The 54,637-nt window shown below is 59.7% G+C and carries 57 protein-coding genes and 5 pseudogenes (2 of these 62 only partly in view); 39 read left to right on the forward strand and 23 right to left on the reverse strand.

What is annotated here, in order from left to right; genetic code table 11:
- The 6 genes and pseudogenes from AC6JBC_RS13565 to AC6JBC_RS13590 form a co-directional block, all read right to left on the reverse strand.
- Window positions 1-671, reverse strand: the beginning of a protein-coding gene (locus AC6JBC_RS13565) for an aminotransferase (protein ID WP_449470426.1). It extends 733 nt beyond the left edge of the window; only the first 671 of its 1,404 coding nucleotides appear in the window; the start codon lies at window positions 669-671; its stop codon lies beyond the left edge, outside the window.
- A 346-nt stretch (window positions 672-1,017) separates the two neighbouring features.
- Window positions 1,018-2,085, reverse strand: coding sequence for a hypothetical protein (locus tag AC6JBC_RS13570; protein WP_449470428.1), 1,068 nt, complete (start codon window positions 2,083-2,085; stop codon window positions 1,018-1,020).
- Between the two features lie 183 nt (window positions 2,086-2,268).
- A complete protein-coding gene (locus AC6JBC_RS13575; protein ID WP_449470430.1) occupies window positions 2,269-2,817 on the reverse strand; it encodes a cupin domain-containing protein in 549 nt (182 codons plus the stop codon).
- A 293-nt stretch (window positions 2,818-3,110) separates the two neighbouring features.
- A pseudogene (locus AC6JBC_RS13580) lies at window positions 3,111-3,557 on the reverse strand (potassium-transporting ATPase subunit KdpA); the annotation flags it as partial.
- 591 nt (window positions 3,558-4,148) lie between these two features.
- Complete coding sequence (locus AC6JBC_RS13585) at window positions 4,149-4,679, reverse strand: hypothetical protein (RefSeq protein WP_460989842.1); 531 nt, start codon at window positions 4,677-4,679, stop codon at window positions 4,149-4,151.
- Window positions 4,680-4,890: 211 nt separating this feature from the next.
- Window positions 4,891-5,193, reverse strand: a complete 303-nt coding sequence (locus AC6JBC_RS13590) for a hypothetical protein (protein ID WP_449470319.1) — start codon at window positions 5,191-5,193, stop codon at window positions 4,891-4,893.
- A 535-nt stretch (window positions 5,194-5,728) separates the two neighbouring features.
- On the opposite strand from AC6JBC_RS13590, the gene AC6JBC_RS13595 reads away from it, so the two are divergent.
- Together AC6JBC_RS13595 and AC6JBC_RS13600 are read left to right on the forward strand one after the other, a co-directional pair.
- A complete protein-coding gene (locus AC6JBC_RS13595; protein WP_449470391.1) occupies window positions 5,729-6,760 on the forward strand; it encodes an IS110 family RNA-guided transposase in 1,032 nt (343 codons plus the stop codon).
- 312 nt (window positions 6,761-7,072) lie between these two features.
- A pseudogene (locus AC6JBC_RS13600) lies at window positions 7,073-7,932 on the forward strand (IS3 family transposase); the annotation flags it as partial.
- Between the two features lie 7 nt (window positions 7,933-7,939).
- Here the strand turns inward: AC6JBC_RS13600 and AC6JBC_RS13605 are convergent.
- Window positions 7,940-9,343 carry an IS30 family transposase gene (locus AC6JBC_RS13605; protein WP_449470393.1) on the reverse strand — a complete coding sequence of 468 codons (1,404 nt, stop codon included), beginning with the start codon at window positions 9,341-9,343 and terminating at the stop codon, window positions 7,940-7,942.
- A gap of 46 nt (window positions 9,344-9,389) precedes the next feature.
- On the opposite strand from AC6JBC_RS13605, the pseudogene AC6JBC_RS13610 reads away from it, so the two are divergent.
- Window positions 9,390-9,662: pseudogene (locus AC6JBC_RS13610) on the forward strand (IS3 family transposase); the annotation flags it as partial.
- Window positions 9,663-9,946: 284 nt separating this feature from the next.
- On the opposite strand, the gene AC6JBC_RS13615 reads toward AC6JBC_RS13610, so the two are convergent.
- Window positions 9,947-10,978 (reverse strand): IS110 family RNA-guided transposase, encoded by a 1,032-nt coding sequence (locus AC6JBC_RS13615; protein WP_449470391.1) that lies wholly within the window; start codon window positions 10,976-10,978, stop codon window positions 9,947-9,949.
- A 209-nt stretch (window positions 10,979-11,187) separates the two neighbouring features.
- Window positions 11,188-11,313, reverse strand: a pseudogene (locus tag AC6JBC_RS13620) (DDE-type integrase/transposase/recombinase); the annotation flags it as partial.
- Window positions 11,314-11,490: 177 nt separating this feature from the next.
- On the opposite strand from AC6JBC_RS13620, the pseudogene AC6JBC_RS13625 reads away from it, so the two are divergent.
- Both AC6JBC_RS13625 and AC6JBC_RS13630 read left to right on the forward strand, forming a co-directional pair.
- Window positions 11,491-12,189, forward strand: a pseudogene (locus tag AC6JBC_RS13625) (IS5 family transposase); the annotation flags it as partial.
- 203 nt (window positions 12,190-12,392) lie between these two features.
- Window positions 12,393-13,808 carry an ISNCY family transposase gene (locus AC6JBC_RS13630; RefSeq protein ID WP_449469841.1) on the forward strand — a complete coding sequence of 472 codons (1,416 nt, stop codon included), beginning with the start codon at window positions 12,393-12,395 and terminating at the stop codon, window positions 13,806-13,808.
- Window positions 13,809-14,169: 361 nt separating this feature from the next.
- On the opposite strand, the gene AC6JBC_RS13635 is transcribed toward AC6JBC_RS13630, so the two are convergent.
- From AC6JBC_RS13635 to parS, 3 genes are all read right to left on the reverse strand, one after another.
- Window positions 14,170-15,354 carry a Fic family protein gene (locus tag AC6JBC_RS13635; protein ID WP_449470390.1) on the reverse strand — a complete coding sequence of 395 codons (1,185 nt, stop codon included), beginning with the start codon at window positions 15,352-15,354 and terminating at the stop codon, window positions 14,170-14,172.
- Between the two features lie 120 nt (window positions 15,355-15,474).
- Window positions 15,475-15,957, reverse strand: a complete 483-nt coding sequence (parT, locus tag AC6JBC_RS13640) for a type II toxin-antitoxin system Prs ADP-ribosylating toxin ParT (RefSeq protein WP_449470389.1) — start codon at window positions 15,955-15,957, stop codon at window positions 15,475-15,477.
- Window positions 15,954-16,433: a type II toxin-antitoxin system Prs ADP-ribosylating antitoxin ParS gene (gene parS, locus AC6JBC_RS13645; RefSeq protein ID WP_449470388.1), complete on the reverse strand. Its 480-nt coding sequence runs from the start codon at window positions 16,431-16,433 to the stop codon at window positions 15,954-15,956. Before parS ends, parT begins: the two co-directional genes overlap by 4 nt.
- A gap of 341 nt (window positions 16,434-16,774) precedes the next feature.
- Between parS and AC6JBC_RS13650 the strand changes: the two genes are divergently transcribed.
- From AC6JBC_RS13650 to AC6JBC_RS13670, 5 genes are all read left to right on the forward strand, one after another.
- Window positions 16,775-17,020 (forward strand): AbrB/MazE/SpoVT family DNA-binding domain-containing protein, encoded by a 246-nt coding sequence (locus AC6JBC_RS13650; RefSeq protein ID WP_449470387.1) that lies wholly within the window; start codon window positions 16,775-16,777, stop codon window positions 17,018-17,020.
- Complete coding sequence (locus tag AC6JBC_RS13655; protein ID WP_449470386.1) at window positions 17,017-17,406, forward strand: type II toxin-antitoxin system VapC family toxin; 390 nt, start codon at window positions 17,017-17,019, stop codon at window positions 17,404-17,406. The genes AC6JBC_RS13650 and AC6JBC_RS13655 overlap by 4 nt, the downstream gene beginning before the upstream one ends.
- A gap of 7 nt (window positions 17,407-17,413) precedes the next feature.
- A complete protein-coding gene (locus tag AC6JBC_RS13660) occupies window positions 17,414-18,760 on the forward strand; it encodes an anti-phage deoxyguanosine triphosphatase (RefSeq protein ID WP_460989843.1) in 1,347 nt (448 codons plus the stop codon).
- A 261-nt stretch (window positions 18,761-19,021) separates the two neighbouring features.
- The gene (locus AC6JBC_RS13665) at window positions 19,022-19,972 is read left to right on the forward strand and encodes a Ros/MucR family transcriptional regulator (RefSeq protein ID WP_460989844.1); all 951 of its coding nucleotides are present in this window, start codon (window positions 19,022-19,024) and stop codon (window positions 19,970-19,972) included.
- Window positions 19,973-20,061: 89 nt separating this feature from the next.
- The gene (locus tag AC6JBC_RS13670; RefSeq protein ID WP_449470381.1) at window positions 20,062-20,484 is read left to right on the forward strand and encodes an HIRAN domain-containing protein; all 423 of its coding nucleotides are present in this window, start codon (window positions 20,062-20,064) and stop codon (window positions 20,482-20,484) included.
- A gap of 19 nt (window positions 20,485-20,503) precedes the next feature.
- Here AC6JBC_RS13670 and AC6JBC_RS13675 read toward each other — a convergent pair whose 3' ends face one another.
- Complete coding sequence (locus AC6JBC_RS13675) at window positions 20,504-20,926, reverse strand: hypothetical protein (protein ID WP_449470379.1); 423 nt, start codon at window positions 20,924-20,926, stop codon at window positions 20,504-20,506.
- 283 nt (window positions 20,927-21,209) lie between these two features.
- On the opposite strand from AC6JBC_RS13675, the gene AC6JBC_RS13680 reads away from it, so the two are divergent.
- The gene (locus AC6JBC_RS13680) at window positions 21,210-21,485 is read left to right on the forward strand and encodes an HU family DNA-binding protein (RefSeq protein WP_449470377.1); all 276 of its coding nucleotides are present in this window, start codon (window positions 21,210-21,212) and stop codon (window positions 21,483-21,485) included.
- Between the two features lie 400 nt (window positions 21,486-21,885).
- Entirely contained in the window at window positions 21,886-22,065 is a 180-nt protein-coding gene (locus AC6JBC_RS13685; RefSeq protein WP_449470375.1) for a hypothetical protein, read from the forward strand.
- Window positions 22,066-22,121: 56 nt separating this feature from the next.
- On the opposite strand, the gene AC6JBC_RS13690 is transcribed toward AC6JBC_RS13685, so the two are convergent.
- Window positions 22,122-22,349, reverse strand: a complete 228-nt coding sequence (locus AC6JBC_RS13690) for a hypothetical protein (RefSeq protein WP_498026086.1) — start codon at window positions 22,347-22,349, stop codon at window positions 22,122-22,124.
- 388 nt (window positions 22,350-22,737) lie between these two features.
- Between AC6JBC_RS13690 and AC6JBC_RS13695 the strand changes: the two genes are divergently transcribed.
- Together AC6JBC_RS13695 and AC6JBC_RS13700 are read left to right on the forward strand one after the other, a co-directional pair.
- Window positions 22,738-23,769 carry an MBL fold metallo-hydrolase gene (locus tag AC6JBC_RS13695; protein WP_449470371.1) on the forward strand — a complete coding sequence of 344 codons (1,032 nt, stop codon included), beginning with the start codon at window positions 22,738-22,740 and terminating at the stop codon, window positions 23,767-23,769.
- Between the two features lie 557 nt (window positions 23,770-24,326).
- A complete protein-coding gene (locus AC6JBC_RS13700; RefSeq protein WP_498026087.1) occupies window positions 24,327-25,463 on the forward strand; it encodes a S8 family serine peptidase in 1,137 nt (378 codons plus the stop codon).
- A 28-nt stretch (window positions 25,464-25,491) separates the two neighbouring features.
- Here the strand turns inward: AC6JBC_RS13700 and AC6JBC_RS13705 are convergent, their stop codons facing one another.
- Entirely contained in the window at window positions 25,492-25,926 is a 435-nt protein-coding gene (locus AC6JBC_RS13705) for a BLUF domain-containing protein (protein WP_460989845.1), read from the reverse strand.
- 226 nt (window positions 25,927-26,152) lie between these two features.
- Here AC6JBC_RS13705 and AC6JBC_RS13710 point away from each other — a divergent pair, with 226 nt between their 5' ends.
- Entirely contained in the window at window positions 26,153-26,665 is a 513-nt protein-coding gene (locus AC6JBC_RS13710; RefSeq protein ID WP_449470367.1) for a PilZ domain-containing protein, read from the forward strand.
- On the opposite strand, the gene AC6JBC_RS13715 is transcribed toward AC6JBC_RS13710, so the two are convergent.
- A protein-coding gene (locus AC6JBC_RS13715) for an IS630 family transposase (RefSeq protein ID WP_449470523.1) occupies window positions 26,650-27,596 on the reverse strand; the annotation gives its coding sequence in 2 pieces (ribosomal slippage) (window positions 26,650-27,260 and window positions 27,260-27,596; 948 coding nt in all). The genes AC6JBC_RS13710 and AC6JBC_RS13715 overlap by 16 nt on opposite strands.
- A 257-nt stretch (window positions 27,597-27,853) precedes the next feature.
- On the opposite strand from AC6JBC_RS13715, the gene AC6JBC_RS13720 reads away from it, so the two are divergent.
- The gene (locus AC6JBC_RS13720) at window positions 27,854-28,474 is read left to right on the forward strand and encodes a response regulator transcription factor (RefSeq protein ID WP_449470365.1); all 621 of its coding nucleotides are present in this window, start codon (window positions 27,854-27,856) and stop codon (window positions 28,472-28,474) included.
- A 343-nt stretch (window positions 28,475-28,817) separates the two neighbouring features.
- On the opposite strand, the gene AC6JBC_RS13725 is transcribed toward AC6JBC_RS13720, so the two are convergent.
- The 4 genes from AC6JBC_RS13725 to AC6JBC_RS13740 form a co-directional block, all read right to left on the reverse strand.
- On the reverse strand, window positions 28,818-29,132 hold the full coding sequence (locus tag AC6JBC_RS13725; RefSeq protein WP_449470363.1) for a hypothetical protein: 315 nt from the start codon (window positions 29,130-29,132) through the stop codon (window positions 28,818-28,820).
- A gap of 312 nt (window positions 29,133-29,444) precedes the next feature.
- Window positions 29,445-29,891, reverse strand: coding sequence for a ferritin-like domain-containing protein (locus AC6JBC_RS13730; RefSeq protein ID WP_449470361.1), 447 nt, complete (start codon window positions 29,889-29,891; stop codon window positions 29,445-29,447).
- A 364-nt stretch (window positions 29,892-30,255) separates the two neighbouring features.
- Window positions 30,256-30,423: a DUF3606 domain-containing protein gene (locus AC6JBC_RS13735; protein WP_449470360.1), complete on the reverse strand. Its 168-nt coding sequence runs from the start codon at window positions 30,421-30,423 to the stop codon at window positions 30,256-30,258.
- 285 nt (window positions 30,424-30,708) lie between these two features.
- Window positions 30,709-31,227, reverse strand: coding sequence for an SOS response-associated peptidase family protein (locus AC6JBC_RS13740; protein WP_460989846.1), 519 nt, complete (start codon window positions 31,225-31,227; stop codon window positions 30,709-30,711).
- A gap of 57 nt (window positions 31,228-31,284) precedes the next feature.
- On the opposite strand from AC6JBC_RS13740, the gene AC6JBC_RS13745 reads away from it, so the two are divergent.
- The 5 genes from AC6JBC_RS13745 (at window position 31,285) to AC6JBC_RS13765 (ending at window position 38,203) form a co-directional block, all read left to right on the forward strand.
- Complete coding sequence (locus AC6JBC_RS13745) at window positions 31,285-31,902, forward strand: SOS response-associated peptidase family protein (RefSeq protein ID WP_449470357.1); 618 nt, start codon at window positions 31,285-31,287, stop codon at window positions 31,900-31,902.
- On the forward strand, window positions 31,902-32,324 hold the full coding sequence (locus AC6JBC_RS13750; RefSeq protein WP_460989847.1) for a DUF1810 domain-containing protein: 423 nt from the start codon (window positions 31,902-31,904) through the stop codon (window positions 32,322-32,324). Before AC6JBC_RS13745 ends, AC6JBC_RS13750 begins: the two co-directional genes overlap by 1 nt.
- A gap of 98 nt (window positions 32,325-32,422) precedes the next feature.
- Window positions 32,423-33,217 carry an ImuA family protein gene (locus tag AC6JBC_RS13755; RefSeq protein ID WP_449470353.1) on the forward strand — a complete coding sequence of 265 codons (795 nt, stop codon included), beginning with the start codon at window positions 32,423-32,425 and terminating at the stop codon, window positions 33,215-33,217.
- Entirely contained in the window at window positions 33,117-34,943 is a 1,827-nt protein-coding gene (locus AC6JBC_RS13760) for a DUF6504 family protein (RefSeq protein ID WP_449470352.1), read from the forward strand. The genes AC6JBC_RS13755 and AC6JBC_RS13760 overlap by 101 nt, the downstream gene beginning before the upstream one ends.
- Window positions 34,943-38,203, forward strand: a complete 3,261-nt coding sequence (locus AC6JBC_RS13765; protein WP_460989848.1) for an error-prone DNA polymerase — start codon at window positions 34,943-34,945, stop codon at window positions 38,201-38,203. The genes AC6JBC_RS13760 and AC6JBC_RS13765 overlap by 1 nt, the downstream gene beginning before the upstream one ends.
- Before the next feature lie 94 nt (window positions 38,204-38,297).
- On the opposite strand, the gene AC6JBC_RS13770 is transcribed toward AC6JBC_RS13765, so the two are convergent.
- Window positions 38,298-38,546: a helix-turn-helix domain-containing protein gene (locus AC6JBC_RS13770; RefSeq protein WP_449470349.1), complete on the reverse strand. Its 249-nt coding sequence runs from the start codon at window positions 38,544-38,546 to the stop codon at window positions 38,298-38,300.
- A 103-nt stretch (window positions 38,547-38,649) separates the two neighbouring features.
- Between AC6JBC_RS13770 and AC6JBC_RS13775 the strand changes: the two genes are divergently transcribed.
- From AC6JBC_RS13775 to AC6JBC_RS13785, 3 genes are all read left to right on the forward strand, one after another.
- On the forward strand, window positions 38,650-39,564 hold the full coding sequence (locus AC6JBC_RS13775) for a GGDEF domain-containing protein (RefSeq protein WP_449470347.1): 915 nt from the start codon (window positions 38,650-38,652) through the stop codon (window positions 39,562-39,564).
- Window positions 39,565-39,970: 406 nt separating this feature from the next.
- Window positions 39,971-40,312 carry a glycine zipper domain-containing protein gene (locus AC6JBC_RS13780; protein WP_449470346.1) on the forward strand — a complete coding sequence of 114 codons (342 nt, stop codon included), beginning with the start codon at window positions 39,971-39,973 and terminating at the stop codon, window positions 40,310-40,312.
- 485 nt (window positions 40,313-40,797) lie between these two features.
- On the forward strand, window positions 40,798-41,328 hold the full coding sequence (locus AC6JBC_RS13785) for a hypothetical protein (protein WP_449470344.1): 531 nt from the start codon (window positions 40,798-40,800) through the stop codon (window positions 41,326-41,328).
- A 28-nt stretch (window positions 41,329-41,356) separates the two neighbouring features.
- Here the strand turns inward: AC6JBC_RS13785 and AC6JBC_RS13790 are convergent, their stop codons facing one another.
- Together AC6JBC_RS13790 and AC6JBC_RS13795 are read right to left on the reverse strand one after the other, a co-directional pair.
- Window positions 41,357-41,950 carry a thermonuclease family protein gene (locus tag AC6JBC_RS13790; protein ID WP_449470343.1) on the reverse strand — a complete coding sequence of 198 codons (594 nt, stop codon included), beginning with the start codon at window positions 41,948-41,950 and terminating at the stop codon, window positions 41,357-41,359.
- Window positions 41,947-42,831, reverse strand: a complete 885-nt coding sequence (locus AC6JBC_RS13795) for a DUF7146 domain-containing protein (protein ID WP_449470342.1) — start codon at window positions 42,829-42,831, stop codon at window positions 41,947-41,949. The genes AC6JBC_RS13790 and AC6JBC_RS13795 overlap by 4 nt, the downstream gene beginning before the upstream one ends.
- A gap of 87 nt (window positions 42,832-42,918) precedes the next feature.
- Between AC6JBC_RS13795 and AC6JBC_RS13800 the strand changes: the two genes are divergently transcribed.
- The 15 genes from AC6JBC_RS13800 to AC6JBC_RS13870 form a co-directional block, all read left to right on the forward strand.
- Window positions 42,919-43,209, forward strand: a complete 291-nt coding sequence (locus AC6JBC_RS13800; protein WP_449470341.1) for a hypothetical protein — start codon at window positions 42,919-42,921, stop codon at window positions 43,207-43,209.
- A gap of 143 nt (window positions 43,210-43,352) precedes the next feature.
- Entirely contained in the window at window positions 43,353-43,694 is a 342-nt protein-coding gene (locus tag AC6JBC_RS13805; protein WP_498026088.1) for a hypothetical protein, read from the forward strand.
- Window positions 43,694-44,359, forward strand: a complete 666-nt coding sequence (locus AC6JBC_RS13810) for a lytic transglycosylase domain-containing protein (RefSeq protein ID WP_449470339.1) — start codon at window positions 43,694-43,696, stop codon at window positions 44,357-44,359. Before AC6JBC_RS13805 ends, AC6JBC_RS13810 begins: the two co-directional genes overlap by 1 nt.
- Window positions 44,360-44,374: 15 nt before the next feature.
- The gene (locus AC6JBC_RS13815) at window positions 44,375-44,752 is read left to right on the forward strand and encodes a TrbC/VirB2 family protein (RefSeq protein WP_449470337.1); all 378 of its coding nucleotides are present in this window, start codon (window positions 44,375-44,377) and stop codon (window positions 44,750-44,752) included.
- 33 nt (window positions 44,753-44,785) lie between these two features.
- Complete coding sequence (locus tag AC6JBC_RS13820) at window positions 44,786-45,154, forward strand: VirB3 family type IV secretion system protein (RefSeq protein ID WP_498026089.1); 369 nt, start codon at window positions 44,786-44,788, stop codon at window positions 45,152-45,154.
- Between the two features lie 28 nt (window positions 45,155-45,182).
- On the forward strand, window positions 45,183-47,537 hold the full coding sequence (locus AC6JBC_RS13825; protein ID WP_498026090.1) for a VirB4 family type IV secretion/conjugal transfer ATPase: 2,355 nt from the start codon (window positions 45,183-45,185) through the stop codon (window positions 47,535-47,537).
- Between the two features lie 11 nt (window positions 47,538-47,548).
- Complete coding sequence (locus AC6JBC_RS13830; protein ID WP_449470332.1) at window positions 47,549-48,259, forward strand: type IV secretion system protein; 711 nt, start codon at window positions 47,549-47,551, stop codon at window positions 48,257-48,259.
- The gene (locus AC6JBC_RS13835) at window positions 48,259-48,567 is read left to right on the forward strand and encodes a hypothetical protein (RefSeq protein ID WP_449470330.1); all 309 of its coding nucleotides are present in this window, start codon (window positions 48,259-48,261) and stop codon (window positions 48,565-48,567) included. The genes AC6JBC_RS13830 and AC6JBC_RS13835 overlap by 1 nt, the downstream gene beginning before the upstream one ends.
- Before the next feature lie 19 nt (window positions 48,568-48,586).
- Window positions 48,587-49,597 (forward strand): type IV secretion system protein, encoded by a 1,011-nt coding sequence (locus tag AC6JBC_RS13840; protein ID WP_426387785.1) that lies wholly within the window; start codon window positions 48,587-48,589, stop codon window positions 49,595-49,597.
- A 12-nt stretch (window positions 49,598-49,609) separates the two neighbouring features.
- On the forward strand, window positions 49,610-49,939 hold the full coding sequence (locus tag AC6JBC_RS13845; RefSeq protein WP_449470328.1) for a hypothetical protein: 330 nt from the start codon (window positions 49,610-49,612) through the stop codon (window positions 49,937-49,939).
- Window positions 49,940-49,941: 2 nt separating this feature from the next.
- Window positions 49,942-50,634 carry a VirB8 family type IV secretion system protein gene (locus tag AC6JBC_RS13850; protein WP_449470327.1) on the forward strand — a complete coding sequence of 231 codons (693 nt, stop codon included), beginning with the start codon at window positions 49,942-49,944 and terminating at the stop codon, window positions 50,632-50,634.
- Window positions 50,631-51,476: a P-type conjugative transfer protein VirB9 gene (gene virB9 / locus AC6JBC_RS13855; RefSeq protein ID WP_449470326.1), complete on the forward strand. Its 846-nt coding sequence runs from the start codon at window positions 50,631-50,633 to the stop codon at window positions 51,474-51,476. The genes AC6JBC_RS13850 and virB9 overlap by 4 nt, the downstream gene beginning before the upstream one ends.
- Entirely contained in the window at window positions 51,473-52,654 is a 1,182-nt protein-coding gene (virB10, locus tag AC6JBC_RS13860; RefSeq protein WP_449470325.1) for a type IV secretion system protein VirB10, read from the forward strand. Before virB9 ends, virB10 begins: the two co-directional genes overlap by 4 nt.
- Complete coding sequence (gene virB11, locus AC6JBC_RS13865) at window positions 52,651-53,664, forward strand: P-type DNA transfer ATPase VirB11 (protein WP_449470324.1); 1,014 nt, start codon at window positions 52,651-52,653, stop codon at window positions 53,662-53,664. Before virB10 ends, virB11 begins: the two co-directional genes overlap by 4 nt.
- A protein-coding gene (locus AC6JBC_RS13870; protein WP_449470322.1) for a type IV secretory system conjugative DNA transfer family protein crosses the window boundary here: on the forward strand, window positions 53,636-54,637 show its 5' portion. It continues 819 nt past the right edge of the window; the window shows 1,002 of its 1,821 coding nt (coding positions 1-1,002); its start codon is at window positions 53,636-53,638; its stop codon lies off the right edge, out of view. Before virB11 ends, AC6JBC_RS13870 begins: the two co-directional genes overlap by 29 nt.

Below are 54,637 nucleotides of genomic sequence, written 5' to 3' on the forward strand. Positions count from 1 at the left end.
TCAGCAATGAAAGCGCCAACGGTCTCAGGGCCTTCGTTCAGGATCATCGTTTCGAGACTATTTGCAAGGCGGGTGGCGAAGTCTTCCTCGCTTTCACCTGGTTCGGCATAGCGGAAGTAATGCGGGCAATCCGTGTGCAAGATATTGCTGAGCGGAAGATCGAAGTCGCGATGATTGTTGACGAGCCCACTCAGGCTCGCCGCGGCCACGGTCACACCGTGGTACGCATTGCGCCGGGCAATGATCTTCTTCTTTTCGGGCTTCCCAATGGCGTTGTGATAATACCAGATGAGCTTCACCGCAGTATCGTTCGCCTCCGAGCCGCTGTTGGCGAAGAACACTTTCGACATCGGCACGGGCGCAATTGCAATCAGCTTCTCTGCAAGCACGATTGCGGCTGGGTTCGATCGCCCATTGAACGTGTGGTAATATGGCATCTGGTACAAGGCGTCACTACCAGCCTTGGCCAAGCGGGCGTTGCTGAACCCGAGCGACGCGCACCACAATCCCGACACGCCTTCAAGGTAGCGGTTCCCCTGATCATCTTCCACGAAGACGCCGTCACCACGCGTGACGGTGAATGGGCCCGTTTCCGGATGCGCAGCTAGGTTGGTAAACGAATGTAGATGTGCCGCAATGTCGCTGGCGGCATTCGCTGTGTGGTTGCGCATGTCTGGTCGTCTTTCGGTGATAGAATGTTCAAGGCGGTCGGTGTTGGCTCGGCCCCGCTCACGATGGCTTGTCGATAAAACTAATTGGCAGTGGGGGCGTCGTGTTCGGATTAGCGACGCTTTTTCCCAATGATCAGCGGCAGGCCTCCGGTCGCCGCATACGGGCCGATGGGATGAAACCGGCCTGCCAATGATGGCGCCAACCTGATGAAATCTGCAGCCCTTCATGCGATCGCCGGTCAACGGCTTGGCAAACGGGGGAATTCCCCTTTCTTGCAAAATGCCATTGTACGTCGACCTCCCGGCGCGCCCAAGAGGGCTGCACTTGGAGGTCGAGTTCGATGACTTACTCTGCCGCCATGCCATATTCCGGAGGCATGATCGTGGGCAGGCCCGGATCGTAAATATTGTTCAGCAGCATCGTGAACGCCGGATCGTTCAGCGGATCATTGGGCATCTGGAACGGCTGCCCCTTGGCGCGAAGGTCGGAGATGAAGATGTCGAACACCTGCTCCTGCGTCAGATCGTCGCTGTGGTCGAGCGCAACCTTCATCTCCGTCATGTCCATGTAGATATCCGCGCCCCAGTGGACCAGCAGCCGCGTCTCGTCTGCTGACAGGCGGTGGACGACCTTTTCGTCCGTGGTGATGCGCCATCCATCCGATCCTGGATCACCTTGGATGACCGAATTGATCGCCAGACCATCGACCCGGCGCTGATCTTCCGGACCGCAGGCATTGGCGCCGTGATACATGACTTCGTTTTCCACCACCGCAGCGCGACCCCACATCGGCGCGTATAGCTGCTTGGGCTGGCCCGAAGGGCCATCTGGCCAGTAGGTGAAGCCGCCGCCGATCTGGCCCTTGTAGTACCACGTCAGCACTTGGGCCTTCTTGGCCTGCCAGCGCCGGAACAACCCGGACTTGGTCATGATGCCGATCAGCCACGACGGTGAATTCTGGTAATTGATGCCGCGGAAATCAGTGCCATCGACATGCGGCGGGCCGCCCGCTTCTGTGGGTCCCTGGATATTGACCAGCATCAGGTTCGGCGTAGCGTACTTGGCCTGCCAGTAGCCTCTGACCAGATCGAGAAATTTGGTATTGAGGAAGCAGTCTTCGATCTCGGGATAAAGGCTGGCATGGCCTTGTCCCAGCGTTGCCCGGAATACAGGGCTGAGGAACATGTCCCAGGTGACCTCGACCCCCTCTGGCAGTGAGCCGGACGTGGCGGCGATGACCTGTTCGGGCGAGGTGAATTCCTGCGCAAGGATCAGCGACCAGGGGCCTTCACGGCGCAGGACGTCGAACAGCCTGGTGCGCTGGTCTTCGGTGAAGGCATTCTCGATGATCTGAGGCTCGGCAACCGGTCGAAGAAAAGTGTCATTTCGGCCGTTAGACAGCGATACGTTCATGACTGTGCTTTCGATAAGGCGAGGGAGACGATCCCGCGGTGAGGCATTGATCAGGCGCGCACTATGGATCGTCCATAATTCTCGCCCCCGCAAGATTCCGGTCCGTCGATGGTGATAATTCTCACCGAAAAAGAGCCGTGTTAGACGACTGAGACGGGTTCGGATCGCACGCTGTTCCGCCTCTCAATATGTAGGCGGCGTTACTGCGCTAACGATTTCACTGACGCCGTCATGAACATTTATGAAACGGTGCGGCTCAGTGCTGTCAAAATAGTATCCATCGCCCGCCTTAAGCACCGCCGTTTGTTCACCCACGGTAAGCTCGATCGCCCCTGAAATGATGATCCCACATTCCTGTGCCTTGTGCGAGAAAGTCTCACCCGTATTCGCGCCCGGCGCATATCGCTCGTGCATGACGAGGATGTTGCGATCTGGGAAATCGGCTCCCACGACACGGAATGAAATGTCATCGCCTCTTCCAATTTCCACGAGATCTGCCGCGCGGTAGAAAGGTTGGCGACCGAGTAGGGGCTGAAAGTCGATAAAGAAGCCGCTTAAGGTGGTCCCGAGCGATTCAAGGATTGCATTCAAAGTGTCGACAGAAGGGCTCATGCGGTCCCTTTCGATCAATGAAATTGTCGAGTGTGACAGGCCCGATCTCGCTGCCACCACGCGGATCCCAAGGTTGCGCCGACGGCGCAGTTCGCGCAAATGTTCTCCGATTTTTGGCATGGCTGTTTCCTGCTACGAGACGAAATAGTGCTGTTACACTGCCTTCCTATCTGGATTGCGCGCCGCTTTCGAGCTTCCTGCTCACCACATTCTACTCCCCGCGCAATTTTATAACATCATTTTGCAGGAGCTATTTATTACCTGCCCCGCCCAAGTGAAGCAGGATTGTTGATACGTGGGGGTAAATGTGTCCAATTTGCATCCAGTCAAATAATCAAGTTAAGGGTTCAGCGAGCGCACGGCACCTCCTATTGAATGCGGACATTCGCGCGAGCAGCGGAAGCTGATCCGACGAGGCCGCCCGTTGTCGGGAAGGAGCCTGCGCTTTCCGGCGTGTATTTCTTCGCGGCAAGGCTGCCCGCGATCGCCAGCATCGGCACGATCACGAAGAAGCGCCCCAGCCACATCGCGATACCAAGCAGGCCATTGTAGAAGGGCGTGCCGTCCGTCCGCCCAGCGAATGCAGACCCGTTATTGCCGGTTGCGGAAGTATAGGCGTAGAGCATTTCCGAAAATCCGTGTGGCCCTTTGTTGAGCGGCCCAGCGAGACCTGCGGGCAGAACGGCGCTCACCGCTGTCAGGCCAAGGATGCAGAGCGGTAGTATGGCGATAGCGAGCACAGCCAGTTTGACCTCTCGCGCCTCGATCTTCTTGCCGACATATTCCGGCGTGCGGCCGACCATCAGCCCCGCAACGAACACGGCGAGGATGGCGAACAGCGGGAAGCCGTATAGGTCAGCGTCACTGTCACCAACCCGAGCAATGCGCCGATCCAGAACAGATCCTGCATCGTCTTTTTCCTTCTACCCAGCTGGCGCCAGCGCCGAGCGCAGAAGGGATGGGAGGACTATAATCCTGGTCATGCCGATTTCCCCAAAGATGTGCCGCGCGGATGTCCGCAGCGCTTTCGTGAAGGGTTTCAGATAGGAGCGATGACCATTTCTTATCGAGGTCGAGCAGCGGCCATCTTCATAGTATTTGCATAGGGTTGGCGATATTTCATCAGCTCTGGAAAAGTTCAGAGCCCTTCGGCATTTCGCTGAGCTCAGGCGAACTGCTCCTCCCGGTCATTCCTCATACGGCCAGCCCCGAGTGCCCAAGATTGAAAGGGGCCCTTCCGCACCTGACAATCAAAAAATCGGCCGCTGAACGGCCGTCATGGGTCGAGAAAAGCGAAAAGTTTGCGATCGGCGGCCCATGTACGTCGGCTAAATCTAAGGCGAACAAAAAATGTCCCGGCGGTTATCTTGGAACGACCACCGGAGGATAAACGGCGACGCAAGAAGGTACTGCTATCTCACCCACGAACTGCGATGCGTCGCAATCTATTTCTATGTATCTAATAACCGTGGGCTAATCACATCCAGCCAACCCGTAATCGCTTTTGGGGGCGCGTGCCCCTCACCGCGGCGACAATCAAAAGTGACCTCACCAGCTATCTCTACGCGGCAGACCGTGAACGCCAAATCTGCGGTTCGGCTGTTGTCGGTGAGAAGTGAGGCATCGGCATGTTTCAGCGCTTCAGCGATTGCCTTTTGCGTGCGGGGAAAACGGCTTCTCAGCTTGGCTTCATCGACGGCGTGACCATGCTCGGCGACGCGAGTTTGAACGCGAAGAATTGAGAGATTTTCGCTGGTCAGGCCGACAAAGATGAGAAGGACGAAATAGCCGGCTGCTTGCATATCCTTGATAAGTGATATTTTGGAATCGACGGTTCCATCTGCGGCGACATGCCAATGTGAAAAGACCGTTTCCATAGCGAACGGTACATTCGCATTCATTGCATGACCGACAAAGGCTTGGACGCCTTGCTGGGCGACACGCATCCAGCTTTCTCCGAATCGCGGAGCGAGATTGCCCATTCAGGCAGTGTGCCGTCGGAGTTGGCTTCCGGCAGGATGGAAAGCATCATCCGGTCGGCATTAACGAGCGGAATTCGTAGCACGTCTGCAAGGCTGCGCCGCCAAAGCGTCGATTTGCCGGACCCATTATGGCCAGCAAGCACGATCGCAAGGGGCTTCTGAGTGGCTTCCTGCGCTTCCCGAATTTCCTGGAGCGCCTCAACAGGGGAAGTTAAGCGATCGCGTGGAATATGCCGTCTACCAATTGACCACGTTCAGTCTTGCCATCGAGAGTCCTGATAACGACATCGGGATTCTCACTATCAAGCGAAAATAGCGGCACGCCCTTTTTGGCGCGAATGACAACACCCGGTTTAGAAAGACGCCGCGCGGCACGGGCCAGCGCCGCAGTGCTTTGAGCGATGTTAGCCTTGATCAGATCGCGCTGCGGTGCGGGCGCAGTGATAACAACGTCACCAAACTTCACCCTGCGTGCGCGCGCTTGGCGCCGGACTTTAACCGTCGTCGTTGTCATGACCCTATCAATCCAACCTCTTACAGCAGACCCCGCTAAGATAGCGAACTGCCTGCGCTTAGGCTAGGGCTGGGAATAACGATTTTCGAGGCCCCGAGGGCAGGAAAAAATCGAACATATCGCGCCCCTGAGGGCTTGCGCGAGATCCCATTGCGGAGCGGGGAGGGCACGGGCGAAACTTTTGAGTATCCTGCGTTGGCGTGCGTACAAATTGTCCTGGATATGTTTTGTAAGGATGTTGCGGATCAAGCCACCCTCGATGCTCTGTCGGACATACCGGAACGCGGATCGGTAGGTTTTCCCCTTCTACAAACTTGATGACGGGGCCCCGGAAGCAATTGTGCAACAAGCTGTTGCACCACCTGCCCCCTACGCCCCATCCTCATGTGAGACTGGTGGTTCACCTTTGTTCGCTCAATCAACGGCTCGGCGCACGATTGCGCTGAAGGATATGGTGGACTTGATGGGGTGGACGCCCCCCGGCGGCATCGATGTGCCATAGTGGAGGTGTTGAACACCACTTGAGGAGGCGTCCATGTTGGAGATTAGCACGATCGGTTTGGACATCGCAAAGAATGTGTTTCATGCTCACGGTGCCGATGCGAACGGGCTTCAGGTTTTCAGCCGACGGATTACGCGTGGTAAATTGCTGTCCTTTTTCGCTGCCCAGCCAAGGTGCCTTGTGGCGCTGGAAGCTTGCGGCGGGGCGCATCATTGGGCGCGGGAGCTGATCCGTATGGGACATGATGTTCGGTTGATTCCGCCAGCCTACGTGAAGCCGTTTGTGAAGCGACAGAAGAACGATGCCGCTGATGCCGAGGCGATTTGCGAGGCAGCGCAACGTCCGAACATGCGGTTTGTGACGGTGAAGAGCGAGGAGCAGCAAGCCTCGGCACTGGTATTCCGGACCCGCGATCTGCTTGTCCGGCAACGCACGCAAACGATTAATGCGATTCGGGGGCACATGGCTGAATATGGCTGGGTTGCACCGAAAGGTCCAAGCTGGGTAGCGCAGCTTAGCGAGTTGATCGATGATGCGGTCACCGCGTCGCTACCACCGGCTGCGCGAGAGATGTTCCACGTCATGCTCGGCATACTTGAGGAGTTTGACCACCGGATAGCGGAACTCGACAAGGAAATTGCGCGGCGAGCCCGTGAAGATGAAGTCGCTCGTCGGCTGATGACCATACCGGGCGTTGGGCCGATAGCAGCGACAGCGATAACGGCACTCGCACCTGCTGCAGCGACATTCAAACGGGGGCGTGACTTTGCCGCCTGGCTTGGCCTTACGCCGCTGCAGAAATCTACAGGCGGCAAAACCAAGCTGGGACGGACATCCAAGATGGGTGAGCGCACACTGCGGCGATTGCTGATCATCGGCAGTAGTGCTGTTGTGCGTCAGGCCAGCAAGCGCGGTGCGGCCGAAGGTTCGTGGCTTGCTCGAATGCTGGCTCGCAAGCCGCGCATGCTGGTGACAGTGGCGCAGGCGAACAAGACAGCGCGGATCGTATGGGCGCTGCTCACGAAGGAAGAGGATTACAAAGCTCCGGTGGCAATGGCGGTATAGCGCGCCAAAGTCACCAGAGGTCGTCGGAAGACGCGGTCGGTCGAAGGAGGGTATGGCACAACAGTCGGCGAGACGCGGTCAAAAAACCAGACCGTTACAATGTGCACAAAGCACGCGGACTTGATTTGGATTTGACCCGCGAACTCCCATACAGGCCTGCAGTACATTCTGCAAAATGAGGCCGGACAGATGGCAGCATCCGACTACGCGCCGAACCCAATTTTCTGCTTGCGTCTGAAGGGGCGTCCACAGATGTAACGGTTTTGTGCCGGTCACTTGAGAGTTTAAGGCTCGTTCAAGGAGACCGACGAAATGATGAAGCATAGTGAAGAGTTCAAGCAGGAGGCGGTACGCATTGCGCTGACCAGCGGGTTGCCGCGCGAACGGGTCGCGTCGGATTTGGGGATCGGCAAGTCGACGCTGAACAAATGGGTTTCGCATTATCGTCCGTCTGACCTGGTGGCAGCGCCGCAGGCAGATCTGGCGCGAGAGAATGAACGGCTCCGCCTGGAGAACCGTGTACTCCGGGAGGAGAGGGAAGTCCTAAAAAAGGCCACCCAGTTCTTCGCGAGCCAAAGGCCGTGAGGTTCGCCTTTGTGCACAGCTGGCGGCACCGTTGGCCGGTGGAGTTGATGTGTCGTGTGTTGCACGTCAGCGAACACGGCTATCGGTCCTGGCGTTCGCGTCCGATCAGTCGCCGGGAGCGGACGGACATGAAGGTGCTGGCCCATATCAGGGAGCAATATAGCCTGAGCCTTGGCAGCTACGGTCGCCCGAGAATGACGATGGAGTTGAAGGAAGCAGGGCTCGACGTCGGCGAGCGTCGTGTGGGGCGGCTGATGCGGATCAACGGGATCAAGCCGGTTCGCACGCGCAAGCACAAGGTTACGACGGACAGCCACCATCGCCTTGGTGTCGCGGCAAACTGGCTCGACGGTGACTTTGCCGCCAATGTGCCCAACCGCAAATGGGCCGGCGACATCACCTATGTCTGGACACAGGAGGGCTGGCTCTATCTTGCCGTCATCCTCGACCTGCATAGCCGCCGTGTCGTTGGCTGGGCGGTCAGCGACAGGATTAAAAAGGATCTGGCGATCCGGGCGCTGGACATGGCGGTGCGGCTGCGTCAGCCGCCCGAGGGCTGCATTTTCCACTCCGATCGGGGCAGCCAAGGCGGATTCAACCGGTCGTCGCAACACCGGCTTCATACTGTGCGACCAGGAACTGGTCGAGGACTTCTGCGGGGGTTCTCCAGCCAAGCGTTTTCCGTGGACGCGTGTTCAGCGCGTGAGCAACGGCGTCGAGATCGCCTATGGAGTGCCGGCTAAGGTCGGTGCCCTTAGGGAAGTACTGTCGTAGCAAGCCGTTGGTATTCTCATTCGATCCGCGTTGCCACGGGCTTTGCGGGTCGCAGAAGTAGATTTCCAAGCCGCTGTCGATCTTGAGCTTTGCGTGCTGGGCCATCTCTGCTCCCTGGTCCCAAGTCAGCGATTGCCGGAGCTTCTCCGGTAGTTCGCGCATGGATTGGACGATGGCTTTGCGGACAGCTTCTGCCCCATGGCCGGCCAGCGGTTGGCGGTTCCTGATGCCTTGTCCATGTTGATATCCGTCCTCTCGCGGCAAATGCAGCAGCATGGTGAATCTGGAACTTCGTTCGACCAGGGTGCCGATCGCCGAGCTATGCAGTCCGAGGATGAGATCGCCTTCCCAATGCCCGGGAACTGCCCGATCCTCGACTTCCGCAGGACGCTCGCTGATCATGATGGCGTCACCGATGAAGGATTTTCCGCGCCCTCGTGCGCGTTCACGCGGCGTTCGTAGAGCCCGACCCGAGCGCAGACATGCCGTCAACTCCTGACGCAAGGCGCCTCGCCCCTGAATATAGAGGGACTGATAGATGGCCTCATGACTGATGCGCATGGCGGGATCCTCAGGGTAATCAATCCGTAGCCGATGAGCGATCTGCTCGGGGCTCCAGGCCACCGACCATCGTCGACTTTGTCGATGTACCGCACGGCGCTTCTTCCATATCACCTGCGGCCCGGCAAAGCCGATACCATCAGCATCCGTGATCTGACCGGTAAGGCGTTCTTCCACGTACATGCGCAATGCCGGATTGCTGGCCAGCTTCCCGGGGCGCGGGCGACGGCCGGCGCGGTGAGCGTGCCACTGTGCGGCGATCGGGCGATATTCCAGATTGCCGCCACGCGTGGCGGCATTGCGCCGCACTTCGCGCGAGATAGTACTGGCTGAACGTCCAAGTTTGCGGGCAATGGCGCGGATCCCGAAACCTCGCGCAAGTTCGAGAGCAATTTCCTCTCGCTCCTGGAAGCTCAGAAATCGACCACTGAGTGCTGGCGCCGATGGCGCCAAATGTGTTGGCGGCATACCTCCCGAACTCCGAAACCAACGTGGCCCCAGCGGTGTCGAAATACCGGCATCCGCAGCAGCATCTTCACTGCTACGCCCTCGAGCGATCGCTTGCCAGAAGCGGAAATGGTGCTCACGCTGCCAGGCAGGTGGGCGCCCCGGGGAGCGCAACCTCTCTCGGGTGCAGCGTTCTGATGCTCGACGGCCTGCCATGTTCACAACCTCCAATTTCTTGGTGTTGCGACGACCGGTTGAATCCGCCCAATATTGCTCCTACGCCTATCAAAAGAAGCTGCAGGCCTACGGCCTGCGTCCATCAATGAGCGGCAAGGGTAATTGCTACGACAACTCTGCGGTCGAGACCTTCTTCAAATCCCTGAAGGCAGAAATGATCTGGCGGCAGAGTTGGCCAACCCGGCGGCAAGCTGAAGCTGCCATCTTCCTGTACATTAACGGCTTCTACAATTCCCGGCGCCGCCATTCATACCTGGGTGGCATCAGCCCGCTCGCCTTTGAGGCCAAGGTGGCATAATGAGATAGGTGACCGGCGCAAAACCGTTACATCTGTGGACGCCCCTTCAGACGCAAGCAGAAAATTGGGTTCGGCGCGTAGTCGGATGCTGCCATCTGTCCGGCCTCATTTTGCAGAATGTACTGCAGGCCTGTATGGGAGTTCGCGGGTCAAATCCAAATCAAGTCCGCGTGCTTTGTGCACATTGTAACGGTCTGGTTTTTTGACCGCGTCTCGCCGACTGTTGTGCCATACCCTCCTTCGACCGACCGCGTCTTCCGACGACCTCTGGTGACTTTGGCGCGCTATACCGCCATTGCCACCGGAGCTTTGTAATCCTCTTCCTTCGTGAGCAGCGCCCATACGATCCGCGCTGTCTTGTTCGCCTGCGCCACTGTCACCAGCATGCGCGGCTTGCGAGCCAGCATTCGAGCAAGCCACGAACCTTCGGCCGCACCGCGCTTGCTGGCCTGACGCACAACAGCACTACTGCCGATGATCAGCAATCGCCGCAGTGTGCGCTCACCCATCTTGGATGTCCGTCCCAGCTTGGTTTTGCCGCCTGTAGATTTCTGCAGCGGCGTAAGGCCAAGCCAGGCGGCAAAGTCACGCCCCCGTTTGAATGTCGCTGCAGCAGGTGCGAGTGCCGTTATCGCTGTCGCTGCTATCGGCCCAACGCCCGGTATGGTCATCAGCCGACGAGCGACTTCATCTTCACGGGCTCGCCGCGCAATTTCCTTGTCGAGTTCCGCTATCCGGTGGTCAAACTCCTCAAGTATGCCGAGCATGACGTGGAACATCTCTCGCGCAGCCGGTGGTAGCGACGCGGTGACCGCATCATCGATCAACTCGCTAAGCTGCGCTACCCAGCTTGGACCTTTCGGTGCAACCCAGCCATATTCAGCCATGTGCCCCCGAATCGCATTAATCGTTTGCGTGCGTTGCCGGACAAGCAGATCGCGGGTCCGGAATACCAGTGCCGAGGCTTGCTGCTCCTCGCTCTTCACCGTCACAAACCGCATGTTCGGACGTTGCGCTGCCTCGCAAATCGCCTCGGCATCAGCGGCATCGTTCTTCTGTCGCTTCACAAACGGCTTCACGTAGGCTGGCGGAATCAACCGAACATCATGTCCCATACGGATCAGCTCCCGCGCCCAATGATGCGCCCCGCCGCAAGCTTCCAGCGCCACAAGGCACCTTGGCTGGGCAGCGAAAAAGGACAGCAATTTACCACGCGTAATCCGTCGGCTGAAAACCTGAAGCCCGTTCGCATCGGCACCGTGAGCATGAAACACATTCTTTGCGATGTCCAAACCGATCGTGCTAATCTCCAACATGGACGCCTCCTCAAGTGGTGTTCAACACCTCCACTATGGCACATCGATGCCGCCGGGGGGCGTCCACCCCATCAAGTCCAGCAGTCGATGTTCGTCAGGCGGACCATGCCTGATAAGGCAGGTTGAGGTCGTCGGCGACCGCCCTGAAGGCGATCTTACCCTTGTATACGTTGAGGCCAGCGGCGAGGTGGTATAGGCATCCATCGCCGCTTCCGCGCCCGGATCGCCAGATCCTTCTTCATCCTGTCGCTGACAGCCCAGCCCACAACGCGGCGGCTGTGTAGGTCGAGGATGACGGCAAGATAGAGCCATCCCTCCTTTGTCCAGACATATGTTCTTTAATTGATCGCTCGCGCTTGGTGATATTGCGGCTGTAGTCGGTCGACTGCAAGGTTCTTTTCGAAGTCTTCTCTGATGAGCGCTTCATCTCGGCAGCCAGGGCTTCGACGTCCCGAGGGTGATATTCGCGATGCACAGGGTGCTCGCACGTAGATCTCACGGGCTGGGTTGACAAGCCGGGACGCCGGGGCCGTCCACGCGAGGTGATCAACGCCGTGCGCTACCTTGTTCGTTCGGGCTGTGGCTGGCGTATGCTGCCGATCCATTTCGGGGCGTGGCAGACAGTCTATGGCTGGTTCCGGGAACTGGCTCGCAGGTTCCTGTTCCAGACAATCCACGACATCGAACTGATGCTCGATCGCGAGCGCCAAGGGCGGGAGGCCAGCCCGAGCGCAGCGGTGATCGACAGTCAGTCGGTCAAGGCACCATCGGCAGAAAAGCGCGGGTTCGACGCAGCCAAGAAGGTTGTCGGGCGCAAACGGCACATCGCCGTCGATACCGATGGCCGGTTGCTGATGGTCAACCTGACCACTGCAGACATTTCGGACAGCGCGGGCGCCCAGGCCATCCTCGATGGCATCCGTAAGCGCTGGCCGTGGGTCAAGCATCTCTTCGCCGATGGCGCTTATGACCGCCTCAAACTCATGGACAGGCCCAGCTATCTGGATTTTGTCGTTGAGGTCATCCGCCGTAGCGATCAGCAACAGGGCTTCAAGGTTCGGCCCCGACGATGGGTCGTCGAGCGGACCTTTGGTTGGATGATCAGATGGTGCCGATTGGTTCGTGACTATGAGAAGCGCATCGACGTCTCCCAGGCCATGATCCTCGTTGCCATGGGCGGCAATCTCCTACGCCGAAACGCTCACCCCTGAATTTCCAAACAGACCTCTCAGAGTGGACACAGGTTACATGGACAGTTGTGGTATTGCTATTAACATAATTCCTATTATCAGTCATATTGGCTGTAAGCGCCGGATAGAAATGACACCCCTCTGCTGAATAGAAATGACACCCTTGGGCGTCCTTAGCAAAGCTTGGTGGCATGGTCCTCCTGGCAGTTCGGGAGGACGCGCTTATGACGGTGGTGGCGATGAGCCATGGTGAGCTTTCGCGGTTTGACACATTGATGCGCGTGGAGCGCGGCGCGCTTCGGGTTGAGGATGCGGCAACGCTGCTAGGATTGAAGCGCCGGCAGATTTTTCGGCTGCTTGAGCGTCTGCGCGCCGAAGGCGCCTCAGGCCTGGTGTCGCGTAAGCGTGGTCGGCCGAGCAACCGGCGTCACAGCGATGCCTTTCGCGCGCAGATTATTTCGCTGGTCCGAGAGCATTATGCGGATTTCGGTCCGACCCTGGCGCGCGAGTATCTGGCGGAGCGCCATGATATCGCGGTGGGCTGCGAGACATTGCGGCAGATGATGATCGAGGCGGGTATATGGCATGATCGCGCCGCACGTCGTTCTCGCCCTTATCAACCGCGCCATCGCAGGGAGTGCCGTGGCGAGTTGATTCAGATCGACGGCTCGGATCATGACTGGTTCGAGGATCGCGGGCCGCGCTGCACGCTGCTTGTCTACATCGATGACGCGACCAGTGAGCTAATGCACCTCAAGATGGTCGAGAGCGAAAGCACCTTTTCCTACATGGAGGCGACACGCGAATATATCGAGCGGCACGGTAAGCCGGTGGCCTTTTACTCCGATAAACACACGGTCTTTCGAAACCCCAAGGCGACGGCGAAGGGCGATGGCATGACGCATTTCGGGCGTGCGCTGGACGCGCTGAACATCGAGATCATCTGTGCCAACTCGCCACAGGCCAAGGGTCGGGTCGAACGGGCGAACGGCACGCTGCAGGATCGGCTCGTCAAGGCGATGCGACTGGAGGGTATCTCCTCAATCGGAGAAGCCAATAGCTTTTTGAGCAGCTACCAGACGACCCATAATGCGCGCTTCGCTCGCCCGGCAGCAAACAGTCGTGATCTGCACCGCCCTCTGGCACCGCGGGATAATCTCCACTCCGTCATGGTCTGGCGCGAACAGAGAACAGTCACGGCTGCGCTGACGCTGCACTATAACAAGGTTCTGTTCCTTCTGGAGCCGAACGCAATCAGCAAGGAGCTGGCGCGCAAGCGCGTGGATGTTTGTGAATATCCTAATGGCACGGTGGAGATCCGGCACGAGGGGCGCTCCCTCCCCTATAGCCTGTTCGACAAGATGCCCCGGATCAATCAACCTGCCATCGTCGACAACAAGCATCTCGATGCGGCGCTGGCTCGGGCAAAGGAGATCCAGGCGATCACGCCGCATCACCGGCAGCGGAACAACAATGCCCCTGCCCGCCGCGACCAGCCCACACATCTGTTCCCCGAGCCAGAGGCGCCAGCGAAAATCGATCGGCGCCGGTTAGGCCGTCCCAAGCTCAAACGCGGCCCACGGCTCAGCCAGGCGGAGTTACGGGCGCGCGGCACGCTCGAGTTCGTGAAGGCACGCTAAAGCGGCGCTGACCGAGCCCGCTGCCTGCGCAGCGGGTCCATGCTCATCCCCTCAACCTCACGCCATCAGCAGGGTCTGCGCTGCGCTAAGCCGAGGGCTCCACGCAGCCCCTGCTGTCATTAATGGTGTCATTTCTATCCGGGACAGATAGTGTCTTTTCTAACCGGTCCGAACATTTCAGTGTAAGAATGGATTCTATCTCGAAGTGCGAAATCCTTGGTTTTATAAGGGTTGATCACTTTTTCAGGGAGGCACGCCATGAACGACTGCTCTATCTGAATGTCGCCGCCACGTCATGGCCCAAAAATGTCTGTTCTGGCCGGGCGGCTATCAAAGCGGAACTGGCGCAGCAGATCGGGATTCAGGGCCTTGGGCCGGGATCGCTGCCAAATGGCCGGTTGACGATCGCTAAGACCTCCCACGCTGTGAAAATCCGGTTGCGGGCGTAACCGGTTCGTTCTGACAGGATACCTGCCTCAACCAGTTGATCGATTGCGCTAAGGGCTTGCGGTCTCGATATGTCGAGCTTGTTTGCCATCCGCTTCGAGGTGACGACGGGATAGTCAATGAGGAGATCAAGCGCCCGCAGCGCTGCGGACTTTGCCCGAAACTTCCGTCGATTGTGCCATTCCGCCTTCAAGGTGTCGAGCGCGCCACGCGTTGCGAGGAGCTCTTCCACAGTTCCAGTTACAGCGTCGGACAGATACCCTATGAGAGGCGCCCATTCCAGTCGCTGCTGGGCCATTCTCAGCCCTGAATAATAGCCTTCGCGACTTGCAGCGATATAGGGCGCGAGGTAAAGCGGCACCTGTCCTTCCGCCGCCATCATCATCGGCAGCAACAGACGACCGACACGGCCGTTGCCGTCGCGGAACGGGTGAACAGCTTCGAAATGCGCGTGAGCAACCGCCATACGGGTTATGAGGCTTTGCGTCATGGCCTGCATACCCTCGCAACGCATATAAGCGGCTGTCTGTTCGAGACAGGCTCTCACATGGTCCGGCGGAGCTGGATTATAAGTGGATGTCGCTATGTGCCCCGTCCCGCCGATCCAGACGACGATTTCCCGCAGAGCGCCAGGCTCATCGGGATAGTCCGGATCGTGCAACATTGCCGCACGGTGGAGTTCCATGATTGTCTGCACAGTGAAAACATCGATGCCTTCAGCTGCCGCGCGAGGCAGCAGGCGATCAAGACTCAGCGCATAATCCCGCACTTGGTGAACCGCGTCACGAGCGTCGTCATCCTCCTCCTCAATTGCCAGGAGCTCATCGAGGGTGCTGTTCGTTCCTTCGATCGCCGAGCTGTCCACGGCTTCGCGTCGGCTCAGAGTTCGGCTAATCATATAAGGGCTCGGCAAGTGCGTAGCCATCGCTTCCACACGTCCAAGCATGATCAACGCTCTCTCATGTGCGGATTGCGCAGCGCCAAGCGATAACGCCACTTCAGGGGGTGCAAGTGGCACGACGCCATAATGGTTGGCGTGAGGTTCGGGATAGCGAGCCAGACGTTCGCGAACCGCCTGGGCCAGATTATTTCTATTCATCAAACCTTACCAAGCATTGTTGATCCGCAGCCTAGGTAAGTGTTATCGCTAAAACCCTAAACAAGGCAACGATTTTTGCCGTCGTTGGTTGGGGTTGTGCAGACTCGTTCGCTCACCATGTTATGCCCCACGGACGAGCCTTGGGTCGTAGGTCCATCTACGAACCTTCCGGCCGCTGATCCGCCCTGCATCCGGATGCGCTGGATTGATCAGCAGGTTGTTCTCCTCTGGCACGATGACCGAGGGTACGAGCATGAGTGCCGTTCGCAAGGATCGCGCCCATTCTGACCCTAAGGAAGTGCTGACGCGGCCTGCCGGTTCGGCATCCCACCCAACGGCTAAGCTTTCAGTTGTGGCAATCTCCGCCGCGCTAAGCAGGTCGTCGGGTACGATGATCTCGACTAGATAGCGATTGAGGGGGAGTCCGCCGGAATTGAGATGAACAACGGTTTCAAGACAGGCAAGCGCCCGGCTGCCGGCGGCATATAAAAGAGCAACGCCGATGTCATTCCAGCGTCCGCCCGTGATCTTGGCCCCAGATCCCGATAGGTCTTGGGCCTCATAGGCTTTCGTGTCGGTAGCGATCCGCCAGAACGTTGTCACGCAAAGGCGCCGCTCTGAATCTGCGCCAAGGTGCGCGATACCAGGGCTTGGCCTTCCATCGTATCGAGCAGGTCGATGGGGTTCACCCCACCAAGAGAGGGGAGCGGCTGCCGTAGCCAGGACGAGAGCCATTCGGGCGCATTGAAGCCGCTAGCGTCACCGGACTCCTCCACCATGTCCTCAAGTTGGCCGACCAGCTTGGCAAGGCCAAGAACCCGCTCGCTATCTTCGGCAGATAAGGACTGATTGCTCGCCGCCTTCTTGTTGACCGTGGCTGTCTTGAGGTTCAGTGCGTCGAACATCACCTTCTGGTCCACGTGCATCGCAGCAATGAAGCGCTTTAGGTCACGTGCCGCGACGCCCCGTCTGATGAACCCAATGCGATCAACCGGCGAGGCGCGGTACAACGCTTTATACGCGAACGGTGGCACACCCTGCCCCGAAGGCTTTCGACGCTCGATCTCCAGCTCAGCCATGGCAATGCTCCTTCGAGCATTTATATAGCTTGTTTGAGCATCGCTTACAAGGCAGGCCGTGAGAGAAGAAGTCACGCGCTTGGCCTCATGTTTCCTCCCCGTCGCGAGCATTATCCCACATTCAGCCAGCTGCTGAATTTGTGGGATAATGGAGGCATACTAGGGGTGCTCTTCTCATCCGATAAACAAGCCCATCCTGGGCAATCTCCGGCAGCGGCTAACCGCCATTTTTCATCGAGAGAGGTACAAACTGAGCAACGTGACACATTCTGCATTCTGTGCCATGATTGTTCTATCGTGTCTTTCCTTTCGTCCTGGGAAAGGTGAGCAGGAGCAGCGCCATGACGGTACAAGTCAAGATAACGCCTAACGGCCGAATGAGCCTACCGGCCGATATCCGCAAGAGGCTCGGCCTTACTCGTGGCGGCGCCTTGCTGGTCGAGGAAACTGAAGACGGCATCATCCTGCGTACCGTCGCACAATCGATCGCGCACGCGCAGACACTGGCGAAGCAATATACCGGCGACAATCCCGAAGCATCCGTAGATGCGTTCCTCCGCCATCGCCGCGAAGAATCCGGCGAATGAGCGAAGTGGTGCTCGATGCCTCGGCGCTCCTGGCGCTTCTTCGGGCCGAGACCGGCGCGAACATGGTCGCAGAAGCGATTGCCGATGCGCGCATGTTGAGCGTCAACTATGCGGAGGTGATCAGCCACTTCATCCATGCGGGCATGCCTGCCGAGCAGATTGACGCAATGCTGAAGCCCTTGCCCGTGGCCGTCGTCGAGGCCGACCGGGCTCTCGCCACGATCGCTGGGCGCCTGCGCGCAGTGACCTCAAAGGTCGGCCTGTCACTCGGCGACCGTTTCTGCCTCGCCCTTGCGCAGCGCGACGGGTTGCCTGCGCTGACCGCAGATAAGCAATGGCGCACCGTTGCTGACGCAGCGGGCGTTACAGTCCGCGTGATCCGCTGACCTCGTGATGGAGCCTGGGTCCTGGTCGGCACGCCGCGAAGGCTGGACGCCCCAGAGCGAAGATGCCCGCGACGATGGTGACGTTGACTATGCGCGCGTGATCCATTCCGCCTCGTTCCGCCGATTGCAGGGCAAGACCCAGATCCTCAACCTGGGTGACAGCGACTTTTATCGTACGCGCCTCACGCACTCGCTCGAAGTTGCGCAAATCGCAGGCGGCATCGCCCGCCAACTTGAAAAGTCCTACCCCTCTCATCCGGCAACCCCGCTACTGCCTGATCGCGGCACGATCCACTCGATCGGCTGCACGCATGACTTTGGCCACCCGCCCTTCGGACATGGTGGCGAAATAGCGCTTAATTACTGCATGCGGCAGAAGGGTGGTTTCGAAGGCAATGGTCAGACGCTGCGGATCCTCGCTCGTCTCGAAAACTTCTCGGCGCAGGCGGGCGCCAACCTCTCGCGCCGGACCATGTTTGGGGTGCTGAAATACCCTGTCGCTTACAGCCGCGTCGCCCATCCCCAGCTCGTCCCCGCGCTGCTCAGCGGCCCGACCACCATCAAGATCCTGGACGGGCGCCTCAGCAAGCCGCCTAAATGTTATCTCGACAGCGAGCAGGATGTTGTTGACTGGATCCTGGCCCCACTTTCCGTCAGTGACCGGGATATCTTTCAAACCTTCGCGCCGCAGCACGGCAAACATGGCAAGCCGCTCTACAAGGCGCTGGATTGCTCGATCATGGATGCTGCCGACGACATCGCCTATGGCGTGCATGATCTTGAGGACGCGATCGCGCTCGATCTCGTCACCAAGGACGCCTTTGCCGCTGCACTGCACGACAAGTGCACGGCATTTCTCGACGCGCTAAAGGCCAAGTATCCGGGCGAGAGCGCAAACGATGTTTTCGGTCAGCTTGTCGATGGCCTGTTCAGCGGGCCCGCTTCGCGCAAGCGGTTCATTGGCCGCCTCGTCCATCATTTCCTCACAGCAGTGGAGTTTGTCGAAAGGGAACAGTTTGCCGAACCGCTGCTGCGCTGGAGCGTGCGCGTGGCATCGCCCCAACGCGAACTGCTCGATCATCTCCAAAGCTTCGTCGTGCGGGAGGTCATCGCGTCACCAGCGGTCCAGCATCTCGAGTTCAAGGGCCAAGCCATGGTCGTCGCCGTCTTCGAGGCGATGGAGGCGGATCCTGGCCGCCTGCTTCCACGCGAAGAATTTGCAAAGTTCGAAGCGGCGGGTGGCGATCTCCGCGTGATCTGCGACTATGTCGCAGCGATGACCGATACGCATCTTTTGAAAACCTATGAGCGACTGTTCTCGCCACGCATGGGTTCGGTATTCGATCGCCTCTGATAGGACCGTGGACGGCTGCGCTTCTTTTACCATTTGCATAAATCGTGACAGAGCTGCGTCCAAGAACTTTGCTTCCCAGATCAAGAGTGCCGTTACAATTTGATTTGCTATCGCGGGCAGCATCCACCGCTGGGTCAACGAGGAACGATGTTCAACATTTCCTAGCCGCCCCGCCCAAACCATATGAGCTGAACATGGGCAGTTGTCAGTAGAGATATCGACCCTAGCCAAACCAAGTCTCACCGGCAGTCAAAATTCAGGTTGAATTCGCTTCAGCATCAGGCGCCAGAAGCCTTCACGGCCCGTCTCATACATGATGACATTTACTTTCTTATGTCCTGCGTGCAGAAGAGCGCCATCACCACAACAGGCGGGTCAATCCTCATGGCTGACGAGAACAACACCGACATCACTGCGCTTACCGTTCAACTGCTGAGCGCGTTCGTTTCTAAAAATTCGGTTCCAAGCGAGAGCCTCGCTGAGCTGATCAAGACCACGCGCGCCGCTTTGACCGAAGACCTCGCTGCGCCCGCTCGAGACGTTGCGCCGGACCATGTTCCGGCCGTGTCCGTTCGCAAGAGCATCGCATCGCCTGATCACATCATCAGCCTGATTGATGGTAAGCCCTACAAGACGCTAAAGCGGCATCTTGCAACCAATGGCTTGACCCCTGAGCAATATCGCGAGCGCTACAAACTGCCCAAATCCTATCCCCTGGTTGCACCCAATTATTCCGACGCGCGCCGCGCGGTCGCCGAGCGACTGGGCCTGGGCAGGAAGACAGCAGCTGGGCCCGCAACTGCCACAGCCCCCTCCCCCGCCCGTCCAGCACCTGCCGCCAAAGCCATCGTTGCTCCAACTCCTGCTAACGCCGACGCGCCGAAGGCAGCCAAAAGGCCTGCAGCGGCCAAGGCGGAAGCCGCTCCCACTCCAAAGGCAAACGTCAGCGCCAAGAGCAACAAAGCAGAGGTCAAGGCACAACCGCGCAAGCGGCTGTCGATCTTCTCGGCCAAAGAAAAACCAGCGCCCAGCGCAATGAAAGCTGATGCGGACCGCAGCGGCGCTTCCAAGGCCAAGTCGATAAAGGCTGCTGCGCCGAAAGCGGAAGTGGCAAAGCCGAAGGCGGCACCGAAGCCTGCGACAAAATCAAAGGAAGCTAAGTCAATCGACGCTGCTGCGGCGTCGGTGAACGCAGCGCCCGCCGCGCGCTAAGCGCAAGTGTCAGCCCAGTTCCGTCATTGCGGAACTGGGCAATGACCGATCAGCACGGCCTACACACAACTACAGTTCAGCAATCACCAATGCCTCAAGAATTGAGCCTCGCTGTCGTGGGCGCGCTCCATCCAAATAGCGATGGCTCCAACCGTCAGTTCGAGATCCGCATGCTCAATCCTGGCGATCCCATTTCGCTCGTTCTTGAGCCCAACAACAAGGCAGATCCTTCAGCCGTTGCGGTTTTCTCCTTCCGCGGCATACAGCTTGGCCATCTGTCAGCCGAGCGATGCGGATGGATCGGGGCGAAGATCCGGCAAGGACAGGATGTCAGGCCAATCTTCCAGTCGGCCACAGCCGACGGGGCGGTGATCCGGGTGCACCTCGATGGCGGCATCCCGCGTCTCCCCTCCCCTGCGCCAGATAAAGTCCTTACTGGCGAAGAGCGCTATAGGGAGGACGCTGATCCAGACTCAGGCTTCTGGACAGATTATCTGCCCCCTGACGAGTGAGTGATTTTCTGCAGCACGACTAATGCAGGCGTCCCAGCGCGCGCTTGGCGTCCGCTGTAATCGTGTAGACGGCCTCGCGCTGGGCGCCGCGGTTGGCATGATCGACCCGGAAGCCCTTATAGTGCCGCCGGAGCAGGCCCGCGCGCACAAGATCGGAGGCTGCGCGACTGATGCTGGTCCGTCCGGATCGCAGAATGCGTGCCTGGGCTTCTTGCTCGATCAGCATCTGCGCTGCGGCGGGGTCCTCCGGCAGTTTGCCGCTCGCTATCAGGTCGGCGCGCGCAGCATCGATCAACGCGCGACGGCGGCCGTCACGCTGCGCCAGGGGAATGAGGGCGCGGCAAAGCCAATCCCGCACCGGCAGCAGTGCGCCTTCATAGCGCACATAGGGGCCGAGGCTGTCGCCAGCGCCAGCGGCCTTATGGATCAAATTGAGGACCATGAACGCGTAACGCGGCCGCTTTGAGACCTGCGATATGCGGTCGATGAGATCAGGCAAGGATCCAAGACTTGAGACCGGATCGCACTGATCGAAGAGGTCGGGTTGGTGGAACATAAGATGAATCTAGCACAAGCTGACTCGCTGTGAATCCCCCTCCCCCTCTCCCCATGCACAAAAAACGCATGTGTCACTTTACCTAGAGGCCGTTCCGCACGGGGAAACGCATTGCCGCGAGCGCAAAAGCCGATACACAAAGCACTCCATTTCTTGAGAGAGCATCATCATGAACAATAGCGCACTTGCCGAAGCCGTTGCAGCCGAACAGGGCATCACCAAAAATGATGCGCGCAAATATGTTGACGCTGTCTTCACCGCGATCGCCAATGCCGCTGCCAATGGCAATGAGGTCAGCCTCAACGGCTTTGGCAAGTTCAAGGTCAAGGATTCCCCTGCCCGCGAAGGCCGCAATCCGGCAAATGGTCAGACGATCCAGATCGCTGCTTCCAGGAAGCTGACCTTCACCCCTGCAAAGGCGGTCAAAGATCAGCTGAACGGCTAAGCCAAAAGGGGCGTCCACATTGCTGGGCGCCTTCCCCACGGCCATATGTCACTTCATCACCCGGTAAAGTGACACACCTGCCACTGCCAATCGGCTGTTCACGTTAACAACGTCGGTGCCGTTCGGCCAGTCTATGCGAACGCATGCCGAGGGCGCATGCGTGTCGCCACCACCATCAGCTGTTAAATAAAAACCCCGCCTTCCAAGAGGAGAAGGCGGGGCGCCCAGATCAGGGAAAGCCTTTATCGGCCTTCAACGCTTCCTTCGCACCTGAAATTGCGGATTACTGCCGACGACATAGGGGGGCAGGACATCGCGCACGTGCCGATGCCTAATGCGGTTTGCCACAGACGGCAGCCGCACTATGATCCCCGCCCAACGACTCTACAGGAGAGCAAGAATGAGAACGTCAAACGACGCCGACTGTTTGTTGCCGCCCGCGAAGCACGACACGCATCATGCATTAAATGATATGATCCGCAGTAGCCATGCTGAAGCGATCTGCGTCAGCGATGAGTTCAATGCCCGCAGTCAGGTCCGTGCTCTGGCAGCGCTGCGCCCTCCCGCGGTGATGCACTAAATTCTTGATTCTTCAGCATCCACTTGTTGTGGCCGCAACGCGAGCATAGCTCAGCGCTAGTCTTCTGTATGAGCGTCGCCTTCATTGGCGAGGCCGTCAGCGATCATCGCAGCCAGTGTCTCTTCTGCACGGCGGCGAACAGCGGCATCCTTCGCTTCCAGATCATGACGCAACCAAAGGGGCGCGCGCTCTATCACGCGCAGAATCGTGGCGTTGGTTTTGGCGTCCATGGCGCCGCCTATGCCGCCGACGCTCTTGCCACGCAATGGCCTGGCCGTCGGCACGATCAATACGGTTGCACAAAACGCATTCGCCTCTCTAGTGGATGCATTTGCGGCCGGGGTCGAGCGATGACAGAGGGGACCTGCCTTTCAGGCATCCTCTCCTAAAACTTAATAGGCCGGTCAATTGACCGGCCATTTTTTTGTTCATGGCGATAGCAGGAAAGCAGCGTGGGTCGCATCGAACGCGGCTTTGGTGAGGTAAGCCAAGCCAAAGCGCCCAGCGCTTCGTCCAAGATTCCCCCGGCTCTAGTCCAGAGGAGCAGCCTTAAGCGCTCGCCTCTCAACAACGGCCCGTTACAACCTTCCGGTGTCAAACGCCTCTCCTTCGCCAACGCCCTTGCCGTTGCGGTGGACACGTGCAAATGCAAAGGCCACATCGAGGTACGCTATGGTTGATCTACTCTATCCCCCGCTAGCTTTGCCTGAGATTGGCGACGGTAGCGCGACCGAAGTAGCTGACGGCGTCTTCTGGTTGCGTATGCCGATGGACGGTAAGATTGAAGCGATCAACCTGTGGGCACTGGCAGATGGCGATGGCTGGACCATCGTCGATACAGGATTACGGAATACCGAAACTGCAGCGGCATGGCGGCGGGCCTTCGCATCAACGTTAGGCAACCGCCCCGTCCACCGGATCATCGTCACTCACCTCCATCCGGACCATAGCGGCATGGCCGGCTGGCTGGCGCAGAAACAGCCTGCGCGCCTCTGGATGACGCGGCTGGAATATCTCACTCTCCGCGTGCTTACCTCTTACACCGGGCAAGAGGCTCCCGAAGAGGCCATTCAATTTTACCAGGCAGTGGGTTGGGATGAGGACGCGCTCGATCATTATCGGGCCCGCTTCGGAGATTTTGGTAAAGCGGTGTACCCGCTGCCTGACAGCTTCCAGGCGCTGGAGGATGCTCAACGGCTGCTGATCGGTAGTCGCGAGTGGATCGTGGTTGTTGGTAGCGGTCATTCACCCGAACATGCTCTGCTTTACTGCCCCGCAGCGAAACTGCTGATCTCGGGCGATCAAGTGCTGCCGGAAATCTCCTCCAATGTTTCGGTGCAGCCTCTGGAACCCGAGGCAGACCCCCTGACCGACTGGCTGACAACGCTCAAGGCGATCCGCGCACGCGTGCCCGACGATGTGCTGGTGCTGCCCTCGCATGGCAAGCCATTTTACGGGCTGCATACACGCATTGACGCTCTCCTCGAAGGGCATGAAACCGGCCTGGAAAAATTGCTTGCCCTCCTCGCGACACCCAAAAGAGCGATCGACGTTTTCCCGGCCCTGTTCAAGCGAGAGATACATAAGGGACTTCTGGGCCTCGCCACAGGGGAGAGCCTGGCCCATCGCGCATGCTTACGAACCCGCAAGCTCGTGACGGAGGAACACGACAGCGCAGGCATTCGGTGGTGGCTAGCTTCGTAAATACGGGATGGGCAGAACCCATCGTAAGAATTCCCAACCGGATTGCCGCCGCGGCCCAAAGGTTTAAGCCGTTTCCTGTTGAGGCAGTGCCTCAAATTCTAACGAGGAAGATACCGGCAGGTCTTTTTTGCCGCTGGCGGCATGCCAAGGCTCTCAAATCATTCTGATGCTCCCCCCGACCCGCAATCACCTGCGAGTTCCAGGTCGGTATGGCGACATCTTGAAGAAGCCCGGTGCGGTCACCCCGATTTCCAAAAACATTGCGGGGATGGGCGCACATCCTAAGCAATCTGGGGGACAACGATATTCCGGACTATCGCTGAGGGCATATGGTGGCGATCTTGCCCGCCCATTACTGACCTGGTTAAGGGCTTTGCCCCCGGGAGCCCGTGTCCAGGCCGACGCGGGCTTTCTGGTTTATATCAGCGGGGCGTTTGTTGCAGGGACCCCCCAACGCCCCAGTCAAACCTTTGGCCTATACCGTCCGCCGGATGTGGCCCGTGTGTGACTGTTATATCATCGGGACATCAGCAGATCTTGAGAGCGAAACACAGGTCATGCCCAGGAAGGTCTCCGTCATCAGCGCCATCGCGCTGCTATCAGCTCCAGCGACCGGACTGGCGAAGGCAGGGGATCCAATCCCTAACAGTTACATATGCACCTTTACGCCTGGACCGATCAGTTCTGGGTCAGAGGCCCGCATATCTGTTGCGGCAGTCGGTGGCCGCATCAAACATGTTTACAGCCGTGCGTTGAACGGCTTTTCTGCTCATATGCCGGCGGCAGCGGTGCAGAAGTTGCTGGCGAAGAATCGGCTGATCAGCGGCTGCACTCAAGATCGTGTCGCGTCCATTCCTCCGACCCTGGTCGGCGAGATCAGCACACGCGGAGGTCCTCCGGGTGGGGGTGCTGCGTCCCAAACCATGCCTTGGGGCGTCAAGCGAGTGGGCGGCGGGGCAAACTCCAGTGGTACCGCCTGGATCATCGACACCGGCATCGATCGCAACCATCCTGATCTCAATGTTTCCGGCACCGGAAACGTCGACTTCATAGCCGGCGGAGCGGTTGCCAATGATCCCAATGGCCACGGCACTCATGTTGCGGGGATTATCGGAGCCATCAATAACAGCTTCGGCGTGGTTGGTGTTGCGGCGGGTGCGCGCCTAGTGTCTGTTCGCGTGCTCGATCAATATGGCAATGGATCTGACAGCGATGTAATCGCGGGTATTGACCATGTCATCACTAACGGCGCACCAGGGGACGTGATAAACCTCAGCCTTATCACGGATCCGCTGGCTACACTTGATCAGGCGGTAGTGAACGCGGCGAAGTCCGGATTTTATATTGCTATTGCCGCGGGCAACAGTTCTGCGAATGCAGGCAACTATTCGCCCGCGCGCGCAGGTTGCGCCGAAGCGGGATGCGAACGCATCTATACCGTCTCGGCTATCGACAGTAAGGGCGTTTTCGCGCGCTACTCCAACTGGGGCAATCCGCCGATCGATTATGCCGAGCCCGGCAGTTCAGTCCTGTCCACCTATAAAAACGGAACTTATGCGACCCTCTCCGGCACATCGATGGCCGCGCCGCATCTCGCGGGAATATTGCTCCTTCATGGTGGGACTCCACCAGCGGCGGGAGGCCAAGCTACTCGGGACCCTGACGGTACCGCCGATCCGATTGGGGTGAACTAATATGTAGCACCTCCCGTCTTGGCCCGGATCAGCCATGTCCCTCGACTGCGAGCCCCGCGAGCATCTCGGCCAACATTTCAATATTATCGACATCGCCTTGAAGTGCATCGTTCAGCGCGCATTCCACCTTGGAAGCCATGAAACGCGAGGGGCCTGCATATGCGAGAGTCCAGGTCAGAAATCGTCGAACCTCATAAGGTCCAGCGGCAAGCGTTCGAACATCCTCGTGACGGGAATCTCGAAGGATGCTTTGTTTAAGTTCGGCGATGGCAGCCGGCGAACCTTCAAGATATTGCGAGAAGCGCTGCCCGGTGAACATAAGCGCCCCTGTCACGCCTAAAGACCGGTTTCGCGGTATCGAGCTGTTAACGATCTCTCGCACATGATCATCGGCCTGCAGGGGCTCTAACCGACTTGTGCTTATATAAAACCATCTGTCGAACATCCTATCGCTATAGGACATCTGTACAAAAGGAGTAAAGGCGAGGCGCGTGGTGGGGACCGTTTAGTACGCCTCGCCTTTCCCGGTGGCCCTCCCTTGGGGGAGGAAAGGACCGATCGAAGAACCCCCTTTTGCCGATTCGTGGTTAACAGGCAATCAGCGCCACCATCGTAAAAATACGACATGGGGCAGCGCCTATTCCTTAGACTTGCAGCCCTAGCGCCCCTCCCAAAATGGGAGGTCTGCCATGTTTGAACAGAAAATCGAGGCGTTCAGGACCGATGGCGACGGCGCGGATCTGCGCCGTCATGCTCGTCGGACTGTGTTCAAATCAGCTTTGCTTTACCCCGTACTTGAAGAAGCCAGCTTGTCGATCACGAATGTCTCGAGCCAAGGCCTGAGCGGCCGGAGCGCACTCACTTTAGGCCTGCGCGACCAGGTGCATGTCAGTTTCAATACATTGGATTACCTCACCGCCGAAGTCCGATGGACGAACGGCAGCCAGTGCGGTTTGCTGATGGAGGAGCCGCTGCTTTGGCTTGGCGGGCATGAAACTCTGATCGATCAACTGGCGCCCGCCGATCAACCAAGAGAGTCTCGTGTCTCGGTGGACATGTCCGCTACGCTTGTTACGTCAGCGCCGGCGATGGTCGGGACGATCCGAAATCTGTCGATTGAAGGGATGATGATAGAGGCCGGTGGCCTCAGGGAAGGTATCAGGCTGCTGGTTAGAGCGGTTTTCGATCAGTTTGGATCATAGCCGCACGAGCTGAAGTAGTTGGCACATTCGGCGGGCTGGAAGATGTCCACGAGCCTGCCGATGAGGCCCCACAGGCCGCTGACGGTGCGCTCACCTGCTTTTCGGAGCATGGCCTTGAGGCGAGAGAAGGCCTTCTCGATCGGGTTGAAGTCGGGGCTGTAGGGCGGCAGGAAGCGCAGCGCTGCCCCTGCCGCCTCGATCCGGTCGCGGACAGCGGGGCGCTTATGGCTCGACAGATTGTCCATGATGACGACGTCGCCAGGCCGCAGCTCCGGTACGAGAACCTGCGCGACATAGGCTTCGAACCAGTCACCGTTGATCGGACCGTCCAGCACCATCGGCGCGACCATGCCACTCATGCGGAGGCCCGCGACGAGCGTGGTGGTCTTGCGATGGCCATGCGGGTATCCCATCCGCAACCGCTCGCCTCTGGCACAACGGCCGTGACTGCGGGCCATGTTGGTGGCGGTCCACGTCTCGTCGATAAACACCAAGCGTTCCGGCTCCAGATCGACCTGGTTCTCGAACCAGTCGTGGCGCTGCCTCAGGACGTCGGGGCGGTCTTGCTCGATGGCATGCCCAGTCTTTTTTTGCGCGTCATGCCTCGTCGGGCGAAGAAGCGGTGCAGCCCGGCAACCGACACCGTCAGGCCCGCTTCGGCCAAGGCAATGCGCAGTTCTTCGAGCGAGATGTCCTTGCGCGCCTCCCACAAGGCCAGGATATCGGCGGCTCGCTCCTCCACTCGGCGGGATCGCATGTCGCCGCCTTGCGGCTTGGGAGCGAAGGCGCCGGTTTCCAGACGCTGCGCCTGCCAGCGAATGGCTGTCGATGGCGCAACCCCAAAGCGCGCCGCCGCTCCTCGGCAACTCAGCCCGCCATCAATCGCCGCCAGAAGCCGCGTGCGCAAATCCATCGACAGAGGGTGACCCAGCCATGCCGGCCTCCTTCACCAGCACAGATTCTGAATCACAAATCAGACCGGAGGGAAATCCCTCATCGATTCAAAACGGTCGAAAACCGCTCTAAAAGCCGCGGTCGGGGCATTCGCATGGGCCGGGTGCAATGGTCGAGCGGCGGCATGGCGGGAATATTCTTTGAAAGCGGGATTTAGAGAATAGGGCTCAATTTTCCCGCAACCAAATCTGCAAAACGGCGTTTAGCGCAAAGGGGGGAGATCAGTCGTTCACAATGAGCGCAAAATGTTCTGTTTTCATCGTCGTGGGCGACGCTGGCATACGCCGTAATCTGGTCGCAATGCTTCGTGCCGAGCAGTATGACGCGACGCCATTTGCGGCCGGTAGCGACTTCCTCGAAGCTCTGACCCACCTTCCTCCTGGCGTCGCAATCGTGGAACTTTTTCTCCCGGACAAAACGGGCATCGAAATCCTCACGCAGCTGGTGTTTGAACGGAAAGATATCGCTGTGATAGCCACATCGGCCCATGCGAATATTCAAATAGCAGTGCAAGTCATCAAGCAGGGCGCGGATGATTTTCTTGAACAGCCTTTTTCTAAGACGCTTCTTCTGGAGACGGTCGAGCAAGCTTCGACCCTTTTGCTCTCTCGATCAGCACTACAGAAGGAGAAAGACCGTGCCGAAGCTTGCCTTCAAAAACTGACCAAGCGAGAACTCGACATTCTTCGCTCCCTTGAACTGAACAAGAGCAATGAAGCCGCAGCCGTTGAACTCAATCTTAGTATCAGAACAATAGAGACATACCGGACACGTATCATGAAAAAATGCGGCGTGACCAGATTTGCTGACGCAATTTCTCTTTTCTCCATGTCTCATCGAGGAAGATCTCTCTGAGCCTAAGCCGCGATCCGTTTTCGCCATTCACAATAGATTTCGTCTGGGTCGAAAGCGGACTGAATTTGATGGGCGGACACCCTTCATATTGCTCTTTGATATCCGGCCATTTTTTGTTCGCCCGAACCACAAGATCAGGCGATTGGGCTGTCTCGATAGCGATCGCCAGAGCTTCCCGCGCATGGCGCAGATCGGCTTCCGTCGGCTGCCGCGACACGCTCCGCGGGATCTGTCCCTTATCCGGACAAATAGTGGACGTGTGGCGACTTGGCCCTATGCTGCACCATGAAGTGCCGGGGCACGAGCTGCTCCTCCAACTAAAAGCCGTCCTGCACCCGTTATCTCACGATGCGGCGCGCTCATCACTTAATGCACCATCCAGGTTGCACAACACGATAGCAGGATGCTCGCAACCATGTTTCCGCTGATTATGATTGATGGCGTCGGCTTCCGCCTCGGCGAATGTAAGCCGATCGGGTCCGGCCCAGAAGAAATGACCCGCTTCACATGCCGCATACCAGGAAGAGGAGTTGATGTAAGCGCGATAGATTGCGGCCTTTTCCGGTGTCGCGAACGACCGATTTGAGATAGGCATCCATACCTCCACGCCCGGCAATTTGTATATTGCCATGGCGAAAGCATGACCGTCGCCACGCATCGAAGTATTGCCTTCGAATCAACTGCTCAGGTAGCCAAACTATACTCACCATCCTTTTCGGCGTGCAAGTCGTCAGTCGAAAATTGATTGAGGAAATTCGGGTGTGCTAACCGAGTCTGCGGTTTTACCCCTTCGGGATAATTGATCCGCTCGTGGTTGATGCACACTTCATATCCGGCGACCCAAACTTGCTTCGTCTCCAACCGGAGAGAGAGGCTTTTGGAGCCGTACTCGCGGTGCCCCAACTTTCCCCGCTGGAGCACCGCGAGATCCGGTGTTGTTATCCGGCCTTGCCTTAAGCGGCCTCCACCCTCATCCCATGCTGTGCTTCAGCGCGCTGGCGCGGTCATGTCCCGCTTTCACCGACTGGTAGGCCCGCTCCACCACTGAGCGGGATAATGGATCAAGATCAGTTTCCTTCAGCGCGGCTTCGAACTTGCCCTTGATGTAATCTTCGCCGCGTTGGACCTCCTGAATGATTGCCTTGTCGTCCTTACCAGTGAAGGCCTGCTTCAAGTCCATGAATGTCCGGTGGGCTGCAGCGAGGAAACTACTGTCGTCTTCCGGGTTGCCGCCGAGCCGCCTCACCTCCGCCTGGAGAGCGGTTGCCACTTCACTGCGCTCGCGCGCGAAGTCCGCAAACATGGCGGAGAATTGGGTGCTTTCAGCGTCCTGCGCCGCGTCCTTGAACCCTTTCATGCTATCCAGCGTCGTCTTGATGAGATTGTTCAACGTGCTGATCGTGCTTTCAGTGCTCATGGCAATCTCCTTGCGTTGGACCCTTCCAACGGCCGCCGCAACGGAAAGGTCCGAAACAGGTTCAGTGCCGGAGAAGTAAGAAGCCCTGATCGCTGAATTTCCCTGTGCGGCGGCAGTCCTGTCACCATCAACTTGGGATCAGATGGGTTATTTCCAGGTCAGCAACGATGGGACGCTGGTCGTGTTCGCTGACGGCCGACAGCTGGAACTTTTAGGAAAGCTATGTGGCGGTGGCCGAGGTGGTGAACACCGAACGGCAGGCCGGTCGCTGATCATAAAGGCGTTGTTTCACGGCCTCGCCACAGGTTGCGCGCGCTTTTCAATACGGCCGCCCAGGGTTGAGGCTGCTAATCGGTATTGGTGTTTAGGTAGTCAGAGACCTGATCAACGCCGTTGCCGACCTTCTTGACCGCCGCTTCCAGTGCGCGCGCGAGACGCTGAATCGGTTGGTCCAATATTGCACTTCGTAATCTTCGCTAAGCGAGATGCGGTTGGCATCCTGCGGACCTTTGCGTGTTTTGTCGTCAGCCATGGTACACCTCCGCTGGTACAACGCCCGATCGTTCGGCGGTTTCCCGCTAGAGCAATGGAAGGGCTGCCGTGTCGCTGCCTGGCCTCCGGAGCCACGGCGTGCTTCTATGCTCAATCGTGGGTCGATCGGCAGGATAAGGCCGGTCGAAGCGATACAGATCCTCTAATGGTGCTGCCACAATCCCGCCACCCATGCCGCAATGGGGGCGCTGCGATCCCGCAACATGCTCGGCTCCGCCAATAGGGTTAGCAGCTGTCGCGGCACTGGAGATGCGCGCCGACCCTATCAGAACGCCAGACTTGTTTGCACGGGTTTGGTGAATATCTCCTCGATCGTGAAGAAATGCGCAGGGGGCGTCAGCAGCATATCAGTTTCAGACACCCTGTCATCCAGCCACCGCATGACCTGCCGGCGCTGGATGATTGCGCCGTGCCGCTCCTGATAGCGCATGACCTCCGGATTCGCGTCCACCGTGATGATGCGGTAGCTGACCGGCCAGTCGCCCATCGCAGGTTCCCAAATGGCCGCGAGATAGAAGAAGTTGCCATCCTCCAGGCGCACGCGAAATTTCTTCTCGCCATTGCGAATATGAAATTCCGACGCCGGCACCAGGCAGCGGTTGGTGGGGAATGTGCGCCCTTCCGAGCGGATGAACTCATAGCGGATGCCATCGCTGAAGCGCGGGTTGGAACCCCAGGCCGCCTCGATCATCTCAATTTCTTGGACGTCATCTGGATTGCGCCGGATGATGGCGCGGCGGCTTCCGAGCGCGTCGGAGTCAAAAGGGGTGGCATTCGAGTCCATAATGAGAACATACAAGGAACATGAGAAAGGGGCAAGCGCTGGCGGGAAGGACGAGCGATGTGCAACGACTATAGACTGGAGGTCGATATCGCCTCGATCGCCGAGGACTTCGAGGATCTGAAGATCAAGATCACAATGCCCGAGGGCAAGCCCAACGTGCCCGCGCGGCAGGACATCAAGATTACCGATGTTGCGCCGATCGTCCGATCCATCGAGGGGGATCGCGGATCAGGCGAGCTGGTCAACCGGCGTTGGAGCTGGCCAGGTCCCAAGGGCAAGCCGGTCTATAATTTCCGCTCGGAAGGACGCGAGTTTACCTCCAACCGCTGCCTCATCCTCGCCGACGGCTTTTACGAGTTCACTGATCCCGTCGAGCCCAGGCAGAAGCGACTCGACAAATGGCTGTTCACCATGGCCAATCACCGCTGGTTCTGCATCGCGGGCATTTGGCGGGAGAGCCCCAAAGGCGAAGCCTTCACCATGCTCACCATGGAGGCAGGCCCTGATGTCGCGCCCTACCATCACCGGCAGATCATCCCCTTGACGCGCGATCGATGGGCCGACTGGCTCGATCCGGCAGTCCCTGCTGCTGACATGCTGCGCTGGCTGCCGCAAGGCAGCCTGCCGGTTACCCAGGTGTACGGCACTCCGCCAGCCCAGGGAGCACTGATCTGATGACCAACGATGCCACCCTCGCCCGCTTCGTCGAGGCCCAGGCGAACAGCTACGCAACCGCTCTGGCCGAGATCCGCGCTGGAGCGAAGCGCTCGCACTGGATGTGGTTTGTCTTCCCGCAGCTGCGTGGTTTAGGGCAAAGCCCGACCGCACATTATTACGGGATTGCTTCGCTTGACGAAGCGCGTGCCTATCTCGATCACGACCTGCTCGGCCCTCGCTATCGCGAATGTGTCGAAGCACTGCAGCAGCTGCAGGCCAAGGATCCGGTTGCCGTGTTCGGCGGCATCGATGCGATGAAGCTGCGCTCATCCCTCACCCTGTTCGAAGGGGCGGCGCCCGATCCGCTGTTTGCTGACGCGCTTGATCGCTGGTTCAACGGAGAGCGGGATACTGCAACCCAGCACATGCTGGCGCGCTGAGCGGTGCAAGAACAAGGCCCGTAAAAACAGGATTCAACCCGCTTGACGAATCTTGTCGCGCTGGAACATAAAGGGAACATCTGAGTCGATATGATCCCATGGCCTGCCTTGCTTCCTCCTCTGAACCGCGCCGGACCGCGCCACTTGCTGCCCTGCTGGCTGAGCTGGCGCAGGCGCGCGGCGAACGCGGGCCTGCCCTGCCCTTCGGCATAGCCGCGCTTGATGAGCGGCTTGCCGAGGGCGGGCTGGATGGCGCGGCATTGCACGAGGTCGCGGCAGCTTGCCCGACGCTCAATGATGATGCGGCGTCCACGCTGTTCGTCGCTGGCATAGCGGCGCGCTTCGCGTCCAAACAGGGTTTCACCGTCTTCTGGGCCGTCACCAGGTTCGACCTCTATGCACCGGGGCTTCAACAGGTGGGACTTGGTCCAGACAAGCTCCTCTACGCCCAAGGCACAAGCGACAGCGCGGTGCTCGCCATGGCGGAGGATGCGCTGCGCGATGGGTCGCTCGCCTGCGTTGTCGCCGAGGTGAAGTCGGCTGACCAGACAGCGACCCGTCGGCTTCAGCTGGCCGCTTCCGACGGAAAGACGCCGATGCTGCTGTACCGCCGCCACCGCGCCCGCGACCACTGCCCGTTGAGCGGGCTGTCGGCCGCCATGACCCGCTGGCGGATTGGCTGTGTGCCTTCGCCCCCCCTTCCCCACCCCGGAGTCGGACGCGGGCGCTGGTCGGTCGAGCTGGTCCGCCAGCGGAACGGCAATCCCTTTTCCCTCGAACTGGATGCGTGCGATGCCCAGGGTCGCCTCGCTCTACCTGCCCCAGCTCGCGATCGAACGGCTCCGCCGGGTCGAGCGCCTGGCGCAGCTGGAGCGGCCAGTCAGGCGGCCTGAGGCCGCGACGTCGCTGGCTCCTCGCTTTGCCGCGCCCATCGACGACAGTCCTGGAGCCTGCTCGGTGCCCCGCGGCGGCGGGTGGCGGCCGGGTGCGCGCTGGGCACGGGAGGACGGGCAACGGCCAAGCCAAAGCGAGATAGACGCACTGCCTGCCCACCAGCGCCCGACCATGCGCGAGATGGGGCGCCGCAGCGAGGCGGCCGAACATCCATTCAGGGCCATGCCGGCCGATGAAGGCGGCGCCAGCGTTTGCTTGGCGCCAGCGCTCAGCTGGAAGAGCTTGTGGGGTAAGCCGACGATCTTGGCTTCCCGGACGGGACAGCGCGATGTGGTAACCGCCGCCTGCCCGGTGGCGCTAGGATTATGCCTGCGTCCCGGCATGGCGGCCGCTCATGCCCGGGCGCTGGTGACCGACCTCGATGTGCGAGACGCCGATCCCGACGCCGATCGCGCCTGGCTCGACCGGCTCGCGCTCCATGCGGTCAGCCATTGGACGCCAACCGCCTGCCTATCGGGGAGCGATGGCGTTTGGCTGGACCTTACCGGCACCACCCACTTGTTCGGCGGCGAGGCGCGTTTCTGCAAACGTCTGCTGCGCTTCCTTGAGCGGCTGGGCTTTACCGCCAGCATCGCTGTCGCGGGCACGCCGGGCGCTGCCCATGCACTGGCGCGCTATAGCGGCCAAGCCATCACGCGGCTGCCGCCCGGCGCTGAAGCCGAGGCGATTGCGGACCTGCCGCTCGCAGCGCTGCGGCTTGAGCCTGAGGCGTTGGCGTCCGCCGCCCGTTTTGGGCTGGAGCGGATCGCGGATCTCTACCCGATGCCGCGCGCGCCTCTGGCCAAGCGCCTCGGGCTGGCCACCGTCCGCCGCCTCGATCAGGCGCGCGGGTTGGTTGCTGAGCCGATCGTCCCGGTCGTGCCGTTCGAAGCACCGCGGGTGGAGCGGCAGCTGCTTGAACCGATCGGCACGGCTGAAGCCATCACCCAGGTCATCGGCGATCTGGTCGATGATCTTGTAGTCCAGCTTCAGGAGAGAGGTCTCGGGCTGCGAGCCGCCCATCTCACCTGCCAAATCGTTGATGGCAGCGAGCAGCATGTGGCGATCGGTACGTCGCGCGCGACGCGAGAGCCCAAGCATTTAAAGCGCATGCTTGGTATGCGGGTCGAGCGGATTGATCCACGGCTTGGCATAGAAGCGATGAGCCTGACCGCGCCGCGCGTCGAGGCACTTAAAGCGCAGACGCTGGAGGCTGGTCTTGGCACCAGCGACAGGCCGCCGGACATTGCACCTCTGATTGATCAGCTCGCCGGAAGGATTGAGCCCGACGCGCCGTTCCGCCTGTCGTCCCAAGAGAGCGATGTCCCCGAGCGCGCCGTTCAGCGGGTCGAGGCGCTGGCAAAACCTTCAGGCTGGCCGGCATGGAAGCGGCCGGTGCGCATGCTGAAACGGCCGGAACTGCTCTCCCATGTGGTGGCGCTGCTCCCCGATCATCCGCCGCGCCGCTTCACCTGGCGCGGCACCGCCTACCGCGTGGTCGCGGGCGATGGCCCGGAGCGGATCCACGGCGAGTGGTGGCGCAATGACAAGGAGCTCTGGGCCGTGCGGGACTATTTCCGGGTGGAGACGCAAGGTGGTGAGCGCTTCTGGCTGTTTCGCCGCGGCGATGGCGTAAATGAGCAGACCGGCGACTTGAGCTGGTACATGCACGGGATGTTCGGCTGATGGCCCGCTATGTCGAGCTGCAGGTGACCAGCCACTTCTCCTTCCTGCGCGGCGCTTCCTCGCCCGAGCAGCTGTTCTCGGCCGCTGCCTTGCTTGGCCACAAGGCACTTGGCCTTGCTGACTGCGGCAGCGTGGCGGGCGTAGTGCGCGGATGGGAGGCGCAGAAGGCGACCCAGGTCCGGATGATAGCGGGCACGCGCGTAGATCTCACCGACGGCCGCGCCTTGCTGCTCTATCCGACCGACCGGCCCGCCTGGTCGCGCCTGACCCGCCTGCTCTCGCTCGGCAAGGCACGCGGCGGCAAAGGCTGCTGCCTGCTCGACTGGGCTGATGTTGTGAACCATGCCGAGGGTCTGATCGCCATCCTGGTGCCGGACCTGCCTGACAGCCAGACGCTCGCCAACCTCTCCGATTTGGGAAATGTCTTTGGCCGCCGCGCCTATATGGCGCTGTCCTTCCGTCGCCGCCCGGACGATCTTGCCCGTCTCCACGGGCTTGATGCCATGGCGCGTCAGGCGGGCGTGCGCAGTGTCGCTACGGGGGAAATCCTCTATCACACGCCCGAAGCGCGGCCACTGCAGGACGTCATGACTGCGATCCGCGCGGGGACCACGATCGATGAGCTCGGCTTCAGGCGCGAGCGTTACATGGACCGCAACTTGAAATCGCCGGAGGAGATGGAACGGCGCTTCGCCGCCTTTCCTGACGCGATCCAGGCCAGCGCTGACATCGCCGCTGCGTGCCGGTTTGATCTGGGCGAAATCCGGTATCAATATCCCTATGAACAGGTGATGGAAGGCCGCACCGCGCAGGAGGCGCTGGCGGCGCTAACGAGCGAAGCTGCCGCCAAGATGTTTCCCGATGGTCTGCCCGAGGCCTATCGCAAGCAAATCGCGCACGAGCTGCGGCTGATCGATCAGCTGGGCTATGCGCCCTATTTCCTGACCGTCCATGCGATCGTCGCGGAGAGCCGACGGCGCGGCATTCTCTGCCAAGGGCGCGGCTCGGCGGCGAACAGCTGTGTCTGCTTCATGCTCGGCATCACCTCGATCGATCCCATCAAGCATGAGTTGCTGTTCGAGCGTTTCGTCTCAGGCGAACGCAAGGAGCCGCCGGACATCGATGTAGATTTCGAACATGAGCGGCGTGAGGAAATCATCCAGTGGATCTATGAGACCTATGGCCGCACCCGCTCGGCGCTGACCGCGGTGGTCACCCGCTACCGTACGCGGGGCGCGGTGGCCGAGGTCGGCAAGGCACTGGGCCTGCCGCGAGATCTCACCAAGATGCTGACCGGCCTTGTCTGGGGCTGGTCGATGGACGGAATATCCCGGGAGCAGATTGAGAGCCTCAATTTGAATGCCGATGATCATCGGCTGAAGCTCACGCTGGAGCTGTCGCGCCAGCTGATCGGCACGCCGCGCCATCTCTCGCAGCATCCCGGCGGGTTCGTGCTGACCCAGGACCGGCTGGATGACCTGGTGCCGATCGAGCCCGCGCGGATGGAAGACCGGCAGATCATCGAATGGGACAAGGATGATATCGATGCCCTCAAGTTCATGAAGGTCGATGTGCTGGGCCTCGGCATGCTCGGCTGCATGAACCGCGCCTTCAATCTGCTCGACGAGCATAAGGGCATCGGGATCGGCTTGGCCGATCTCCAGGAGGATGATCCCGCCGTCTATGCGATGATCCAGCGTGCTGACACGCTGGGCGTCTTCCAGATCGAGAGCCGCGCGCAGATGTCGATGCTGCCGCGGATCAAACCGAAAGAGTTTTACGATCTGGTCATCGAAGTGGCGATCGTTCGGCCGGGTCCAATTCAGGGTGACATGGTCCATCCCTATCTACGCCGCCGGGAAGGCAAGGAAGTACCGGAATATCCCAAGGAGGAACTGAAAGCCGTGCTCAAGAAGACGCTGGGCGTGCCGCTCTTCCAGGAGCAGGCGATGAAGGTGGCGATCGTCGGCGCGGGGTTCACGCCCGCCGAGGCCGACCAGCTGCGCCGCGCGATGGCGACGTTCAAGCTGACGGGCGGGGTCAGCCATTTTTACGACAAGCTGGTCAATGGCATGGTCTCGCGCGGCTACCCGAAGGACTTTGCCGAACGCACCTTCAAGCAGATTGAGGGTTTTGGCAGCTATGGTTTCCCCGAGAGCCATGCGGCGAGCTTTGCCAAGATCGCCTATGCCTCCTCCTGGATGAAGCATCATCATCCCGATGTCTTCTGCGCCGCGTTGTTGAACGCCCAGCCCATGGGTTTTTACGCCCCGGCGCAGATCGTGCGCGATGCCCGCCAACATAGCGTGGAGGTACGGCCGGTCTCGATCAACCACAGCCACTGGGACTGCACGCTGGAACCAGCGCGTGGCCGCTACAAGGCGGTGCGGCTTGGCTTCCGGCAGGTGCGCGGCCTTGCTAATCTTCATGGCGCGGCGATCGTCGCCGCGCGTGGTCCAGCGCCATTCCAAAGCGTTGAAGAGGTCTGGCGCCGCGCACGTGTGCCGCGCGTCGCGATCGAACGCCTTGCCGAAGCAGATGCCTTTGCCTGCATCGCGCAGGACCGGCGGCAAGGTCTGTGGAAGGTCAAGGGCCTTGGCGAAGCCCCCCTCCCCCTCTTTGCGGCGGCTGACGAGCGGGAGGGGAAATTCTCGGCCGAAGGTTTTGAGGCTCACGTAGCGCTGCGGCCGATGACCGAAGGGCGCGAGGTGGTGGAGGATTATCGCTCGCTCCAGCTATCGCTGCGCGCGCACCCACTGAGCTGTCTACGGTCGCAGCTTCACGCCATGAACATCGTGCGGTGCGCTGATCTTCGGTCGATCCGCGACGGGCGCAATGTCGAGGTTGCGGGTGTCATCCTGGTGCGGCAACGTCCAGGGTCGGCCAAGGGCGTGCTCTTTGTCACGATCGAAGATGAAAGCGGTGTGGCGCAGGGCATTCTCTGGCCGAGCAAGTTCGACATCTACCGGCGGCAGGTGATGTCAGCGTCGATGATCGCCATGCGGGGCAAGCTGCAAAAAGAGGGTGAGGTCGTCCACATCATCTGCGACCGGATCACCGATCATGACGCGATGCTCCGCTCGGTCGGGCGCACGGACTTCAGCGTAGTCCCAGGGCGCGGCGATGGCGCCAGCCATGGCGGCGGACCTGATCCTCGCGATCCTGAATTTCCCAGCGGTCGCACTTTGTCGTCACCGCCGTTCATGGCTGCTGTCGAGCCAGAGCAAATCCTCCCCATCCGCAGCCATGATTTTCACTGACTCTCGATGAAACAATTACCGTCAAGACACAGATGTTTATCGTGAGGAATAGATGTTTGATATTACAAATTCAGCCCACCAACCGCTGAATCTTTCAATCGTTTTCCGAAGGGCAGTCCGGATCAACCAATAGGAGAAACGGCTTTATGTTGAGCCCTTCTGCTATTCTCTCAAGGTTGTCGATCGAGACATTCCGCTCGCCGCGCTCAACCGCGCCGAAATAGGACCTGTCCATTTCGATGTCGTAGGCAAAATCCTGCTGGCTCGTACCGATATCCTTTCGGAACCGGCGAACATTGGCCGCGACAATGTCACGGAGCCGTCCAGGGTGGTTGCGTTTCACACTTCACAATTCACCTGATAGATGATTATAAGGCGACGGGTTTTAAGCATCAATTCACCCGGCCCGGCTATTAAGAGTCTACCAAGCGAAGTGAGATTTGCGCATGAACAGCCACCTGCCTGTCGGCCGACTGGCCGCATATCTCGAAGCCCTGTCACGAGAGCAGGTGTGGTTTGCGATTCTGGCTGCGACCTCACTTGTTGCATGGCTTGATTTCAGGTTGCCATCCGCTGGTTTCGCAACCGCCTACATCCCGGTGATCTGTGGCGCCTGCTGGGGTCTTGGCGTTCGAGAAGGCTATTTGGTTGCCGCGACCTCTGCGCTCCTCAGCGTCAGCTCATCGCTCATTCCTCCGACAGAATTAAGCGCTCTCGCCCTGGCGGTTGTTATCCGGGTTGCGGCATTCCTATTCCTTGCCGCCACCATCAATAGCTTCCGACGCTCCTACGACCGAGAACTGTTTCACGCCCATCATGATCCGATGACGCGAACACTCAATAAGGAGGTCTTCCACAGCCGCGCGCGCAAAGTAATCCGGGATGCGGCGCACACTCGCCAAATTCTGCTCCTCATCGTCCTCGACCTGGACGATTTCCGGTCCGTTAATAGCATGGGTGGACACCGAGCGGGCGATGAGGTGATACGGAATTTTGCCGAAGGCATTTCGGCTCTTATGCGCCGCGAAGATCTTGTAGGGCGCATCGGAGGGGATGAATTTTCTCTGTTGGTGCGAGTGCCAACGATCGCCGAAGGATCGCATTTCGCCTACAGCGTTCACGATCGCCTCTCTGCAGTGCTTTGCCGCGGGCGATACTCGGTGACCTGTACTATGGGAGCGTTGCTGATCCCTTCAAATGTCCCGCGGAACTGCAGCGAATTGATGCATGCTGCCGACCAGGCGCTGTATCGGGCTAAGGCAGCTGGCAAAAATGCTGTCGAAATCGTCACGGCCGGGGATCAGCCAACCGACGCCATAGCGACGCAGCGCGCGATCTCTGCTCTGACGGGTGATCTATGACGGACACACAGGCCCTCGCCCAGCGCGCGATTAAGCTTATGAACGAAGCAATCATTCTCTTGGATGCAGCTGGAGAGGACATTGCCGCCGCCCGATTGCAGGCGGCAATTGACACGATCAGGCATCCGCCAACGAGCCCTACGGATCCAATGCCGGAAACTTAGGCTAAGAGCATTACCGATTTTCGGTTCAACCTGCGCCGCTACCAATCTCCGCCGGTGCGCAGGTCGTGCCTGATCCTGCTACGGCCACCTCTACATCCCAAGCCCCTGCGAGCGGCCGGATCAGTTGCCCGACTTGTCAGTAGGTCGATCGACAAGCGCCACCTGAACGGGAGCTAAATCGGCCATTCAGGAAACGGCCAAGGTGAACAGGCCAAAGCCCCATAACAATCAGGGAGACTGTCATGGGGTTCAAAAAATTCACGCTGGCCCTTTCCTTCGCGGCGACGCTGTTTGGGGCGATCCCATCAGTCGCGATGGCGGATAACGGACGGCATCGCGGGTGGCACAAGCACCATGACCGCGACGGCTATTACGATCGCCGCTACTATCGCGATGACCGGCCGCGCTATGTGCGCCGCGATTGCAAGACCAGCGGCACCACTGGCCTGCTGGTTGGGGCGGCCGCCGGCGCGTTACTTGGCCGGGCGGTAGCTACGCGCGGCGACCGCTTACCCGGCACCATCATCGGTGGTGGCGCGGGCGCGCTGATCGGCAAGGAGATTGACAGCAAGCGCCGCTGCTGACCCGTTTACTGGACACAGCCACAGCGGGCAGAGCGTGCATAAGCGCTAAGGTCAGCACGCCTGCCCGCGTCGGCGTCTAAATATTGGTCAATGATCGCGGCGACGGCCGACGGATAGGCAGAGGCCCAATGTCCGAGCCCGTGCAGCGCTGCTTCCTGACAAGCAATGTTGGCCTGGCTAAGGATGCGTTTCCTTGAGCGGTAGTCGCCTGCGGAATGACAAATCTTCCGAGACAATTGGTCAACCTTCTCAGATTGTCAGCCCGCGTCGCCTCGGATAAGGCCTCTGGCCAAGAAATTAGCCATGCCGCAAGCCAGTCGTATCCCCTCCCTCCAGGACCTAACGGTCCATTCGCCCCTATCTAAAGCGGGAGGGACGGCCACGTCTGTCGCAGTGGCGCCCAACTTCCCGAGGCGCCTCTCTGTCTGCCTAGTTAAAGCTGCGTTGATGCCAGCCTGCTGGTCCCTTGTCGTGGCTGGGGTGTAGTGGCACCCTCCGAACCGGAGGGCATCGCCTTCCTCCCTCCGCGCGACCCCCCGACCGGTCAGCGTTACCGCCTGTCCCTCAACAAGGTTGGTCAGGAACTGGAAAATTATCTGCCTTCGGCTCGCGCGGAGGCGGCAGGCCGAATCGACAAGCTCATGAAGCAAGGCGCTCCAGAGAGCCAGATAACATATGCACGGGCGGAACTGACTTACCTGGAACACAGCCGCGGCCCGGTCTATCAGACGCAGTTGCTCAGGCAGCTGGGGCAACGCGACGTCGACGCCGTTATTACAGCGCAGCAGACGCCGCTCGAGCGCGTGCGCGAAATTGGAGCCGCCTTGAGCACGCGTCTTAAAAGCCAGCAACCTGCGCTGGTTCAGCGCGGCATTCGGGCGTTGGAACAGGGCATGTCCGAGAGCTCAGGCCCTGAAACCGGCTCTCCAATCGGCAAAGGGGTGGAAAGCGGTGCCGTTTCGCGCAAGACGCAGAACCCTGCGCCTGCACCACGGGATAAAGGTCGCAGTCGGTAACGGTGGGGCTGTTGTTCGCCGACGTCATCTATACTCGACCCGAACAGCCGTCGCGCGGAAGCTGCGCTCGCGTGACGGCCAATTGGCGCATGGCATCAAAGTCCTGAGCCCATAGACCCCGCCGTTGGCGCGCTGCTTCCTGCATCAGCTTGACATAGGCTCCCCCTGAATAGCGGCGATAATCCACCGCATAACCCTGCGCCACCATGGTCGCCGCGACGCTCGCCTTGTTCGCCCTGAAACGGCAGGAGAGATTCAGTCTTCCGAAACTGGTCGCCCGACCGCCGCAACTTCCCCCCTGCACCACGGTGAAATCATAGAGGCTGCGGGCACATTCCAAACCACTATCTCGCGCAACCAGGGCTTTGAGGGCGAGCGTTGATACGGCTTTGAGCGCGGGTCGATCTTCATCCGGGGCATCGACCCCGACTATCCTCACCCGGGATCCGCTCACATCGAGCGTATCGCCGTCAACCACTCTGGGCTTTGGGTCGATGAGCCGCAATGACGCGATCTGTTCAACCCGGTCCTTCTGCGCTGCCAGCGCATAGACCGAGACGGCTCCGAACATGATGGCGATCATCACACGCTGATGCTGCGGAAATGTGGCCAGCAATTTCATCGCTCCCTAATCTCCCGAAGAAGATCGTTCCAGTCGCCGTCATGGGGCGGCAGCTTGACGAGCAACTCACGGCCATTGGCCGTCAAATGTGGCGTGGCGCGTGCAACGGCCCGTTCCGCCTCTGCCCCGTGCTGGCTGTAGATGATGATTTGGTGGACGCTCTCGGCTATGGACAGAGTCTGGTAACGCTCGATGCCGAGCACTGGCCAAACGAACGTGCCTGGCTCCAGCATGTTCATCACGCTCGCGGCATCTTCGACCCCTTCCGCTAACCGCAGCACACCATCGCTAGGGATGCCACCCCACCGCACGGCGCCGCCACCAGGATGCCCGAGCAAGCGTTTAGGCTTCGAGATCGCGGCTTTACCGCTTCCATCTGCCGTCAAAAATGTCCGATGGATCGCCACAACACCGGCATCCTCCTCGACAGGAACCAGCAGCGCCGGCGCGAAGCGCTTTTCCTTGCCGGCTCCATATTGGCATTGCGGATCGTAGCGCGCCGTAATTCCATCAGGTAAAATGGACCGCCCGCGCAGATAGTGCTCGGCAAGACTGCCGGCAAAAGGATCGGCATATCGCCACAGGGACATGGCGAGCTTGTTGAAGTCGCCCTTCCCTTGGCTGCTCCGGCGCCCTGGATCGTGATGGCGGCCAGCGAAGGCGGGGATCGTGCGCAAAGCGTCGATAATCGCGTCGGACGTGCAGCCTGCAAAGCAATGGAACAGCACCGCTCTTGTCCCCACGCGGACCGAAAGACTGGGATCGCCATCAGCATGCGCGGGACAGCGGCACATGGCATAATCGCCCTGCCACTTGCCTCCAAGCTGCCGAACAACGCGGTCGGCATCGCGCGTGAGAGCGTCAGATTTGAGTCCGCTCACTGGACCTCCTTCCAGTTGCCCCCTACCCTACACCAACGACGAAGATACAAAAGCAGCGAAATAAGTATAAATCACTTCAGGGAAGAAATGGAACTTGAACTCATCCTCGAACGAGAACTGACCTCCCTGCGCCCCGTGGCAGGTGTGCTTACCGACGTTCAGCTGCATCAAAGGGACAGCGACGGCAAGTGGTACATCAACGTTCGGGCGAGCTGGCGCGGCGCAGCCGCTTACCATGTCGGTCACTATGATAAAAAGAAATTGCGTTTATATTCAAAGGTTTCATCTGCCATTAGGCATATCATTCTTTCCTATGACCATCATGCCCTAATCTCGGTCAACCCATCGCCGCTGTGGAACGATCCGTCGCGTTTTTGAGAGCGAATCTCAATAAACCCATGACTTTGGTCCAAACTGGTCCGGAAACTGGGCTAGGCAGCCAAGTGATTGCGATCTAAGCTCATTTTCACTTTATAGGTGAAATCATGCGAAATCGCTTGTTCGATTCCGTAGCTGCGCTGATGATGGTTGCAGCTATCGGCCACGTCACGCCTGCAAAAGCTGCCGATAGCAGTTGGGCCTGCCAGGTACTTCTATGCGCCAGCAATCCCAGCGGCTTGATGCAATATTCTGAATGCGTGCCGCCAATCCGCAAGCTGGTACGCTCGCTTGCTTTCGGCGGCGGGTTCCCGACCTGTAGTGCCGCAGGGGTGAAGGCCGCCAGATACATCAAGCCAGATAATGGTCGGCCGGGCAGGGTCATCATGACCATGACCAATGGCAGCCGCACAACCTACGCCATTCCCAGCGAGGCTGAAGTCGCGCAGGCTGAGGCCGCAGCGCCCTTGGGGCATGCGCAGTGATGCAATTTACGACCGCTGCCATTTTGGGGATTGCTGCACAATGCGCCCCCGGCGTTGCTCCCTCCACGATCGCCGCGGTGGTTCACACCGAGAGCAAGGGTTATCAGTTCGCGCTCAATGTGAATGGCGTGGCGCGCCAGCCTGTGCGCCCAACCAGCGCGGAAGCGGCCGCCAAAGTCGCTCGCGCTTATATTGCCCGCGGCTATTCGGTCGATCTTGGTCTTGGCCAAATCAATTCGCGGAACATGGCAGCGCTCGGCCTTTCCTGGGCAAGCGTTTTCGATCCATGCACCAACATCAATGCGGCCGGCAAAGTCTTGGCAGGTAACTACCACCGCGTGAGCAGCGGAAGATTGCCGCAAGAGGCCCTGCGCGTAGCGCTCTCGATGTACAATACTGGGTCGCAGACCCGTGGATTTCGCAATGGCTATGTCGGCCGCGTGCTGAACAACGCTGGCATATCCAGCGGTGTGGCCGCTGTGAGCTATAGTCCTGAACCGCCATTGTCCGCCAGGCCTGAAGCGGCTGTGCTGCCGCGGAAGATGCTGGCCGATCTCGCCGCCGAGAATATCGGCAAGACTGAGGAGGCGGCAGCAACCCATGCGCCGCCCCCCACATGGGATATCTTTGCGCGCGCCGCTTATGAAAGCCGGCCCGCTTTTTAGAAACAGGAGGAGTTAATGCACCTTGTGGCAACCTTGCGCTCATCATCGCAGTCCCTGCGCGCGAGCGTCCAGCATCGTCTCGCAGCGATGTCGCCTGAACACCAGAAGATAGCGGCGATCGCGGCGGGTTTGGCGGTCGCGGGCGTTGTGGCATTGGTCACCCCTGATCCCGCCTTTGCCCAATCCGCCAATCTGGAGGGCTTCGCTAACAATGTCCTAGGGCTGCTCAGCAGCGGTCTGCTGCGGGCGCTTGCCATTATCGCAGTGATCATTGCTGGCGCGGGTTGGCTTATGGGACGGGTGAACACGGGCGGCTTGGTTACCGTGATCATCGGCATCGCCATCATCTTTTCGGCGCCCTGGATCGTCGACCAGATTGCAGGTTCTGCCTGACACTGAGCCCGCCCGGCCAGTCGCCGGCTGGTCATGACATGCAAGATGGAGGATTCGTTGGTAGAGGAACGGGAAGAGATCGCACGCGACACGCTGTTCCTCGGCCTCACTCGGCCCGCCCTCTGGGCAGGCATCCCGATCGAGGCAGCCGTGCCCATCCTCCTTATGTCAGCGATCGTCCTGATCGGGACCAACAATCCCGTTTATGCGCTGGTGATGGCGACCGTCAGCTATGGGCTCGCCCGATTGGTCGTCCGGCAGGACGTCAATGCCTTTCGGCTGATGTTCCTGTTTTTCCGAACCAAGGCTGCCAATCGCAATCGCGTCTTCTGGGGCGGGTCGAGCTACACGCCCCTGCCGCTGAAGGGCATCGCTCGAAAGGGCTTTGGTCGTCATGAATAAGCCGGTCCGCCTTTCTGCACAGGTACCGATGAAGGTGGCCCTCAAAGAGGTGCTGCCCACAAAATTTTTGCCTTATGCCCGGCATGTCAATGACGAGATGGTCATGCTCGATTCCGGCGCCATGATGCTGAGCTTCGAGCTTCAAGGCCGCGCCTTCGAAACCGCTGACGTCCGCGACCTGAATGACTGGCATGGCAAGCTCAATGGCATGCTGCGCAACCTGGCGGATGACCGGCTTTCGATCTGGACCCATTTGGTGCGCGCGCGGGTGGAGCAATATCCCGGCGGCAATTTTCGCTCGAAATTCGCGCAGGATCTCGATGCTGCCTATTTCGCGCGGATCAATCGCGAGCGGATGTTCATCAACCGCTTCTTCGTGACCCTGCTGGTCCGGCCCGCAGCGCACGGCGCGGACAAGCTGATCCAGCTTTTCCGGTCGAAGGCGGCAGCAAATGCGGATGCCGATGCGATGGATCAGGATCTTGTCGAGTTCCTGGAGGACAAGGCCCATGATTTTGAGAAGCTGATGGCCCGATGTGAGCCGCGCAGGCTTGCAATTTATGGGCATCGTGGCCTCAAATTCTCCGAACCGCTGGAGGTTGCCGAGATGGTAATGACTGGCCGCCATCGCCGCGTGCCTATCATTCGCGGCCATCTGGGGAGTGCGCTCTATCGCCAGCGTGTCATCTTCGGCGGCGAGACCGTTGAAGTGCGTGATGCCGATCGCAGTTCCTTCGGCGGCATTTTCGGTATCCGAGAATATCCCGCCTACACGACGCCCCGCCAGTTCGAGGCACTACTCGCGGTTGATTTCGGCTTTGTCCTCACCCAGTCCTTCACCTTCCTGGGGCGCGCGACTGCGGCCGAGCGGTTCCGCCTGCGCCAGCGGCAGATGGAGAATGCCGACGATCGAGCGATCAGCCAGATGCACGATCTGGTCGATGCGGCAGACGATCTCATGTCCAATCGCTTCGTGCTGGGCGACCATCATTTCACGCTGGCCGTTTATGGCGATAGCCTCAAGGCGCTGCGCGACCATATGTCGATCGCCCGCGCCGCTCTTGCTGACACCGGCATGGTCGCCGCCCGCGAAGGCGCGGCGCTGGAAGCGGCCTATTGGAGCCAGCTCGTCGGCAATTTCGCCTGGCGCGCGCGGCCAGCGCCAATCACCTCACTCAATTTCGCTGCCTTCGCCCCCTTCCACACCTATCCGGCGGGGCGCGCGGAGAATAACCACTGGGGCGACGCGATTGCGCTGCTCAAGACCAGCGCGCGCAGCCCCTATTTCTTCAGCTTCCACAAGCGCGATGTCGGTCACACGATGGTGATTGGGCCGACCGGCGGCGGCAAGACCGTGCTGGTCAATTTCCTCATGGCACAGGCCGAGAAAACGGGCGCACGCCAGATCTTCATCGACAAGGATCGGGGTGCGCAGATTTTCGTGGCGGCGAGCGGCGGCACCTATCTGACGCTCGCCAACGGCATGCCGACCGGCTTTTCCCCCTTGAAGGCGCTTGCCGACACGTCAGAGGATCGCGCCTGGCTGTCGCTATGGATCCGGCAACTGGTGCGCGTTGATGGGCGCCCAATCTCTGTCGCCGAGGAACGGCGGATCGACGAGGGCATCGCCGCCGTCATGAAGCTTCCGCCCGCCGCGCGTTCGCTCGATGCGCTGCGAACAATGCTAGGCATGGCCGACGATAGCGGCGTCGGAGCCCGGCTGGAGAAATGGACCTCACGCGGTTCCCTGGGCTGGGTCTTCGACAATGACGAGGATGAAATGCGGCTCGACGCCCGATTCATCGGCTTCGACATGACCGATTTCCTCGAAAACGGCGACATTCGCACGCCACTGATGCTCTATCTCTTCCATCGCATCGACAAGATGCTGACCGGCGATCGCACGATCATCGTGATCGATGAATTCTGGAAGGCGCTGGGCGACGGTGCCTTCCGCAGCTTCGCACAGGACGGGCTTAAAACATACCGTAAGCGCAACGCACTCATGGTGTTTGCCACCCAGTCGCCAGCCGACGCGCTCAAAAGCGACATCAGCCATTCCATATTGGAACAGGTGGCCACCAAAATCATGCTGCCCAACCCCAACGGACAGCGCCGTGACTATATTGATGGCTTCTCCATGACGGAGGCGGAGTTTGCCCTGATCCGTGAGGAACTGTCGCCTGAATCGCGCAAATTCCTGGTGAAGCAGGGCCATGACTCGGTTGTCGTCGAGCTGGACCTTTCTGGCCTGGATAATGAGCTGGCGGTGCTGTCTGGCCGGGCGGAGACCACCGCTCTCGCATGCGAGGTCATTGCCGAACATGGTCCTCAGCCATCTGCATGGCTTCCGATCTTCCACCAGCGCCGGCGCGCAAGCTGAAGGAGAGTTTTATGGCGTCTTACAGGTTGAGGCATCTATTGGCTGGGGCATCGCTCCTCGCCTTTGCAGGCACTGCGCAGGCGCAGGGCATTCCAGTCACGGACACGCGCAGCCTCTTCCAGCAACTGGAGCAGGTTCGGCAAGGCGTCTCGATGTTGAAGCAGGGCGCAGCCCAGCTTCGCCAAGCGCAAGACCTGTATCGCGACATCAACAAGGCAACCGACATCGGGAGCGTTGCAGGTAGCCTTAGGACCGACGCAATGCGCGAACTCAACGTGTCGTCATCGAGCCTCGACGGATATGCCAGCGGCGACCTCAATGTGATCGGGCGGCTGCGCGGTCGGTCCGACAGCGTGTTTCAGGGATTGATGGACCAGCTATCGCCGGACGCGTCATCTGACATACGGGCAAACTATGAAACGGGTGCGCGGCGAGCGGCCGTAACCGCAGGCCTGGCAGGGTCGGTCGGGGACTCAGTTACGAGCCGGCGCGAGGGGCTGGAAGAACTCCGTTCCCGGCTCGGCAGCGCCACTTCCGCCGCAGAGCGCGCGGACATGAGCGCAAGGCTTCAGCTGGAACAGGCGCAAATGACCAACGACATGATGGCCCTTCAAGCTGTGGACCTGCAACGTCGTGCCAAGGCTGAAGCTGACTACCAAAGCTATACAGCACAACGGCAAAAGCAACTTGCGAACCTCAAATCCCAGGCAGGCATAGACTGATGCGATACACCAATGCTTTGACAGTTTTATCGGTGACGACGTTGCTGGCTTGTACGCCGTCTGAAAAGCAGCAGACTGGAGACGATCTCAGGTCAGACCTGCCACTTCGCTCAATTAAATACCTTGCCGAAAATCCCAAGGAAGCTGGGGAGGTGGAAGCAATGTGCGAAAAATGGAAATCTTCCCAACGGCCAGTTTCGAGCTGGCCTCCCGTTGTCGCAGAAAACTGTAACAATGCCAACGCAGCGCGATACCGCAATCTTCAGACAAAGCAGCGGGAAAACATGAAGAAGCAGATCGGCATTTAACGCAAACGGATTTTGAGAGATGAATTTCCCAATCTTTGAAAACATGATGGACGCAGTAAACGGAGCCCTGACTGGGATCATCGGACTGTATTCGTCTGTGATTGGGATAATTTCCGGTCCTCTCAGGGTTGGCATTACCATCTACATCATTCTGCTGGGTGGCGCGATCCTTCGCGGAGCTGTGCAATATCCAGCCCGTGAGTTCGTCTACCGTGCGCTGAAATTGGCGGCTCTCAGCTGGGCTGTAAGTTCTCTTTACGGAGCCTCGATCGGTCTGTTCACTATGAACGGCCTTCCAGGACAATTTGCCAATGCTCTCGGCGGCGCTGACGTAAATGGGTTGGGGGGATATTTCGACACACTTCTGCAAGGAGCATTCCGAGCGATTACAAAAATAGAAGAAATCGTTCAGGCCCACACTGACGCAGCAGGTGTCAATCTGGTCGGGTTACCCAACAACTTCGTTGAGATCATCTTAGCCGCTTTCGCAAATTTGACGATCCTCCTCGTTGCTCTCCTGTCATGTGCGCTCGGCTTCACGATCTGCGCGTTCGCTCTTTTTGCCCTTGCCCTCCTCGCAGTTGTGGGGCCGCTCTTTGTTGCTGCACTGCTATTCGATTCCACGCGCGGTTGGTTCTTCTCGTGGCTCGGCTCCGCGATCAGCTACGTCATGCTGGTGGTTTTCGCCCTGCTGGTGACCCTCTTCATCTCGCAGACGACCGATACGTTCATAAATTCGATATCCGACGGAGACGAAGTTCTGATTGCAGCAATGAAGGCCCTGTCCTTCTACGTGCTCGGCTTTTTCTTCTTCCTGCAAATCCCAGGCCTGGCGTCCGGCTTGGGCGGCGGCGGACCGGCATTGGCAGCGCAGTTTGCCAACGCGGTCACCGCTAACTTCGTCCCCGCCGCTGGTCGCACCATGGCGAGCATTCCCATGCAGGGTATGCGCATGACCGGCGACAGTGCCCGCCGGCTTGGCGGCAGCGGCAATGGTGGCCGGGGCGGAACGCTCACCCGGACGCGATAGGAGAACCACGCCATGCACATCAGAAAAACTATCGCCCTTGCCGCGCTATTCTCCCTCTCTTGCCCGACGGTCGCTTTCGCGGCGAAGGAAGCCAAGGTTCCGCGCTGCAACGGACAGGCAAAGCGCCCTGCCAATCCCTATGGAACTGTCCTCCCTACCCTCCCATCGCGCGCAGCGGGAGGCGCTGCATCCACGGCCAAGCCGACACAACTGTTCCCGTCATCGTTATCGCCGAGCGCCAGCGGATCGACGACCGACGACAGCAATGTCCCGCCGATCAGCGCCGCGTCCCCCACCCCTGTTCACGATGGGCGGCCACAGCCCGTCTATGCGAGTTGCTGACCATGGCCATCGGAGTCAAAGATAGCGCCGAGGATCTCAAATCCTATTTCGCTGAAGCGCAAAGCTGGGACCGTGAGCGGTTCGTTGCCGCAAACCGGTCCAGGCGCTTGGCATGGATCGTCGCCGGTGCCGCAAGCGTGATCGCGCTGGTGGGGATCGGTTCGGTCGCAATGCTATCACCCCTCAAAACGGTCGTGCCTTATGTGGTCACGGTCGATCGCTCGACGGGGGCGACCGAGGTGACACAGCAGCTTCGCGGCGACAAGTCGATCACCTATGATGAAGCGGTCCGCAAATATTTCCTCGCAAACTATGTGCGAGCACGCGAAGGCTGGATACCGCAGGCTCGGCAGGAATATTTCAATCAGGTTCTGGCGCTATCCGCGCCTGAAGAACAGCATCGCTGGATCGCCTTCTACAAGAAAGACAATCCGGATTCACCGCAAAACCAGCTGACGGCCGGCGACACCGTCTTCGTGTCGGTGAGGGCGGTATCCTTCATTTCGCCCAGCGTCGCGCAGGTCCGTTTCACCAAGCGCCTCGAAGGTGATGCACAGGCGACCGAAACGCCTGCGATAGCAACCATCACCTTCGATGTGATGTCCAAGCCGGAATCCGAGGCTGGCCGTTATGCCAATCCGCTGGGTTTCCAGGTCAAATCCTATCGCGCAGATGTGGAGGTGAGCGGAAAATGAAACCCAGCATCCTGCTCGCCGCAGCCATTCTGGTCACGCCCTGCACGGCCAGCGCGGAAAGCACGCCGCGCCCAGTTCTCGCCGACCATCGCGTGCGCGAGGTCAATTATAGCGATCAGAACGTGATCGCCATTCGCAGTGCCTTCCGCATCGCGACCCAGATCGAGTTTGCGCAAGGCGAAACCATCAAGTTCGTCGCTATGGGCGATACTGTGTCCTGGGAGGTTGCTCCGGCCGAAAACTCGCTCTTCATCAAGCCGCGTGAGAGGGCTGGTGGCACCAACCTCATCGTCGTCACTGATTATGCCGGACAGAAGCGCAACTATACTTTTGCGCTCTCGGCGGTCGCGAACGCACGGGGCGCGCAAACCTTTTTCAAGGTCCGCATGCGCTATCCAGAACAGGAAGCCGCAGCCCGCCGCGAAGCCGTGGCACGCCAAAAATTGGCGCAGGTACTGGCCCAGCAAAATGGTGCGATCAAGACCGCTCTTGATCTTGGTGTGCTAGAGGGCAAGCGGAACCTTGCCTACACCGTGCAAGGATCATCTGAGATTCAACCGTCGGAAGTGACGGACAATGGTCAGTTCACCGTGCTGCGCTTTCCCAACCAGCGCGAGATCCCCGCGATCTTCACAATCAACCCCGACGGCAGCGAAGCGACCGCCTCCTTCGATGTGCGCGACGAGTTCGTCGTCATCCATGGGGTGTTCCGTCAGTTGCGGCTGCGCCGGGGTAAGGTGGTGCTCTGCATCTATAACGACAATCCCAGCTTCTACGGCCGCGATCCCAAGACGGACACCGCGTCTGAAGTGATCCAGCGCAGGACGGAGGACGAGAAGTGAACGACAAGCGGTTCGACGTCGATGCGACGCCCGACATCAATGAGATCGATCGAGAGGCCCCTGCGGTCGACCGCCCCAATCGTATCCCGTCCCTCAAAAGCGTGCAGTGGGACACGAAGAAGATGATCGTCGTAGGTGCCTTGGGGGGATCGCTCCTTTTCGCTGCCCTCACCGTCGCAGCGGGCATCGGCGGCAATGACAAGATGCCGCAGATCAAGGCCAAACCGCCTGCTCCCGACGTGGCTTATGATCCAGAAACGGTGATCGCCCCTACCCTTCAGAACGCTCCCAATGATCCCAACGCGCCCGTACACCTCACCGGCGAGCAGGTGCCTGCCATCGCCGGCGCCGGAATGGGCGGCAGCAACCCGCAAGGCTCAACGATGACCGCGGCCCAGCGCCGCGCAGCAGAAGCCCAGGAACTGCGGGACTCTGCCCGCCGTTCAACGCTAATCGCCTATAATGGCACTTCGGGTCAGCAGCTTGGCCGCAGTTTCGGCATGCCTCCCGATGAGATGCCCCAGCAAGGCGAATTACAAAGCGCAGCCAACAGCGCGACGCCGCTCGATGCCCTAAAGCGCACCTCGGCAGTGGGGCGAACCAGCGCCCGCATGATCGGCGATCGCAATTATCTTGTCACCGCCGGCAGCATCATCCCCTGCACGCTGCAGACCGCCATGGATAGCAGTGTTCCAGGCTATGCCACCTGCATCGTTCCCCGCGACATTTACTCGGATAATGGCCGCGTCGTGCTGATGGAGAAAGGCACGCGCGTGTTGGGCGAATATCAGGGCGGCCTCAATCGCGGGCAATATCGTCTGTTTGCCATGTGGAGCCGTGCCGTCACGCCGCGCGGCGTCTCCATCGACATCGCCTCGCCTGCCTCCGACAGTCTTGGCCGGGCCGGCGTCGGCGGCAAGGTCGATCGCTTCTTCTGGGACCGGTTCGGCTCGGCCTTGCTGTTCAGCATCTTGGATGATGCGTCCACGGTTGCATCGACCGCAGTAGGTCGTTCGGGTAGCAATGTGACCCAGCTACCCTCGGATTCCGCCTCGACGATCCTTCAGGACACGCAGCAGATCAAGCCGGTGCTGCGGGTTCCTCAGGGTACGGACCTGTCCATCACCGTGGCGCAGGATTTCGACTTCTCGCAAGTCTATGGACTAGCGCTGCGATGAGCATCGCCCCCTTCCGAAACACCGCCATCCTTGATGATGCGATCGCGCCCTTACGCAAATATCTCGACGATGACGAGGTGACAGAGGTCGTCATCAACCAGCCGCTGGAGGTGGCGGTTGAGCGCCGGGGTGGATGGACTTGGGGCTTTGAGGAGGAACTCACCCTTCCCCGCCTCAACATATTGGCGACAGCCGCTGCCGCCTTCACCTCGCAGGATGTGACTCGCGAGACCCCGATCTGCTCGACTGTCTTTCCGACCGGTGAGCGTGTTCAGATCGTCGCTCCGCCGGTCGCCCCGGACGGAACGGTGTCGATCACCATCCGCAAACCCTCCACCAAGACGCTGAGCTTGGCCGACTTCGAGGCCGACGGCCTTTTCACCGACACCAAAGTCGCGGCGAAAGGCAGGAGCGAAACGGAGGATCGCCTGCTCGCGCTGCTGCAAGACGAACAGCACAGCGCATTTTTCGAACTGGCCGTGCGCAGTCGGCTCAACATCCTCATTTCCGGGGCAACCGGTTCGGGCAAAACCACCTTTGCCAAAGGGCTGATCCAGCTCATTCCCGAAGAGGAGCGGCTGCTGACAATCGAGGACACCCGCGAGTTGGTCGTGCCTCACCGCAATGTGGTCCATATGACCTATAGCAAGGATGGCCAGGGCACGGCCAAGGTCACCGCCAAGGAGCTGCTGGAAAGCGCCTTGCGAATGCGGCCCGATCGCATTCTTCTGCAGGAACTGCGGGACGGGACCGCTTTCTTCTACCTGCGCAATGTGAACAGCGGCCATCCTGGATCCATCACGACCATCCACGCCGCCTCTGCCGAACTGGCGTTCGATCAGCTGACCCTGTTGGTGAAAGAGAGCGAAGGCGGCGCCGATCTCGCGCGCGACGATATTCGCTCGCTGCTGAAGATCCTGGTCGATGTGGTGGTTCAGATGAAGAAGGTACAAGGCACGTTTCGTGTGACGGAGATCTATTATGACCCCGCCGGGCGGCACGCAGCCTAATCGCGGCTTGGCGCTGGCGATCGGCACGCCGATCGCTCTGCTCCTGCTGCTGCTCACTGGGTCCATCGTCGCCTGGTTCATATTGGGCCTGCCGGCAACAGCCTATGATCCGCTGCAGATGCCACGCTTCTTCTGGTATTATCGCGGCGATCCCGTCGTTCGGCAAGCTTTGCTCGGCGGGCTGGCGGCCGGGTCACTGCTGGCCGGCCTGCTCCTCACCTGGTTCGTCACCCGCAAGCCGCCGCTGCATGGCGCAGCACGTTTTGCCAGGGAAAGCGAAATCCGCCGTCATGGCTTCCGCGGCGATGAGGGTATTGTGCTGGGCAAGAAGGCCGGCCGCTATCTGATCTTTAAGGGCAATGAGCATTGCATCGTGGAGGCACCGACCCGGTCGGGCAAAGGCGTCGGCATCGTCATCCCCAATCTGTTGAGCTGGCCCGGCTCGGTCGTCGTCCTCGACGTGAAGCGTGAGAATTTCGAGGCGACGGCCGGTTTCCGCACGAAACATGGGCAGACGGTCTACCTCTTCAACCCGACCGACCCGGAAGGTCGGACCGCACGCTATAATCCGCTATCCTATATCGACAGGGTCGATCCCGACCAGGTGATCATCGAGCTGCAGAAGATTGCCACAATGCTGTTTGTTCCGCCCGAGCGCGGCGAGCCCTTCTGGACCGATTCCGCGCGCACGGCCTTTGTCGGGGTCGGTGCCTATCTGGCGCAGTCCGACAAGCCCTTTACCATCGGGGCCATTTATCGCCTGATGACGACCGGGGATACGCGCGGTTATTTCCGTAGCGCGCTTGAGGATCCCGCGCTGCGGCTATCGACCGGATGCCGCAATGCGCTTGCCGATTTCACCTCAGGCGCCGAAAACACCTTCGCCGGCATCGTCCAGACCGTAACGTCCAAGCTCAGTCTTTGGCTCAACCCTCGCGTCGATGCCGCCACTGAAACAAGCGAATTTGACCTT

The organism is Sphingobium sp. RC1, assembly GCF_059738765.1.

What these genes read in the sequence shown, in the direction of transcription:
- AC6JBC_RS13570 (WP_449470428.1), bottom strand. Translation starts at nt 2,085, where the DNA reads ATGAACGTATCGCTGTCTAACGGCCGAAATGACACTTTTCTTCGACCG.
- AC6JBC_RS13575 (WP_449470430.1), bottom strand. Translation starts at nt 2,817, where the DNA reads ATGCCAAAAATCGGAGAACATTTGCGCGAACTGCGCCGTCGGCGCAAC.
- AC6JBC_RS13585 (WP_460989842.1), bottom strand. Translation starts at nt 4,679, where the DNA reads ATGGGCAATCTCGCTCCGCGATTCGGAGAAAGCTGGATGCGTGTCGCC.
- AC6JBC_RS13590 (WP_449470319.1), bottom strand. Translation starts at nt 5,193, where the DNA reads ATGACAACGACGACGGTTAAAGTCCGGCGCCAAGCGCGCGCACGCAGG.
- AC6JBC_RS13595 (WP_449470391.1), top strand. Translation starts at nt 5,729, where the DNA reads ATGTTGGAGATTAGCACGATCGGTTTGGACATCGCAAAGAATGTGTTT.
- AC6JBC_RS13605 (WP_449470393.1), bottom strand. Translation starts at nt 9,343, where the DNA reads ATGGCAGGCCGTCGAGCATCAGAACGCTGCACCCGAGAGAGGTTGCGC.
- AC6JBC_RS13615 (WP_449470391.1), bottom strand. Translation starts at nt 10,978, where the DNA reads ATGTTGGAGATTAGCACGATCGGTTTGGACATCGCAAAGAATGTGTTT.
- AC6JBC_RS13630 (WP_449469841.1), top strand. Translation starts at nt 12,393, where the DNA reads ATGACGGTGGTGGCGATGAGCCATGGTGAGCTTTCGCGGTTTGACACA.
- AC6JBC_RS13635 (WP_449470390.1), bottom strand. Translation starts at nt 15,354, where the DNA reads ATGAATAGAAATAATCTGGCCCAGGCGGTTCGCGAACGTCTGGCTCGC.
- parS (WP_449470388.1), bottom strand. Translation starts at nt 16,433, where the DNA reads ATGGCTGAGCTGGAGATCGAGCGTCGAAAGCCTTCGGGGCAGGGTGTG.
- AC6JBC_RS13650 (WP_449470387.1), top strand. Translation starts at nt 16,775, where the DNA reads ATGACGGTACAAGTCAAGATAACGCCTAACGGCCGAATGAGCCTACCG.
- AC6JBC_RS13655 (WP_449470386.1), top strand. Translation starts at nt 17,017, where the DNA reads ATGAGCGAAGTGGTGCTCGATGCCTCGGCGCTCCTGGCGCTTCTTCGG.
- AC6JBC_RS13660 (WP_460989843.1), top strand. Translation starts at nt 17,414, where the DNA reads ATGGAGCCTGGGTCCTGGTCGGCACGCCGCGAAGGCTGGACGCCCCAG.
- AC6JBC_RS13670 (WP_449470381.1), top strand. Translation starts at nt 20,062, where the DNA reads ATGCCTCAAGAATTGAGCCTCGCTGTCGTGGGCGCGCTCCATCCAAAT.
- AC6JBC_RS13675 (WP_449470379.1), bottom strand. Translation starts at nt 20,926, where the DNA reads ATGGTCCTCAATTTGATCCATAAGGCCGCTGGCGCTGGCGACAGCCTC.
- AC6JBC_RS13680 (WP_449470377.1), top strand. Translation starts at nt 21,210, where the DNA reads ATGAACAATAGCGCACTTGCCGAAGCCGTTGCAGCCGAACAGGGCATC.
- AC6JBC_RS13685 (WP_449470375.1), top strand. Translation starts at nt 21,886, where the DNA reads ATGAGAACGTCAAACGACGCCGACTGTTTGTTGCCGCCCGCGAAGCAC.
- AC6JBC_RS13695 (WP_449470371.1), top strand. Translation starts at nt 22,738, where the DNA reads ATGGTTGATCTACTCTATCCCCCGCTAGCTTTGCCTGAGATTGGCGAC.
- AC6JBC_RS13700 (WP_498026087.1), top strand. Translation starts at nt 24,327, where the DNA reads ATGCCCAGGAAGGTCTCCGTCATCAGCGCCATCGCGCTGCTATCAGCT.
- AC6JBC_RS13705 (WP_460989845.1), bottom strand. Translation starts at nt 25,926, where the DNA reads ATGTCCTATAGCGATAGGATGTTCGACAGATGGTTTTATATAAGCACA.
- AC6JBC_RS13710 (WP_449470367.1), top strand. Translation starts at nt 26,153, where the DNA reads ATGTTTGAACAGAAAATCGAGGCGTTCAGGACCGATGGCGACGGCGCG.
- AC6JBC_RS13720 (WP_449470365.1), top strand. Translation starts at nt 27,854, where the DNA reads ATGAGCGCAAAATGTTCTGTTTTCATCGTCGTGGGCGACGCTGGCATA.
- AC6JBC_RS13725 (WP_449470363.1), bottom strand. Translation starts at nt 29,132, where the DNA reads ATGCGTGGCGACGGTCATGCTTTCGCCATGGCAATATACAAATTGCCG.
- AC6JBC_RS13730 (WP_449470361.1), bottom strand. Translation starts at nt 29,891, where the DNA reads ATGAGCACTGAAAGCACGATCAGCACGTTGAACAATCTCATCAAGACG.
- AC6JBC_RS13735 (WP_449470360.1), bottom strand. Translation starts at nt 30,423, where the DNA reads ATGGCTGACGACAAAACACGCAAAGGTCCGCAGGATGCCAACCGCATC.
- AC6JBC_RS13740 (WP_460989846.1), bottom strand. Translation starts at nt 31,227, where the DNA reads ATGGACTCGAATGCCACCCCTTTTGACTCCGACGCGCTCGGAAGCCGC.
- AC6JBC_RS13745 (WP_449470357.1), top strand. Translation starts at nt 31,285, where the DNA reads ATGTGCAACGACTATAGACTGGAGGTCGATATCGCCTCGATCGCCGAG.
- AC6JBC_RS13750 (WP_460989847.1), top strand. Translation starts at nt 31,902, where the DNA reads ATGACCAACGATGCCACCCTCGCCCGCTTCGTCGAGGCCCAGGCGAAC.
- AC6JBC_RS13755 (WP_449470353.1), top strand. Translation starts at nt 32,423, where the DNA reads ATGGCCTGCCTTGCTTCCTCCTCTGAACCGCGCCGGACCGCGCCACTT.
- AC6JBC_RS13760 (WP_449470352.1), top strand. Translation starts at nt 33,117, where the DNA reads ATGCCCAGGGTCGCCTCGCTCTACCTGCCCCAGCTCGCGATCGAACGG.
- AC6JBC_RS13765 (WP_460989848.1), top strand. Translation starts at nt 34,943, where the DNA reads ATGGCCCGCTATGTCGAGCTGCAGGTGACCAGCCACTTCTCCTTCCTG.
- AC6JBC_RS13775 (WP_449470347.1), top strand. Translation starts at nt 38,650, where the DNA reads ATGAACAGCCACCTGCCTGTCGGCCGACTGGCCGCATATCTCGAAGCC.
- AC6JBC_RS13780 (WP_449470346.1), top strand. Translation starts at nt 39,971, where the DNA reads ATGGGGTTCAAAAAATTCACGCTGGCCCTTTCCTTCGCGGCGACGCTG.
- AC6JBC_RS13790 (WP_449470343.1), bottom strand. Translation starts at nt 41,950, where the DNA reads ATGAAATTGCTGGCCACATTTCCGCAGCATCAGCGTGTGATGATCGCC.
- AC6JBC_RS13800 (WP_449470341.1), top strand. Translation starts at nt 42,919, where the DNA reads ATGGAACTTGAACTCATCCTCGAACGAGAACTGACCTCCCTGCGCCCC.
- AC6JBC_RS13805 (WP_498026088.1), top strand. Translation starts at nt 43,353, where the DNA reads ATGATGGTTGCAGCTATCGGCCACGTCACGCCTGCAAAAGCTGCCGAT.
- AC6JBC_RS13810 (WP_449470339.1), top strand. Translation starts at nt 43,694, where the DNA reads ATGCAATTTACGACCGCTGCCATTTTGGGGATTGCTGCACAATGCGCC.
- AC6JBC_RS13815 (WP_449470337.1), top strand. Translation starts at nt 44,375, where the DNA reads ATGCACCTTGTGGCAACCTTGCGCTCATCATCGCAGTCCCTGCGCGCG.
- AC6JBC_RS13820 (WP_498026089.1), top strand. Translation starts at nt 44,786, where the DNA reads ATGACATGCAAGATGGAGGATTCGTTGGTAGAGGAACGGGAAGAGATC.
- AC6JBC_RS13825 (WP_498026090.1), top strand. Translation starts at nt 45,183, where the DNA reads ATGAAGGTGGCCCTCAAAGAGGTGCTGCCCACAAAATTTTTGCCTTAT.
- AC6JBC_RS13830 (WP_449470332.1), top strand. Translation starts at nt 47,549, where the DNA reads ATGGCGTCTTACAGGTTGAGGCATCTATTGGCTGGGGCATCGCTCCTC.
- AC6JBC_RS13835 (WP_449470330.1), top strand. Translation starts at nt 48,259, where the DNA reads ATGCGATACACCAATGCTTTGACAGTTTTATCGGTGACGACGTTGCTG.
- AC6JBC_RS13840 (WP_426387785.1), top strand. Translation starts at nt 48,587, where the DNA reads ATGAATTTCCCAATCTTTGAAAACATGATGGACGCAGTAAACGGAGCC.
- AC6JBC_RS13845 (WP_449470328.1), top strand. Translation starts at nt 49,610, where the DNA reads ATGCACATCAGAAAAACTATCGCCCTTGCCGCGCTATTCTCCCTCTCT.
- AC6JBC_RS13850 (WP_449470327.1), top strand. Translation starts at nt 49,942, where the DNA reads ATGGCCATCGGAGTCAAAGATAGCGCCGAGGATCTCAAATCCTATTTC.
- virB9 (WP_449470326.1), top strand. Translation starts at nt 50,631, where the DNA reads ATGAAACCCAGCATCCTGCTCGCCGCAGCCATTCTGGTCACGCCCTGC.
- virB11 (WP_449470324.1), top strand. Translation starts at nt 52,651, where the DNA reads ATGAGCATCGCCCCCTTCCGAAACACCGCCATCCTTGATGATGCGATC.